This window comes from Giesbergeria anulus (genome assembly GCF_900111115.1).
GTDB lineage: Bacteria > Pseudomonadota > Gammaproteobacteria > Burkholderiales > Burkholderiaceae_C > Simplicispira > Simplicispira anulus.
Window position 1 is genome coordinate 1 of sequence record NZ_FOGD01000003.1, and the last position, 56,148, is coordinate 56,148.

At 59.2% G+C, this 56,148-nt stretch carries 53 protein-coding genes, 1 tRNA gene and 1 riboswitch (1 of these 55 only partly in view); of the genes, 26 read left to right on the forward strand and 28 right to left on the reverse strand.

All coding sequences use genetic code 11. The features are described 5' to 3' along the window. The 5 genes from BMX55_RS06870 to BMX55_RS06890 all read right to left on the reverse strand — a co-directional run. On the reverse strand, positions 1 to 2,831 hold a 2,831-nt coding region (locus tag BMX55_RS06870), incomplete at its 3' end, for a FimL-related protein (RefSeq protein WP_177172842.1). 66 nt (positions 2,832 to 2,897) lie between these two features. Further along, entirely contained in the window at positions 2,898 to 5,165 is a 2,268-nt protein-coding gene (locus tag BMX55_RS06875; protein WP_091454965.1) for a methyl-accepting chemotaxis protein, read from the reverse strand. Positions 5,166 to 5,191: 26 nt separating this feature from the next. Next, positions 5,192 to 5,719 carry a chemotaxis protein CheW gene (locus BMX55_RS06880; RefSeq protein ID WP_091454969.1) on the reverse strand — a complete coding sequence of 176 codons (528 nt, stop codon included), beginning with the start codon at positions 5,717 to 5,719 and terminating at the stop codon, positions 5,192 to 5,194. Between the two features lie 16 nt (positions 5,720 to 5,735). After that, the gene (locus BMX55_RS06885) at positions 5,736 to 6,101 is read right to left on the reverse strand and encodes a response regulator (RefSeq protein WP_091454972.1); all 366 of its coding nucleotides are present in this window, start codon (positions 6,099 to 6,101) and stop codon (positions 5,736 to 5,738) included. Then, entirely contained in the window at positions 6,101 to 6,499 is a 399-nt protein-coding gene (locus BMX55_RS06890) for a response regulator (RefSeq protein WP_091454976.1), read from the reverse strand. Before BMX55_RS06890 ends, BMX55_RS06885 begins: the two co-directional genes overlap by 1 nt. 183 nt (positions 6,500 to 6,682) lie before the next feature. Between BMX55_RS06890 and thiD the strand changes: the two genes are divergently transcribed. The 7 genes from thiD to BMX55_RS06925 all read left to right on the forward strand — a co-directional run bounded on the left by thiD (position 6,683) and on the right by BMX55_RS06925 (position 13,396). Continuing rightward, positions 6,683 to 7,618: a bifunctional hydroxymethylpyrimidine kinase/phosphomethylpyrimidine kinase gene (gene thiD, locus BMX55_RS06895; protein ID WP_091454980.1), complete on the forward strand. Its 936-nt coding sequence runs from the start codon at positions 6,683 to 6,685 to the stop codon at positions 7,616 to 7,618. Continuing rightward, the gene (gene hemL / locus BMX55_RS06900) at positions 7,602 to 8,906 is read left to right on the forward strand and encodes a glutamate-1-semialdehyde 2,1-aminomutase (protein ID WP_091454983.1); all 1,305 of its coding nucleotides are present in this window, start codon (positions 7,602 to 7,604) and stop codon (positions 8,904 to 8,906) included. Before thiD ends, hemL begins: the two co-directional genes overlap by 17 nt. A gap of 114 nt (positions 8,907 to 9,020) precedes the next feature. Further along, a complete protein-coding gene (locus BMX55_RS06905; protein WP_091454987.1) occupies positions 9,021 to 9,875 on the forward strand; it encodes an acyltransferase in 855 nt (284 codons plus the stop codon). 75 nt (positions 9,876 to 9,950) lie between these two features. Continuing rightward, positions 9,951 to 10,139: a cysteine-rich CWC family protein gene (locus BMX55_RS06910; protein WP_091454990.1), complete on the forward strand. Its 189-nt coding sequence runs from the start codon at positions 9,951 to 9,953 to the stop codon at positions 10,137 to 10,139. After that, the gene (locus BMX55_RS06915; RefSeq protein ID WP_091454994.1) at positions 10,136 to 11,617 is read left to right on the forward strand and encodes a DHA2 family efflux MFS transporter permease subunit; all 1,482 of its coding nucleotides are present in this window, start codon (positions 10,136 to 10,138) and stop codon (positions 11,615 to 11,617) included. Before BMX55_RS06910 ends, BMX55_RS06915 begins: the two co-directional genes overlap by 4 nt. Positions 11,618 to 11,647: 30 nt before the next feature. Continuing rightward, positions 11,648 to 12,412, forward strand: coding sequence for a class II glutamine amidotransferase (locus BMX55_RS06920; protein ID WP_091454998.1), 765 nt, complete (start codon positions 11,648 to 11,650; stop codon positions 12,410 to 12,412). Between the two features lie 165 nt (positions 12,413 to 12,577). Continuing rightward, the gene (locus BMX55_RS06925) at positions 12,578 to 13,396 is read left to right on the forward strand and encodes a tetratricopeptide repeat protein (RefSeq protein ID WP_091455001.1); all 819 of its coding nucleotides are present in this window, start codon (positions 12,578 to 12,580) and stop codon (positions 13,394 to 13,396) included. Between the two features lie 26 nt (positions 13,397 to 13,422). Here the strand turns inward: BMX55_RS06925 and BMX55_RS06930 are convergent, their stop codons facing one another. Next, positions 13,423 to 14,190: a type III pantothenate kinase gene (locus tag BMX55_RS06930; RefSeq protein ID WP_091455667.1), complete on the reverse strand. Its 768-nt coding sequence runs from the start codon at positions 14,188 to 14,190 to the stop codon at positions 13,423 to 13,425. A gap of 107 nt (positions 14,191 to 14,297) precedes the next feature. On the opposite strand from BMX55_RS06930, the gene lysM reads away from it, so the two are divergent. Next, positions 14,298 to 14,780 carry a peptidoglycan-binding protein LysM gene (lysM, locus tag BMX55_RS06935; protein ID WP_091455004.1) on the forward strand — a complete coding sequence of 161 codons (483 nt, stop codon included), beginning with the start codon at positions 14,298 to 14,300 and terminating at the stop codon, positions 14,778 to 14,780. A 26-nt stretch (positions 14,781 to 14,806) separates the two neighbouring features. On the opposite strand, the gene BMX55_RS06940 is transcribed toward lysM, so the two are convergent. From BMX55_RS06940 to BMX55_RS06995, 12 genes are all read right to left on the reverse strand, one after another. Further along, entirely contained in the window at positions 14,807 to 15,223 is a 417-nt protein-coding gene (locus tag BMX55_RS06940) for a rhodanese-like domain-containing protein (protein ID WP_091455006.1), read from the reverse strand. Positions 15,224 to 15,257: 34 nt separating this feature from the next. Next, positions 15,258 to 16,130, reverse strand: coding sequence for an RNase adapter RapZ (gene rapZ / locus BMX55_RS06945; protein ID WP_091455009.1), 873 nt, complete (start codon positions 16,128 to 16,130; stop codon positions 15,258 to 15,260). Then, entirely contained in the window at positions 16,127 to 17,800 is a 1,674-nt protein-coding gene (recN, locus tag BMX55_RS06950) for a DNA repair protein RecN (RefSeq protein WP_091455013.1), read from the reverse strand. The genes rapZ and recN overlap by 4 nt, the downstream gene beginning before the upstream one ends. Before the next feature lies 1 nt (position 17,801). Further along, positions 17,802 to 18,698: an NAD kinase gene (locus BMX55_RS06955; protein ID WP_091455016.1), complete on the reverse strand. Its 897-nt coding sequence runs from the start codon at positions 18,696 to 18,698 to the stop codon at positions 17,802 to 17,804. 70 nt (positions 18,699 to 18,768) lie between these two features. Beyond that, entirely contained in the window at positions 18,769 to 19,773 is a 1,005-nt protein-coding gene (gene hrcA, locus BMX55_RS06960; protein ID WP_091455018.1) for a heat-inducible transcriptional repressor HrcA, read from the reverse strand. After that, positions 19,763 to 20,380: an aminoacyl-tRNA hydrolase gene (gene pth / locus BMX55_RS06965; RefSeq protein WP_091455021.1), complete on the reverse strand. Its 618-nt coding sequence runs from the start codon at positions 20,378 to 20,380 to the stop codon at positions 19,763 to 19,765. The genes hrcA and pth overlap by 11 nt, the downstream gene beginning before the upstream one ends. A gap of 96 nt (positions 20,381 to 20,476) precedes the next feature. After that, positions 20,477 to 21,103, reverse strand: a complete 627-nt coding sequence (locus BMX55_RS06970) for a 50S ribosomal protein L25/general stress protein Ctc (RefSeq protein ID WP_091455024.1) — start codon at positions 21,101 to 21,103, stop codon at positions 20,477 to 20,479. A gap of 102 nt (positions 21,104 to 21,205) precedes the next feature. Next, complete coding sequence (locus tag BMX55_RS06975; protein WP_091455028.1) at positions 21,206 to 22,171, reverse strand: ribose-phosphate pyrophosphokinase; 966 nt, start codon at positions 22,169 to 22,171, stop codon at positions 21,206 to 21,208. A 54-nt stretch (positions 22,172 to 22,225) separates the two neighbouring features. Continuing rightward, a tRNA-Gln gene (locus tag BMX55_RS06980) sits at positions 22,226 to 22,302 on the reverse strand. Positions 22,303 to 22,339: 37 nt separating this feature from the next. Next, positions 22,340 to 23,194 carry a 4-(cytidine 5'-diphospho)-2-C-methyl-D-erythritol kinase gene (gene ispE, locus BMX55_RS06985; RefSeq protein WP_091455031.1) on the reverse strand — a complete coding sequence of 285 codons (855 nt, stop codon included), beginning with the start codon at positions 23,192 to 23,194 and terminating at the stop codon, positions 22,340 to 22,342. A gap of 15 nt (positions 23,195 to 23,209) precedes the next feature. Then, on the reverse strand, positions 23,210 to 23,707 hold the full coding sequence (locus BMX55_RS06990) for an outer membrane lipoprotein LolB (RefSeq protein WP_091455034.1): 498 nt from the start codon (positions 23,705 to 23,707) through the stop codon (positions 23,210 to 23,212). Beyond that, a complete protein-coding gene (locus tag BMX55_RS06995) occupies positions 23,707 to 25,506 on the reverse strand; it encodes a tetratricopeptide repeat protein (protein WP_091455037.1) in 1,800 nt (599 codons plus the stop codon). Before BMX55_RS06995 ends, BMX55_RS06990 begins: the two co-directional genes overlap by 1 nt. Positions 25,507 to 25,554: 48 nt before the next feature. Between BMX55_RS06995 and mutM the strand changes: the two genes are divergently transcribed. The 4 genes from mutM to BMX55_RS07015 all read left to right on the forward strand — a co-directional run bounded on the left by mutM (position 25,555) and on the right by BMX55_RS07015 (position 30,858). Continuing rightward, a complete protein-coding gene (gene mutM / locus BMX55_RS07000; protein ID WP_091455040.1) occupies positions 25,555 to 26,370 on the forward strand; it encodes a bifunctional DNA-formamidopyrimidine glycosylase/DNA-(apurinic or apyrimidinic site) lyase in 816 nt (271 codons plus the stop codon). A 92-nt stretch (positions 26,371 to 26,462) separates the two neighbouring features. Beyond that, positions 26,463 to 28,454 (forward strand): dynamin family protein, encoded by a 1,992-nt coding sequence (locus tag BMX55_RS07005; RefSeq protein WP_091455670.1) that lies wholly within the window; start codon positions 26,463 to 26,465, stop codon positions 28,452 to 28,454. Continuing rightward, positions 28,451 to 29,485, forward strand: coding sequence for an A/G-specific adenine glycosylase (gene mutY / locus BMX55_RS07010; RefSeq protein WP_091455044.1), 1,035 nt, complete (start codon positions 28,451 to 28,453; stop codon positions 29,483 to 29,485). Before BMX55_RS07005 ends, mutY begins: the two co-directional genes overlap by 4 nt. Before the next feature lie 20 nt (positions 29,486 to 29,505). Continuing rightward, positions 29,506 to 30,858: a glycosyltransferase gene (locus BMX55_RS07015; protein ID WP_091455047.1), complete on the forward strand. Its 1,353-nt coding sequence runs from the start codon at positions 29,506 to 29,508 to the stop codon at positions 30,856 to 30,858. Between the two features lie 11 nt (positions 30,859 to 30,869). Here BMX55_RS07015 and BMX55_RS07020 read toward each other — a convergent pair whose 3' ends face one another. From BMX55_RS07020 to BMX55_RS07050, 7 genes are all read right to left on the reverse strand, one after another. Then, the gene (locus BMX55_RS07020; RefSeq protein WP_091455051.1) at positions 30,870 to 31,484 is read right to left on the reverse strand and encodes a hypothetical protein; all 615 of its coding nucleotides are present in this window, start codon (positions 31,482 to 31,484) and stop codon (positions 30,870 to 30,872) included. A gap of 74 nt (positions 31,485 to 31,558) precedes the next feature. Beyond that, on the reverse strand, positions 31,559 to 33,571 hold the full coding sequence (locus tag BMX55_RS07025) for a methyl-accepting chemotaxis protein (RefSeq protein WP_091455055.1): 2,013 nt from the start codon (positions 33,569 to 33,571) through the stop codon (positions 31,559 to 31,561). A gap of 71 nt (positions 33,572 to 33,642) precedes the next feature. Beyond that, on the reverse strand, positions 33,643 to 35,124 hold the full coding sequence (locus BMX55_RS07030; RefSeq protein ID WP_091455057.1) for an ABC transporter substrate-binding protein: 1,482 nt from the start codon (positions 35,122 to 35,124) through the stop codon (positions 33,643 to 33,645). Positions 35,125 to 35,138: 14 nt separating this feature from the next. Then, positions 35,139 to 36,131: an ATP-binding cassette domain-containing protein gene (locus tag BMX55_RS07035; RefSeq protein WP_245751317.1), complete on the reverse strand. Its 993-nt coding sequence runs from the start codon at positions 36,129 to 36,131 to the stop codon at positions 35,139 to 35,141. Further along, positions 36,128 to 37,141 carry an ABC transporter ATP-binding protein gene (locus tag BMX55_RS07040; RefSeq protein ID WP_091455676.1) on the reverse strand — a complete coding sequence of 338 codons (1,014 nt, stop codon included), beginning with the start codon at positions 37,139 to 37,141 and terminating at the stop codon, positions 36,128 to 36,130. The genes BMX55_RS07035 and BMX55_RS07040 overlap by 4 nt, the downstream gene beginning before the upstream one ends. 246 nt (positions 37,142 to 37,387) lie before the next feature. Further along, positions 37,388 to 39,370, reverse strand: coding sequence for a CotH kinase family protein (locus tag BMX55_RS07045; RefSeq protein ID WP_091455060.1), 1,983 nt, complete (start codon positions 39,368 to 39,370; stop codon positions 37,388 to 37,390). Beyond that, entirely contained in the window at positions 39,367 to 39,870 is a 504-nt protein-coding gene (locus BMX55_RS07050) for a hypothetical protein (RefSeq protein WP_218144465.1), read from the reverse strand. The genes BMX55_RS07045 and BMX55_RS07050 overlap by 4 nt, the downstream gene beginning before the upstream one ends. Before the next feature lie 105 nt (positions 39,871 to 39,975). Here BMX55_RS07050 and BMX55_RS07055 point away from each other — a divergent pair, with 105 nt between their 5' ends. Together BMX55_RS07055 and BMX55_RS07060 are read left to right on the forward strand one after the other, a co-directional pair. Continuing rightward, on the forward strand, positions 39,976 to 40,623 hold the full coding sequence (locus BMX55_RS07055) for a hypothetical protein (RefSeq protein ID WP_143059588.1): 648 nt from the start codon (positions 39,976 to 39,978) through the stop codon (positions 40,621 to 40,623). After that, positions 40,620 to 43,682, forward strand: a complete 3,063-nt coding sequence (locus BMX55_RS07060; protein WP_177172844.1) for an EAL domain-containing protein — start codon at positions 40,620 to 40,622, stop codon at positions 43,680 to 43,682. Before BMX55_RS07055 ends, BMX55_RS07060 begins: the two co-directional genes overlap by 4 nt. A 37-nt stretch (positions 43,683 to 43,719) precedes the next feature. Here BMX55_RS07060 and BMX55_RS07065 read toward each other — a convergent pair whose 3' ends face one another. Continuing rightward, positions 43,720 to 44,613, reverse strand: coding sequence for an ABC transporter permease (locus tag BMX55_RS07065; protein WP_425432053.1), 894 nt, complete (start codon positions 44,611 to 44,613; stop codon positions 43,720 to 43,722). A 12-nt stretch (positions 44,614 to 44,625) separates the two neighbouring features. Continuing rightward, positions 44,626 to 45,588 carry an ABC transporter permease gene (locus BMX55_RS07070; RefSeq protein ID WP_091455069.1) on the reverse strand — a complete coding sequence of 321 codons (963 nt, stop codon included), beginning with the start codon at positions 45,586 to 45,588 and terminating at the stop codon, positions 44,626 to 44,628. A gap of 143 nt (positions 45,589 to 45,731) precedes the next feature. Between BMX55_RS07070 and BMX55_RS07075 the strand changes: the two genes are divergently transcribed. Both BMX55_RS07075 and BMX55_RS16405 read left to right on the forward strand, forming a co-directional pair. Next, entirely contained in the window at positions 45,732 to 45,980 is a 249-nt protein-coding gene (locus BMX55_RS07075) for a YfhL family 4Fe-4S dicluster ferredoxin (RefSeq protein WP_091455072.1), read from the forward strand. A 29-nt stretch (positions 45,981 to 46,009) separates the two neighbouring features. Then, positions 46,010 to 46,150 (forward strand): hypothetical protein, encoded by a 141-nt coding sequence (locus BMX55_RS16405; RefSeq protein ID WP_177172845.1) that lies wholly within the window; start codon positions 46,010 to 46,012, stop codon positions 46,148 to 46,150. On the opposite strand, the gene BMX55_RS07080 is transcribed toward BMX55_RS16405, so the two are convergent. After that, positions 46,147 to 47,088 carry a LysR family transcriptional regulator gene (locus BMX55_RS07080; RefSeq protein WP_091455074.1) on the reverse strand — a complete coding sequence of 314 codons (942 nt, stop codon included), beginning with the start codon at positions 47,086 to 47,088 and terminating at the stop codon, positions 46,147 to 46,149. The two genes, BMX55_RS16405 and BMX55_RS07080, sit on opposite strands and share 4 nt — an antisense overlap. 136 nt (positions 47,089 to 47,224) lie before the next feature. Between BMX55_RS07080 and BMX55_RS07085 the strand changes: the two genes are divergently transcribed. The 10 genes from BMX55_RS07085 to BMX55_RS07130 all read left to right on the forward strand — a co-directional run. Further along, on the forward strand, positions 47,225 to 48,421 hold the full coding sequence (locus tag BMX55_RS07085) for an acyl-CoA dehydrogenase (protein ID WP_091455077.1): 1,197 nt from the start codon (positions 47,225 to 47,227) through the stop codon (positions 48,419 to 48,421). A 17-nt stretch (positions 48,422 to 48,438) separates the two neighbouring features. Next, the gene (locus BMX55_RS07090) at positions 48,439 to 49,707 is read left to right on the forward strand and encodes a CaiB/BaiF CoA transferase family protein (protein WP_091455080.1); all 1,269 of its coding nucleotides are present in this window, start codon (positions 48,439 to 48,441) and stop codon (positions 49,705 to 49,707) included. A 22-nt stretch (positions 49,708 to 49,729) separates the two neighbouring features. Beyond that, positions 49,730 to 49,941, forward strand: a riboswitch (cobalamin riboswitch). 117 nt (positions 49,942 to 50,058) lie between these two features. Continuing rightward, positions 50,059 to 50,736: an energy-coupling factor ABC transporter permease gene (locus BMX55_RS07095; protein WP_091455082.1), complete on the forward strand. Its 678-nt coding sequence runs from the start codon at positions 50,059 to 50,061 to the stop codon at positions 50,734 to 50,736. Further along, positions 50,733 to 51,071, forward strand: a complete 339-nt coding sequence (locus BMX55_RS07100; RefSeq protein WP_091455085.1) for an energy-coupling factor ABC transporter substrate-binding protein — start codon at positions 50,733 to 50,735, stop codon at positions 51,069 to 51,071. The genes BMX55_RS07095 and BMX55_RS07100 overlap by 4 nt, the downstream gene beginning before the upstream one ends. Further along, positions 51,034 to 51,804 carry a cobalt ECF transporter T component CbiQ gene (cbiQ, locus tag BMX55_RS07105; RefSeq protein ID WP_218144466.1) on the forward strand — a complete coding sequence of 257 codons (771 nt, stop codon included), beginning with the start codon at positions 51,034 to 51,036 and terminating at the stop codon, positions 51,802 to 51,804. The genes BMX55_RS07100 and cbiQ overlap by 38 nt, the downstream gene beginning before the upstream one ends. After that, a complete protein-coding gene (locus BMX55_RS07110) occupies positions 51,801 to 52,676 on the forward strand; it encodes an energy-coupling factor ABC transporter ATP-binding protein (RefSeq protein WP_091455089.1) in 876 nt (291 codons plus the stop codon). The genes cbiQ and BMX55_RS07110 overlap by 4 nt, the downstream gene beginning before the upstream one ends. Continuing rightward, positions 52,673 to 53,464 carry a precorrin-4 C(11)-methyltransferase gene (gene cobM / locus BMX55_RS07115; RefSeq protein ID WP_091455092.1) on the forward strand — a complete coding sequence of 264 codons (792 nt, stop codon included), beginning with the start codon at positions 52,673 to 52,675 and terminating at the stop codon, positions 53,462 to 53,464. The genes BMX55_RS07110 and cobM overlap by 4 nt, the downstream gene beginning before the upstream one ends. Further along, positions 53,461 to 54,363: a sirohydrochlorin chelatase gene (locus tag BMX55_RS07120; RefSeq protein WP_091455095.1), complete on the forward strand. Its 903-nt coding sequence runs from the start codon at positions 53,461 to 53,463 to the stop codon at positions 54,361 to 54,363. The genes cobM and BMX55_RS07120 overlap by 4 nt, the downstream gene beginning before the upstream one ends. Then, positions 54,360 to 55,049 carry a precorrin-8X methylmutase gene (locus BMX55_RS07125; RefSeq protein WP_091455098.1) on the forward strand — a complete coding sequence of 230 codons (690 nt, stop codon included), beginning with the start codon at positions 54,360 to 54,362 and terminating at the stop codon, positions 55,047 to 55,049. The genes BMX55_RS07120 and BMX55_RS07125 overlap by 4 nt, the downstream gene beginning before the upstream one ends. Before the next feature lie 9 nt (positions 55,050 to 55,058). Then, positions 55,059 to 56,148, forward strand: partial view of a cobalt-precorrin-5B (C(1))-methyltransferase gene (locus BMX55_RS07130; RefSeq protein WP_091455101.1) — the 5' portion only. It continues 53 nt past the right edge of the window; 1,090 of the gene's 1,143 nt are visible here — the first part of the coding sequence; its start codon is at positions 55,059 to 55,061; the stop codon falls past the right edge of the window.

Here is a 56,148-nt window from a genome sequence, read left to right on the forward strand (position 1 = left end):
GCCTCAGCGCGGGCTTGTTCTTCTGCGGCGCGGGCCAAGGCTTCAGCTTCAGCTTGGGCTTTGGCTTGTGCTTCGGCTAGTGCAGTGTCGGGGGCAGCCGTTGTCGCTTCCAAAGCCGCAGCAAATTGTGAAAAGTCTATCTCTTCGGCAAGGATTTCTGGTAGTGGGGCTGCGGCTTCTGGTGCGGTCTCGCTCATCAGTGGGGCTGGCTCGGTAAAAGCCCATTCCAGCGGAGCCGCAGAGGCAGATGCTGTCGCCTGTGGCATGGTGAGTGCCAATTCTGGCCACGCCGCAGGCACCATATCGATGCCTAAACCGGGCAGCTCTGTGGGTGTTGCCTGCGTAGAGGATGGTACTGCGGTGGTGTCGGTACCTAGCAGCAACGGCACGACCTTGTTTTCTAACCGCAGGGCATCGGCAGAAGTGCAGAAGGGCGCGGCCTGCCAGCCGTCAAAGCGGCCTTGCGCGATGTCATCGGCCCAGCGATCAAAAGCACGCAAAGCATCGCCCGACAGTTGCAGCAACGGCTGCTGCACCGGTTTTTGTTCGGCCAGCCAAGCATTGAGTAGCTGCTCCATTGACCAGCCAGCTTCGCCAAACTCGTTCAGCCCGACCATACGCGAGCTACCTTTGAGGGTATGGAATGCTCGGCGCAGGGTGGTTTGCTCGCTCAGGTCGGCAGGGTTGTCTTGCAGTGCGGCCACCGCTGCCAAACCGTTGCTGACCACCTCTTTGGCTTCTTCCAGAAAAATGTCGAGCAACTCGTCGTCCATGTCCACCATTTGGCGCACGGCGGTGACGGGGGTGGCTGGTGTTGCTGTTACTGGGGGAGCAATTGGGGTCGGGGCTTGTGCTGGGGGGGGAGGAGGGGCCGCAGCCACCGTGGCTTGCACTGGTGGCGTGATCACCACAGGGGCCACAGAAGCAATGGCAGGAGCCACCGCTACCACCGGGGCCGGTGCTGACACCTTGGGGGGCGTGACTTCTGGTGGTGGTACGGGGGCCTGGGCTTCGGTGTTGGCCTCAGCGTCTTCTTCCTCGTCGTTGCTTACTTGGGGTCGGGCGCGCCCCATCAGCGAGCGCAGTTCTCCCAGTTCTTCGTCGTAAACAAACAGTTTGCGCGCCAGCGTGCGCTGGTAACTGAGCATGTCAATCAAGAAACCCAAGGCCCCTAAACTGTTGCCTAGTTTTTCAAAAACCTGCTGGCGCTCATTGGCATCTTGGACTTCTCTTAGCAACAGGCGCTCAATGGTGTCGCGCATACGCACCACGGCCAGCGATGCTTGATCCAAGCCCAACACCGACAGCACGCCGCGCATTTGCGACAAATGTCCGGGCACCGCAGCCAGCGGCCCGGTGTCTTCGGGTTTGCGAAAGAACTGGTCCATCGCCCGTTCGGCCTCGCCCAGCGTCACGCGCAGCTCATCGACCACACTGCCCATCGTCTGGTGGTCACTGACACGGCGGTACAGTTCTTCCATCCAGTGTTCTAGCGGTTCTGGTTCGCCGCCCATGCGCACATTGTCTAGCCGCTCGGCCAGCCGGCGGGCGCGTTGTGCCATGTGCTCTTCTGCGGTGTCAAGTTCCTCAAAGGCAGCTTGTAGGTACAGCACCGAGGTGGCTACCTCCATCGCCAAAGCCGGGGGTGGTGGCTCGCCCGAACGCAGTGTGCCCTCCACCACTTTGCTCAGGGACTGTGCCAGCACTTCACTACTGGGGTGGAGTTTACGTAGAGAGTCACACACCAGACTGAACTGATCGGACGCAGGTTTGAGCTTGTTGCGGTCGCCGCCTGCCAGCGAAGACCAGGTTTCGGTGGCTGTGGCAATGCGCTTGCGCGCTTGGGCTAGTACGGTAGGATCGAAACGGCCAAAACGCTGTGCTTCGTAATCTACAGGTACAAAACGCTGTAAGGCAAAGGTTTGGCGTACTGCTTCGAGGGCTGGTGTTTGCGGGGCAGGTGAAGGGCGGGCTTGGGAGCAAAAAAACAGCAAGTCCTGCACCAGCCGGTCGGTCAGGTGGGTGTCACCCTTGGCCAGCGTGGCATATTGCATCAATACCCGTGAGGCCGCCCGCTTGGCGTACACATCGGCAGGAAACAAGCCCGAGGCAAACGCTTCAAAAAAGCCAGCGCAAATCTTCCAGAAGGTACGTACCGATTTATCGCTGGCCCCAGCCGCTAGTCCTAGCGATAGGTTGTGCAGATCGCGCGCCGCTTCCGGGCTGCCGGTCTTGACGATTTTTAACACCGCCTGATCTAGGCGCGAACGCGCTTCTGGGCCATAGACCAGCGCTGCGGCCTCTACAGCGGTAGCAGGCTCGCGCAAGCGCCGCTCTGTGGGCCAGAGGTCAGCGGGGTGGGAGCGGTCGGCACCGGCCAAGGTTTGCACGTCGCGGTATTGCGGAAACAACGCCACTGCCGACACATTCTTGCCTGCCAGCACGGTGTCTAGGTATTCGCTCAGTGCAAAGCTGGCCCGCTCCAGCGTGGCCGCAGCTTGGTCAGAGCACAGTTCAGGGCGTTGCACATAGCGTTGCACAGCCGCTTCCATCGCACGCAGCACCAGCGCTGGCGAGTCCATGCCAATCATTTCCAGTGCGCCACTGGCTTGGTGCAATTGCTGGCGTGCCATGCGCAGCGAGCTGGCATCCAAGGCTGCCAAGTCGGAGGCTTGGGCAGCCTCGGCATCATGAACAAACCGGCGCAACGCCTTGACCGCGCCATCGAGCGACTTGCGCAGTTCTTCGAGTACCCAGGCCAGCGGCCCTAGGTCTTGTTCGCCTTGGCTGACCTCGGTGGCGAGTGCTTGGTTGGCCTCAATCATCGACATGCTTCATTCCCGGCCACGCAGAGCCATAAGGTTGTTCAGAGGGCGTTCAACGAGGAACCCAGAGGTTCAGGCAATCTTGAACCGGGCGACCGACTGGCGCAATTCTTCTGCCATGTGTGACAGTTCACGCACCTGCTGGGCCGTAGTACGGGTGCCCTCACCAGTTTGCTCCGTCACAGCAAAAATGTGCTGGATGTTTTCGGCCATCTCGTTCGCCAGTGTGGCTTCACTGGAGGTTTCGGACGAAATTTGCTCGATCAGCTCGGCCAAACGGCGCGACACTTGGTCAATCTCAGACAGGGCGGTACCGGCGCTGTCAGACAGGCGGGCCCCTTCCACCACCCCTTGGGTGGAGCGTTCCATAGCGGCCACGGCATCTTGGGTGTCGGTCTGAATGGCTTTCACCAGCGCCGAGATTTGGCGCGTCGCATCGGCAGAGCGCTCGGCCAAGCGCTGCACTTCTTCAGCCACCACCGAGAAGCCGCGCCCGGCTTCACCCGCAGACGCCGCTTGAATAGCTGCGTTTAAGGCCAGCACGTTGGTTTGTTCGGTAATGTCAGAGATCAGCTCGGTAATTTCACCAATCTCTTGTGACGATTCACCCAGCCGCTTGATCCGCTTGGAAGTGTCTTGAATTTGGTCGCGGATGGCATTCATACCGCCGATAGCGTTTTGCACCGCTTGCAAACCCGAATCAGCCGCTTGCAACGATTGGCGCGCCACCGTGGCAGACTCTTGCGCTTGGGTAGACACCTCGTTAATGCGCGAGGCCATTTCTAGTACCGAACGGCCCGTTTCGCGAATCTCACGCAGTTGCTCGGTAGAGGCCGCTAGCAGCTCGGTGGAGGTGCTATCGACCTGCGCTGTGGTTTGGGCCACGCGTGTAGCGGTGTTTTGCACGCTGCCCACCAGTACGCGCAGTTCTTCCACCGTGTAGTTCACTGAGTCGGCAATCGCGCCAGTGATGTCTTCGGTCACGGTAGCTTCTTGGGTCAAATCCCCTTCAGCCACCGATTGCAGTTCGTTCATCAAACGCAAAATAGCAGCTTGGTTGGCATCGTTGATGCGCTTGGCTTCTTGCTCTTGGCGCTGTGCGTTCTTGTTTTGCAATTCAGCCGCCTGTTGGCGGTTGCGGCTATCGAGCAGTTGCACGCGCGAAATACCGACACCGCACAGCACCACAAACGTGGCAGCCAGCAGCAGCGCGGCAAATTGGCCCATGCCCATGCCCGTTTGCGCCGAGAGCTTGGTTTGCAAGCCCTCTAGGTGGCGGCGTAGGGGTTCGCTCTCACCAATGATGGCGTTTTGGGCTTCGCGAGCCGATACCAAACCTTGCAAGTTGCCCAAAATGGCACTGGCCTGCACCCGCGTTTGCTCATAGAGGTTGATGAGCGATTGCAGATATTCGCGGGTTTGGCGATCACGGGCGGCAGGCAGGCTCAATTCGGTATTGCCATCGAGCAAGCCTTGGGAGATTTCTTTGAAAGAGTTCAAGTCCTTGCCCAGCAAAAACACAGCCTCAGGGCTGACGCCCTCGGTGGTTTGAAACTCATTGGCCGATTTGCCAATACGTTGGGTCAACATCACCAATTGCCCTGCCCCAAAAATTTCTGCAGCAGAGGAATTTTGCTGAATTTTGAGGGCGACGATGGTTTCGGCGATTTCTAGCAGATCGGACGATTGGCGGTTGACGGTGCGCAGCGCATCACCGACCTGGGTCAGGATTTTTTGCTGCCCCATCACCACGCCCGCGTTGTGGTCAGCGTGCTCAATTAACGGTGCAATGGCATCGAGTTCGGGCTTGAACGGCTCGCCCAAGCTTTGCACGCCTAGTTCGCTATCGCCCTCTTTCAGGGCGCGTACGTTGCGTGCCAACACGCCAGCGCTTTCTTGCACATCCGCAAAGGCTTGGTTGCTGCCCACTAGCGCCTGCGATACCGACTTAGCCAACCGCTGTGACTGCATCAGCGCCTGCCCAGTGGCGGCCAGCTGTTGGGCTGCAGAGTCTGCTTGGCGCAACACCCAGCCGGCAATCAAGGCCACCACCACCACGCCAATAGCCAGCAGGATCAACAAACGCCGCTGGTGGCTGGCAGCCACCGCCGGGCCCAACAGGGGCAGATCAATCAGCTCGCCGGGGCTGGGCTGGTCGGTGGCCTCACCGCCGTAGCCACCGTTGTGCTCCATCTGTACGCTGTTGAGCGCTTCTTCGGGAAAGACTTCGCGCAGATTGCTGTCTAGCGAAGCCCCCACCAGTGAATCCTGCTCCGCAGCTCCATCAGTTTTTGCAGGTTGGCGACTGAACATGCTGCCAAGTTTGGTGACGACGGACATGGGGGCAAACCTTCAAAGAGAGAAACTCAAGCGCTGATGCTCAAAAAGGGGGGGTGTTGCGAGAGCTGCTGCAGGTTTAACTCCTGCCAGCGGGTGCCTTGTGCATCTATATAGAGGTGGCCCAAAAAGGCCGGTGCATCGTCTGGTGGGGGGGCAGAGCTGACAAAAGCCTCTAAGCTGCGCAACCCGGCCAATCGGTCTACCAGCAGTGCCGCATTGACCTCTAGTGCGGCATTGAAGACCAGCAGGCTGGTCTCGGACAGCGTTTGCTCTGTGCGCAGCGGCGTGCCCCCCAAAAAAACCGCCAGATCGACTACGCCAAACAGATTACCGCGCAAGTTGGCTACGCCCAAGAACCATTTTTGGGTGTAGGGCACCATCTGGAGTGCAGACCAAGGAAAAATCTCCCCGGCGTGGCCCAGTGGCAGTAGGTAGGGTTGCCCGCCCGATTCAACGGCCAGCCACGAGGAAACGGACAGCTCCTCGTTTTTGGCTGCCTGTAGGCGGGTGGCGAGTCGGGTTTGGAGATCGCGCAGTGCTTCTCTGTTGGCCATAAGCGACGCTGGAGGGTCAGTTCAAGGCATCGATTTTGGCTTGCAACTCTGCCGCATCGACCGGCTTGGTGATGTAGCCGCGCGCGCCTTGGCGCATACCCCAGACGCGATCGGTCTCTTGGTTTTTGCTGGTACACATGATGATCGGGATCTCTGCGTATTGCGGATCGCGCGAGATGGCGCGCGTGAGCTGAAAGCCGTTTTGACCGGGCATGACCACGTCCATCAAAATCAGGTCAGGTTTGTCTTCGGCCAAGCGCCGGAAGGCTTCTTCAGCATTTTCTGCGGTGCGCACCTGCAACCCTTTTTTTTGCAGAAGATCGGTTAGATACATCAGCTCGGTCTTGGAATCATCGACAACCAGCACTTTTTGGATGGGCATTAGATCGCTCCTTGATAGGACTTACCAAACTGTTGCACAGCGTGCAGCAGTTGGTCTTTGGTAAAAGGTTTAGTGAGGTACTCTTGGCAGCCCACCATTCGGCCACGGGCTTTGTCAAAAACCCCGTCTTTGGACGACAGCATGACTACAGGCGTGTTGGCAAAACGGGCATTGCGTTTGATGATCGCCACGGTTTGGTAACCATCGAGTTTGGGCATCAAAATATCGCAAAAAATCAGTTGCGGCTGATAATCGTTCACTTTGGCCAGTGCGTCAAAACCGTCGTCGGCCAATAACACTTCGTGGCCGCCTTGCTTGAGAAATATTTCTGCACTGCGTCGGATGGTGTTGCTGTCATCCACCACGAGCACCTTGAAAGTTGTACCAGTTGTTGTCAATTGTCACCGCTCCCGATGGAAAGAATAAGCCAAGCTCTCATACCGTGGACAAGCCAGCGCTTGCAACACCCGCCCACTGTGGGGGCCGCAGACAGCTTAAAGGGCCTTCACGTAGAATGCAATGATTGTATCTAGTCCATCTTGCGGCTCGCCGTTTCCGTGCCACCCTTTTGAGAGGGGTCCATGACAGCCTCACCTCCCCCCGCCAGCGATCCTGCGGCACAGGCCGAGCAGCCTGTCTGTGTCATGGTATTCAATGCCAACGACCCCAGCGGTGCTGGCGGTCTGGCCGCCGACATCAGTACCCTGACCTCGGTGGGTTGCCACCCTTGTGCTGTGCTCACAGGGGCCTATGCCCGCGATACGCGTAACATTTTTGACCATTTCAGCCTAGACGATGAGGCCGTGCTAGAGCAGGCCCGTGCCGTACTCGAAGACCTGCCCGTGCGCCTGATCAAGGTCGGTTTTGTCGGTAGCCCCGAAAACATCAGCACCATTGCCGCCTTGGCTGCGGACTATGCCGAGGTGCCGCTGGTGTCCTATCTGCCCGATCTGTCTTGGTGGCAAGAGGGCCGCATTGACAGCTACCTTGATGCCTTTCGCGAGTTGTTGCTGCCGCAAACGTCAGTGTTGGTGGGGAACCACAGTACGCTGTGGCGTTGGCTGCTGCCCGACTGGGAGGGCGAGCACAGCCCCAGTGCCCGCGATATTGCCACTGCGGCGGCGGCAATGGGCACGCCCTTTACCTTGGTCACGGGCATCCCCCAACCCCATCAGATGGTAGAGAACGTGTTGGCCTCGCCCGATGTGGTGCTGGGCAGTGGCTCGTTTGAGCTGTTTGACGGCACCTTTATTGGCGCGGGCGATACGCTCTCAGCGGCTTTGGCGGCTTTGCTGGCTACGGGCAGCGATTTGGGCGAGGCCTGTGGCGAGGCTCTAGGCTACCTAGACCACTGCTTAGAAAATGGTTTTCGGCCCGGCATGGGCCATATTGTGCCCGACCGCCTGTTTTGGGCCGCGCCTGAAGAGGATGCCAGTACCGACGGCACCGATACCGACAGCGACGACATTCCCAGCGTCGATGGCTTTGTTTTTCCTTCCCATGACACACAACACTGATCGCAATCTGCCCCTGTTTGAACGCGCCAAGGCCGTTATTCCGGGGGGCGTAAACTCTCCCGTGCGCGCCTTTAAGGCCGTGGGCGGCACCCCCCGCTTTATTGAGCGCGCCCAAGGCGCTTATATGTGGGATGCCAATGGACAGCGCTTTATTGACTATATCGGCTCTTGGGGGCCGATGATTTTGGGCCACGGCCACCCGGCGGTGCTAGAGGCCGTGCAAAAGGCAGCGTTAGAAGGTTTCTCTTTTGGCGCACCCACTGAGCGCGAGATTGAACTGGCCGAGGCCATCATTGCGCTCGTGCCCTCACTGGAGATGGTGCGATTGGTCAGTTCGGGCACCGAGGCGGGCATGAGTGCCATCCGTTTGGCCCGTGGTGCTACGGGGCGCAGCAAAATCATCAAGTTTGAGGGCTGTTACCACGGCCATGCTGATGCCTTGCTGGTCAAGGCCGGTTCGGGGTTGGCTACTTTTGGCAGTGCTACCAGCGCTGGTGTGCCGCCTGAAGTGGTGCAGCACACGGTGGTGTTGGAATACAACAACATCACCCAACTGGAAGAAGCCTTTGCGCTACACGGTGCCGATTTGGCCTGCGTGATGATTGAACCCATTGCAGGCAACATGAACTTTGTGCGCGCCAGCGTACCGTTTATGCGCCGTTGCCGCGAGTTGTGTAGCCAATACGGTGCCTTGCTGGTGTTTGATGAGGTCATGAACGGTTTTCGGGTGGCACTGGGCGGCGCGCAAAGCGTGTATGCCCGCGACATTCCCGGCTTTGAACCCGACCTCACGGTGATGGGCAAGGTAATTGGCGGCGGTATGCCGCTGGCGGCCTTTGGTGGCAAACGGGCCGTGATGGAACAGATGGCCCCGTTGGGCGCGGTGTACCAAGCGGGCACCCTGTCGGGCAACCCGGTGGCTACCGCCTGTGGGCTGGCTACGCTGCGCGCCATCAGCCAGCCGGGCTTTTTTGAGTCCTTGTCAGCATCCACGCGCCGCTTGGTGGATGGGCTGATGGCTGCTGCCGCTGCCGAAGGTGTGCCGTTTAGCGCCGACTGTGAAGGCGGCATGTTTGGCTTTTTCTTGCTGCCAGAGCTGCCCAGCAACTACGGCCAAGTGATGCGCAGCGATGGCGCACGCTTTAACCGGCTGTTCCACGGCTTGCTGGATCGCGGGGTCTACATTGCTCCAGCGCTGTACGAGGCTGGGTTTGTCAGTGCGGCGCACACAGCCCAAGACATTGACGACACCATCGCGGTGGCCCGCGACGTGTTCAAAACCCTTTGAGCGGGTGCAGGCACGCTGGCATGACGGCGGTGGCCTGCCCTCACCTTCTTTGACGCCCGCTGTGCAGGTGCCACTGTGGTGCCTGCTGCTGGGCTTTTTCTGCTTTGTTTTGCCATGCTTGCTGCCCTGAAGTTCTGTTTTGCTGCGCTGGTGCTGCTGTGCAACAGCCTGCTTTTTTGTACCCTGATGGTGCCGCTGGCCTTGCTCAAACTGCTGGTGCCGTTGGTGCCAGTGCGCCGTTGGACGGATCGCATCCTCAACCGTATTCCAGCGCTGTGGATTGATTTGAACAATTTTTGGCTCGGTAGCGTTAACCGTAGCCACTGGCAGGTAGAACTAGCGCCAGAGTTGCGCCCAGACGGTTGGTATTTATTGGTGTGCAACCACCAAAGTTGGATGGATATTTTGGTGCTGCAACGGGTGCTTAACCGGCGCGTGCCTATGCTCAAGTTTTTCTTGAAACGTGAATTGCTCTATGTGCCCGTGCTTAATTTGGCGTGGTGGGCGTTGGATTTTCCGTTCATGCGCCGGGGCAGTGGCGGCGGCACGGCGCGCAAAGACTTGCGCGATGCCAAGGCCGCCTGCGAGAAGTTTCGCCATGTGCCCACCACCGTGATTAGCTTTGCTGAAGGCACGCGCTTTACCGCCGCCAAACAGGCGCAGCAGCCATCGCCCTACCAGCACCTGCTGGCCCCGAAAGCCGGTGCCGTCACGATGGCCCTGGGCACGTTGAGCGATTTGCTCGATGGCTTGATCGACGTCACCATTGTGTACCCCAACAAAGTACCCAGTTTTATGGATGCCCTGTGTGGCCGCCTAGGCGACGTGGTGGTGCAGGTGCAGTTGCGGCCCATTCCGCCTGAACTGCTCAAGGCCGGTGCTAAGCAGCGGGTGCAGTTGCAAACTTGGCTGGATGGGCTTTGGCAAGAAAAAGATCAAGCTATTGGCGAGGTGCTGGCACAGCGCTAGCGCCCATCTTCAACTTCGTACCAGCTTTAGGCCGACACCATGAACACCGACGATACTCTCCGACACCTTTCTTGGATGGCCTCTTGTCCTTTATGTGGCCAGCCTAACCAATGTGCAGTAGCTTTGGGCCGACGGTCGCAAAGTTGCTGGTGTATGAATACCCCGGTGAGCCTCTTGGCATTAGCCTTGTTGCCAGAGCAAGAGCGCGGCCAGCGCTGCATCTGCCCCACCTGCGCACAAGGCCAAAAGGGCTTGCCTTCATGAGCAGCATAGATTCTCTGGCGGTACTCAAAGAGCGCTATGGTGAGCGCTACCGCTGGCTGTTGTTGCTGTCGGTGATGGTGGGCACGATGGCCTCCATCATGTCGTCCACGGTGGTCAATGTGGCTATTCCGGGCATGAGTCAGCATTTTGCTTTGGGGCAAGAGCGGGCGCAGTGGGTGTCTTCGGGTTTCATGATGGCTACTGCCGTAGCCATGCTCACTACCCCTTGGCTATTGGGCCGCTATGGCTACCGCAGCACCTATGCCGGGGCCATGTTGCTTTTGTTGGTGGGTGGCGTGGTGGGGGGCAGTACACAGCAATTTGATTGGGTGTTGGTGGCTCGCGTGGCCGAGGGGTTGGCGGCGGGCGTGGTGCAGCCGATTCCAGCCGTCATCATCTTGCATGCTTTTCTGCCGCACGAGCAGGGGCGTGCCAGTGGCATTTTTGGTATGGGCGTGGTGCTGGCTCCAGCGCTGGGGCCAAGTGTGGGTGGTTTGCTGGTCGATTGGTGGGGCTGGCGCTCTATCTTTTTTATGGTGGTGCCGCTGTGCTTGGCTTCGCTGTGGTTGGCGTATCGGTTTGTGCCTGTCACTGGCCCCGGTGGTGTGTCTGCTGGGCGTCACGTGGCAGCACTGGATTGGCGCGGTTTGCTGCTAGGGGCCATCGGTACGCTGTGCCTGCTTAATGGGCTGGTGATGCTACATAACGGCCTGACGGTGCAATCGGGGGCGTTGTTGGGCATGGCCTTCGTGGCCTTGCTGGTTTTTGTGTGGTGGCAGCGACGCCAAGCTGCCCGTGGAGACAAGCCGCTGATGGACTTGCGCATCTTTCAGTACCGCCCGTTTGCCATGGGTAGCGTAGTGGCTTTTATTTATGGCACAGCACTGTTTGGCTCTACCTACCTGCTGCCAGTGTTTATGCAGGTGGGTTTGAGCCTGTCCGCCTCCCATGTCGGGGCCATTATGTTGCCTGCGGGGCTGGTGTTGGCCACCACCATCCCGCTGGTGGGTCGCATGGCTGACCGCCAACCTACGCACCGGCTGGTAATGATGGGGCTGGCGCTGATGGCGCTGTCCTTTATCTTGATGGTGTGGGTGCGCCAAGAGATGTCTTTGTGGGTGCTGGTGGTCTTTACCGTGATTGGGCGCATTGGGCTGGGCTTTGTGCTGCCCTCGCTCAACCTAGGTGCTATGCGCCCATTAGAAAAGTCATTGATCTCGCAAGGCTCCAGTGCCATCAGCTTTTTGCGTACCTTGGGTGGCGCGGCTGGAGTAGGGCTGTGCGGTATTGTGCTCGAATGGCGGTTGGCCGCGCATGGTGCCTCGTTGCACACCACAGGCCACAGTACCGAGCGCTTGGCCGCCTTTGGTGAATCCTTTTTAATGCTGGGTGTCCTGTGCCTGCTGGCCTTGGTGGCCGCTTGGCAGTTACGCGTGCCACCAGCGCCAGCCACCACCAGCAGCCTGCCTGCTTCCTAAAATTTTCTGCTCGATTGCGAAAGCCCTGCTATGTGCCAATTGCTTGGAATGAACAGCAACACGCCCACCGACGTTACCTTTAGCTTCAGTGGTTTTGCCCAACGCGCTGGGCATACTGGTGATCACTGCGACGGCTGGGGCATTGCCTTTTTTGAGAACAAAGGGGTGCGCCATTTTGTCGATCATCAGCGGGCCGTCGATTCACCCATTGCTGACCTGATCCGCCACTACCCGATCCAAAGCTGCAACGTCATTGCCCATATCCGCAAGGCTACCCAAGGCGTAGTCAGCCTAGAAAACTGCCACCCCTTTGTGCGCGAGCTGTGGGGGCGCTACTGGGTTTTTGCCCACAATGGTGATTTGAAAGACTTTCGCCCACGCCTGCACAGCCATTTTCATCCGGTGGGCAGCACCGACAGCGAACACGCTTTTTGCTGGATCATGCAAGAGTTGGCCAAGTCCCATGCCGATGTGCCCAGCATCCCTGAACTGACCCTGACCCTGCGCGAGCTGGCTGCGCGCATCGCCCCGCATGGCACGTTTAATTTTTTGCTCTCCAATGGTCAGGCATTGTGGGCGCACGCCTCCACCCATCTCTATTACATCGAACGCCAACACCCCTTTGCCGAGGCCCAATTGGCTGATGAGGATATGCGTGTTGATTTTTCTACCCAAACCGCCCCCACCGACCGGGTGGCCGTCATCGTCACGGCCCCACTGACCAGCAACGAGACATGGCACCCATTCCGTGCCGGAGAGCTCAAGGTGTTTGTGGACGGCATCGCCTGCGCCTAAAGTGGAGGCTGCTCAGGGGTTTGATGGGGAGCATGCTGCATTGCAGCGTGCAATTTACCTCTGAGCTAGATAGAGTGGAGGGGAAGGGTGCCTGCGGCTGCCCTTGTGTCACTGCTGGTGCCAACGCCCACATCACCCACCGTGCCTCGCACAGGAGATTCGCCCATGGCGAAATGGACCCTCTTCCCCTACCCCCACCGCTATCAGTACGACAGTGCCAACTTGGTTGCACAGTGGCAGCATCTCCATCTAGGAGACCAAGAGCCTCTGCCGTCTGATCCGTCGGTGCTGGCGGCATGGGCGCTGTTCCACAACGGGCATTTTGAGCAGGCCATGCAGGTCGGTTTGGCTGCGGGTGCAGTTGGGAGCACGGTAGCCAACGTGGCCACCATCACCTATGCCCGCTATCTCGAAAAACGCGAACGCAATCGACAAGACTTGTTGATAGAGGCCGCAGAGCGTGCCCTAGTGCAAACGCAAAATGAACCGGGCAATGCCAATGCTTGGTACTGCCATGGCTATGCCTTGCAACACTATAGCCAAGGCATTAGCGTAGCGCGGGCTTTGGCCCAAGGTGTGGGCAACAAAGTCAAGCAGTCCCTAGAGCGTGCCATGACTCTAGCGCCTGCCCATGCTGATGCCCGTATTGCTTTGGGCGCTTTTCATGCCGAAGTGATTGACAAGGTAGGCCCCCTGATTGGCGGCATGACCTATGGTGCCAAAAAAGACACTGCCTTGCGCATGTTTCATGAGGCGTTGCAACTGCAACCCGAATCGGCCTTGGGCCGCATCGAATACGCCAACGCCCTCATCATGCTTGAAGGTGAGGCCCGCATTGACGAGGCCACCATGCTCTACGAACAGGCCGCCCGCACCACAGCGCTGGATGCCGCGCAGTACTTGGCCGCCGAAACGGCCCAGACCGAGCTGGCCACTGAAGACTGGGGTGCCACAGCATCGTTGCTACCACCCAGTGAGCATTAAACCCGGGCCGTGAGGCCCCCCGCCGGCTAGGGAGCAAAGCGCCGAGCTGCAATCTCTAGCAGGCCATCAAAAATCAGGTTGTCTACCAGCTCAAAGGGGCGGCCCATGCTGGGGGCCATTTTCCAGCCCGCACCGCCTGTCATCATGCAGGCAGGCTCGGCACCACAATGCGCCATCACATGCTGCACCATGCGCTCTATGGCCCCGGCAATGGCAAAGGTGCCGCCACTGGTCAGGGCATCGCTGGTGTTGGTAGGAAACATACGCACCTCGCCTGTGGGCACATGCAGCCCTGCCGTGCCCGACTCTAGCGCCCGCAGCATGATGCCGTGCCCCGGCAAAATAATGCCACCCAAAAAATGCCCTTGGGCATCAATGGCCTCTACGGTCACGGCAGTACCCACCATCACTACCACCAGCGGGCGGGCCGGGCCTTGGGCCAGCAAGCGCTGGCGTGCGCCAATCATGGCTACCCAGCGGTCGCAGCCCAAGCGCGCTGGGTGGTCGTAACCATTGCGCAGCCCAGCTTCTTGCGCTGAGGCCACCACCCATTGTGCTGATACATCCCACAGCTCCATTTGCTCTTCGACGCGGCGCTTGATGGCGTCCCCCGCCACCACACAGCCGAGCATTTTGCTGGGTGCAGGCAGTTGCGCCCAGCCGCCCTCAGCCAGCCGATCCACATGGTCGAGAAATTCGGCGCCTTGCGCCAGCAGTGCCGCACCGGGGTGAGGGGCGTCGTACAGCGCCCATTTAAGGCGGGTGTTGCCGATGTCAATGGCCAAAAAAGTCATGCGCCGCATTATCACGAGTTTTCTTGACACACTTTTTTACTCTACTGTAGTGCGCTGTTTGGCGCTACAGTGCAACATCGCAATCGAGCCACTACAGGAGAAAACACATGGGTCTTTTTAGTTTTATCAAAGAAGCGGGTGAAAAGCTGTTGGGTGGCAAAGAGGCAGCAGCTGCCACACCAGACGGCCCGTCGCAAGAAGAGCGCAATGCCAAGGCCGCTGAGGCTATTGCCGCCTACATTGCCACGCAAAACCTAGGTGTCAGTGAGGTGCAGGTAGGCTACGACGGTGTGCAAGGCCAAGTCACGGTGCAGGGCCAAGCTCCCACGCAAGCGGCCAAAGAAAAAGTGACGTTGTGTTGCGGTAACGTCTCTGGCGTTATCCATGTGGATAACCAAATGAGCGTGGCTGCCCCTGAGCCTGAAGCGCAGTACCACGATGTGGTGCGTGGCGATACCCTGTCGGCCATCGCCAAAAAGTTTTACGGCGATGCCAACAAGTACCCCAAGATTTTTGAGGCCAACCAGCCTATGCTCAGCCACCCAGACAAAATTTATCCGGGGCAAAAACTACGTATTCCGCCGCTGTAATCCGCAGCAGAGATGGGGGGTGCGGCTTACCCTTGACGCCAAGGCAAGCCATGAAAGCGCCAGCCACCCCGGTGGCCGCGCTGGCCTTGGCTGTCGGGGTCGCCTTCAAAACCCTCCAGAATGTTGTAGGCCGTCAGGCCCAGTTCGGCAGCCCGGCGTGCTGCCGCTACAGAGCGCACACCACTGCGGCACAGCAGCAACACTTTTTGCCCAGCGGGCACGGCGGCGCGCAGTTGGGCATCAAAATCAGGGTTCATGGCCATGCTGGGCCATTCTTTCCAAACCACAGGCACCGCACCGGGCACTTGGCCTACCCAAGCCAGCTCGGCGCTGCTGCGCACATCCACCAGCACGGCCTCGCCTTGCTGCACCCATTGCCACGCCAGTGGTGGCGAGACATCACCGGCATAACCTTCGGCTGGATAAAGATCAATCGTTGGCATGGTGGTATTTTTCCTTCAAAAAGTGGTGTGATAGTTAGGGCAGGGTGCGGGCATCCATCTCGCGGTGGCGGCGCAGTGCCACCCAGCGCGATTGGAAATGCGCTGCCAAGCGCTCGACCAGATAGACCGAGCGGTGCTGGCCTCCAGTGCAGCCAATAGCCACCGTGACATAGCTGCGGTGGTTGCTGGCCAGCAGGTCTAGCCAGTGCTCTAAAAATTGCGTGATTTGGCTTTGCATTTGTACCACTTCAGGCTGTTGGCACAGATAGTCTGCCACTGGGGCATCCAGTCCGGTCAGGTCTTTCAGCCCCGGCTCATAGTGGGGATTGGGCAACATCCGCACATCAAACACATAGTCGGCATCGACCGGAATGCCACGTTTAAAAGCAAAAGACTGGAACACCAGCGTTAATTGCTGCGGCGTGGCCGACATCAAGCCTTTGATATAACCTTGCAATTGGGCGGCGCGGATGGTGCTGGTGTCAATCACATCGGCGTGCTCGCGCAGGTCGGCCAGCAGTTCACGCTCTAGCTCAATCGCCTGCACCAGCACCCTGCGCTGGTCGAGGCCCTCATCGTGGGACAGGGGGTGGCGGCGGCGGGTTTCAGAAAAGCGTCGCACCAAGGTGTCGGTGGTAGCATCCAGAAAAATCGAGCGTACCACCACGCCCTGCTCGCGCTGGCGCTGCAATGCCTGTGGTACCTGTGCCAGTGAGGCACCGCTGCGCACATCCATCGCAATTGCAACGCGGTTGCCGTGGTGCTGGTGCTCTAGCGCCAAAAAGGCCGAGAGCAACTCTGGCGGCAGGTTGTCTACGCAGTAGTAACCGGCATCTTCAAGGGCGCGCAGCGCTACCGATTTGCCCGAACCTGACATACCGGTGATTAAAGCGATTTCCAGACTCATGGGATGGTCTCCAGCGTAGTGGTGGGGGCCAGATCAAGCATTTCTTGCGCGTGCGCCAAACTGGTGGGCGAAAGCTGCTGGCCGCCCAGCATGCGGGCAATTTCTTGCACGCGCTGCGCTGCTGTGACAGCCTGCACTGTGCTGCTGCTGCCTTGGCTGCTACGGTGCTTGGCTACCAGCAAATGCCGGTGCGCTTGCGCTGCCACTTGGGGCAGATGCGTGACGGCCAGCACCTGCCGGTCTTGGCCCAACTGGCGCATGAGCCGCCCCACGGCCTCAGCCACAGCACCACCCACACCGGCATCGACTTCGTCAAAAATGAGTGTCGGGGCCTCGCCTAGGGCGCTGGTGGTCACGGCAATGGCCAGTGAAATGCGCGATAGCTCGCCCCCAGAAGCAATTTTGCCCAGCGGGCGCGGTGTTGCCCCCGGATGGCCGGCCATTAAAAAGACTACCTCATCAACGCCATGCGCGCCGGGGTGGGTGCTGCTGCCTAAAGCAACTTCAAAGTGGCCGCCCTGCATGCCGAGCAACTGCATGGCTTCGGTAATGGCCCGCGACAGCTTGGGCGCCGCCTGAGCGCGTTGGCGCGATAGTTGCCGCGCTGCTGCGTGAAACGCCGTGGCCGTTTGTTCTGCCGTGGCCTCTAGCGTGGCTAAATCGCTACAAGCATCTAACCGTTGCAACTCCTGCTTCCAGCCACTGAGCAGTGCAGGCAATTCTGCTGGGGGGCGTTTGTAGCGGCGTGCCAGCGTGAGCCAGAGTCCAACGCGCTCGTCCAGAGCCGCTAGCCCTTCTGGGTCGAGATCGACATGGCGCAAATAGGCTTGCAGCGAGCGCGCCGCCTCTTCGGCTTGGGCCAAGCTCGAAGCGAGCAACTCTTGCAGGTTGCGAAACTCTGGTTCCAAATGCTGTTGGGCTTGCACCAGCTCGCTGGCCCGCGACAGGCTGGGCAGTGCGCCGTGCTCCTCGCCATCGAGCCATTGCAGCGCCGCCTGTGCGGTATCGAGCAAGGCTTGGGCGTGGCTGAGGCGCGTGTGCTGGGCATTGAGCTCTTCCCACTCGTCGGCGCCGGGGGCCAGTTTGTCTAGCTCGGCAATTTGCCATTGCAGGCGCTCGCGGTCGCGCTCTAGGTGCTCTTGCGCGCTTTGCGCCTGCTCTAGCGCTTTGCGGGCAGCTTGCCAGCGTTGCCAGCAGCGGGCAACCTCCTGTGTTGAGCTTCCTGCATAGGCATCGAGCAAGCAGCGCACGGCATCAGGGCGGGTCAGGCTTTGCCAAGCGTGTTGGCCGTGAATGTCCAGCAGCCACTCACCCGCCGTGCGCAATTGTGCTGCCGTGGCTGGGGTGCCGTTAATCCAAGCGCGGCTCTTGCCTTGGTTATCGACTGTGCGGCGCAGTAGCAGCCCATCGTCTGCGCTAAAACCGGTTTCTTGCAGCCAAGGGCGCAGGCCGGGCGGGCTGTCAAACTCTGCACAGACATCGGTGCGGCTGGCACCTTCACGTACCAAGGTAGCATCGGCACGGGCACCCAGCACCAGTTGCAGGGCATCAATCAAAATGGATTTGCCTGCGCCGGTCTCGCCGGTCAGGGCGGTAAATCCATCTGCCAGCTCCAGATCAAGCCGCTGCACAATCACAAAATCGTGCAGCGTGATGCTCCTGAGCGCCATGTCAAGAACCTCCTTCGTTCCAGCGCAGTTTTTTGCGCAGCGTGTCAAAGTAACTCCAGCCGCGTGGGTGCAAAAAGCGTACGCAGTATTCGGCGCGGCGCACCAAAATACGATCACCCAAGCGCAAATCGGGCCGCGACTGCATATCAAAATTGGCACTGACATCGCGGCCATTAACGATCTCGATGGCAATCTCCGTGATGTCGGCCAGCACAATGGGGCGGTTAGACAAAATATGCGGTGCAATGGGCACCAGCACCCAGCCCGGCAACGACGGATGCAGCATTGGCCCGCCAGCAGAGAGCGAATAGGCAGTCGAGCCTGTGGGTGAGGCCACAATCAAACCATCGGCGCGCTGGTTGGCCACAAAATGGCCGTCCACCTCAATGCGCAACTCCACCATGCCGGAGGTCGCACCCCGGTTGACCACCACGTCGTTCATGGCAAAGGTATCGAATACGCACACGCCATCGCGCAGCACCCGTGCCTGCATCAGGGGCCGGTGGTCTTCTTCAAACTGCCCGTGCAGCATTGGTGCCAAGGTGGCTTGGTAATTGTCCAGCGGAATATCGGTGATAAAGCCCAGCCGCCCTTGGTTGATGCCGATCAGTGGTGTGCCATAGCGGGCTACTTGGCGGCCTATGCTCAGCATGGTGCCATCGCCCCCCACCACCAAGCCGAGGTCACATTGCTGGCCAATCTCATCGACATCCAATGCTGGGTAGCCGGGCAGCTCCATGTGGGCGGCAGTTTGTGCCTCTAGCGATACGGTACAGCCTTGGCTGCGCAAAAACAGGGCAATGCCCTCCAGTGTTTTGCGTGCAGGTTCGGTCATGACCCCAGAGGTCGGACTCTGGTACTTGCCTACCAAGGCAATGTGTTCAAAACGGGACTTCATGCGCCAATTACATCATTACTGGGCGTCAAGCCGCTGACGTGCCACTGCCAGCCGTGCGCTGCCCACTGGCTCAGTGGTGGTGGCTGAGGGCGTTAGAGACCAGCCGCGAGGTGATATCGACGATTTGGATCATGCGGTCGTAAGGCATACGGGTGGGGCCAATCACCCCCAGCGTGCCCACCACTTGCCCATCGACCTCGTAGGGCGCACTGACCACCGACAACTCTTCAAACGGCACCACTTGGCTCTCGCCACCAATGTAGATACGCACCCCTTGGGCTTGCTGCGAGACATCGAGCAGACGCAAAATTTGCGTTTTTTGCTCAAACAGGTCAAAGGCGCGGCGCAAGTTGCCCATGTTTTGCGAAAAATCGCTCACTGATAGCAGATTGCGCTCGCCGGAAATCACCACTTCTTCTTGGGACTGCTCAAAGGCTTCGGAGCTGACCTGCACCGCCGCTTGCATCAGCGTGGCAATCTCGCCGCGCAAACTATCGACCTCACCGGCCAGCCGCTCGCGCACCAGCTCCATTGCCATACCGGCGTAGTGGGTGTTGAGAAAATTAGCCACCTCGACCAGTTGGCTTTGGGTGAAATCGGTCTCGGACAAAATCACCCGGTTTTGTACATCGCCCTCAGGCGAGACAATGATGAGCAAAAAGCGCCGCTCAGACAGGCGCAAAAACTCAATATGCCGAAACACCGAGGTGCGCCGAGGGGCCATCACCACACCGACAAACTGCGATAGGTTAGACAGCAGATGGGCGGCGTTGGCAATTACCTTTTGTGGTTGCTCTGGGGCCAATTGGGGGGTGCTAATCTGCCGACGATCCACCGTGAGCATGGTATCGACAAACAGCCGGTAGCCTTTGGCCGTAGGAATACGCCCCGCTGAGGTGTGTGGGCTGGCAATCAGGCCCAAGTATTCCAAATCCGCCATCACATTGCGGATAGTGGCAGGCGAGAGGTCTAAGCCTGAGGCGCGCGACAAAGTTCGGGAGCCTACGGGCTGCCCGTCTTCAATATAGTGCTCTACCAGCGCCTTGAGCAACAACTTGGCACGATCATCCAGCATCAGGTGATTTTATGTCGCATTTTTTCGGGCGGGGTGGCTTGGTAGTGTGGATGAGCAAGGTAGCCTTGTCCATATCGCCTGCCAGCAGTGCCGGACAGGCCTTGAGGGCATGGACAATGCTGTCTTCAATCAACGTGCGCTGCTCAGGGGCAGGCTTTTTGAGTACCCAATGCACCACTTCGGCTTTCACACCGGGGTGGCCGATGCCAATGCGCAGCCGCCAGTAATCGGCGCTGCCCAGTTGGGCATGAATGTCGCGCAGGCCGTTGTGGCCGCCGTGGCTGCCGCCGCGCTTGAGTTTGACTTGGCCGGGGGCAAAATCGAGCTCATCGTGGGCCACCAAGATTTCTTCTGGCGCAATTTTGAAAAAGCGTGCCAGTGCTGCCACCGATTTGCCCGACAGATTCATGAAGGTTTGCGGCTCCAGCAGCCAGACGGTGTGCCCATGCACATTGGCGCGTGCTGCCAGCCCCCAATAGCTGCGTTCGGGCTGCAATTGCACTTTGAGCTCACGCGCAAGGGCATCGATCCACCAAAAACCGGCATTGTGGCGCGTGGCATCGTATTCTGGGCCGGGGTTGCCTAGGCCAACAAACAGTTTAATCATGTGCGCAAAAAAGCGATTCAGAAAAGCGAACGGCCCACACAGGGTGGGCCGTTGTGCAAGGCGGTGGCTGCCGTAACCGCCACCACAGACCAGAAATTACTTCTTGCCCTTGCCCTTGCCCTTGGCGGGTGCAGCAGCAACCACGGGAGCTTCTACCACGATGACGGGTGCCACCATAGAGACCAGAGCGGGGTTGTTCTGGCTGCCACGGGTGACAGGAGTCACGCCACGGGGGAACTTGACGTCCTTCAGGTGCAGGGTAGCGCCCTTCTTGAGCTCGCTCAGATCGACCGAGATGAACTCTGGCAGATCGGATGGCATGCAGGTGACATCGAGTTCGTTGACCACGACGTTGACGGTGCAGTGATCGACCTTGACGGCTGCCGATTCGTCTGCGCCAACGAAATGCACTGGCACCTTCAGGTGCAGCTTGGTCTTGGCATCCACGCGCTGGAAGTCAATGTGCAGCACTTGTTGCTTGTAGGGGTGGTATTGCACGTTGCGCAACACGACCTTGACAGTTTGGCCGCCCAAGTCCATGTCCAGCACGCTGGAGTGGAAGGCTTCCTTCTTCAGGGTGTGCCACAGACCGTTGTGATCGACTTCGATGGCTTGGGGCTGGGTGTCACCACCGTAGATGATGCCGGGGGTACGGCCAGAATTACGCAGACGGCGGCTCGCACCCGTGCCTTGCTTGGCGCGCTCAAAAGCGACGATGTTCATAAAATTTCTCCGTGAGAGGCGCACCGCGACCAGTGTCACCTTCGGTTGTAAAAAGGCCCTCGCCAACGCAGGAGAGGGCCAGGCTTTTTGCCAGACTCAGACTTAATCGTCTTGGTCTGAGAACAAACTCATCACCGAGTCACCGTTGGCAATGCGCTGGATGGTCTCGCCAATCAGCGGTGCTACGGAGAGCTGGCGAATCTTGGTGCAGGCGCTGGCGGCGGCACTCAAGGGAATGGTGTTGGTAACGACGACTTCATCTAGTGCCGAGCCAGTGATACGGTCAATGGCCGGGCCAGAGAAAATGGGGTGTGTACAGTAAGCGTAGACACTCTTGGCACCGCGTGCTTTGAGTACTTCGGCGGCTTTGACCAAGGTACCGGCGGTGTCGATCATGTCGTCCATGATGACGCAGTTGCGGCCTTCGATCTCGCCAATGACGTGCATCACTTCAGAGACGTTGGCCTTGGGGCGGCGCTTGTCAATGATGGCCAAATCGCAACCGAGTTGCTTGGCCAGCGCACGAGCGCGCACCACGCCACCCACGTCGGGCGACACAACGATCAGGTTCTCGTAGTTTCTTTGGCGCAGATCGCCCAGCAACACCGGCGAAGCGTAGATGTTATCGACCGGGATGTCGAAGAAACCTTGGATTTGGTCGGCATGCAAATCCATGGTCAAAACGCGGGCCACGCCCACGGTTTGCAACAGGTTTGCTACCACCTTGGCCGAGATGGGCACGCGGGTAGAACGCGGACGGCGGTCTTGGCGGGCGTAACCAAAATAGGGAATCACGGCGCTGATACGTTCAGCCGAGGCGCGCTTGAGCGCATCGACCATGATCAGCAGTTCCATCAGGTTTTCATTCGTGGGTGCGCAAGTGGACTGAACCACAAACACATCACGGGCACGGACGTTTTCTTTGATTTCTACGGTGACTTCACCGTCAGAGAAGCGGCTGACATCAGCGGCCCCCAAAGTGGTGCCAAGGTGCTTGGCGATGTCAGCGGCCATGCTAGGATTGGCATTGCCGGTGAAAACCATGAAATCGAGAGGATTGGCTTGCATGAGCTGCCCAGCAATCTGGCTGAAGTGTATTTGCCTGCAATGAGGCGAAGAATTTGGCAGGGGAAGAAGGATTCGAACCTTCGCATGCCGGAATCAAAATCCGGTGCCTTAACCAGCTTGGCGACTCCCCTACACAGGCCTACTGAACGTTATTCAGCAAGCCTTCAATTATATACCTGAAATCCAACTGCTGAGAGGATGAATCATCAGATTGTCACATTTTTTAACTTGCCAGTTGCTTGGCGCAACTGCGAGAGCATCGGTATGTGACAGCTGCGCAAATACAGCACTTCCCGACCCCGTCATTCTAGCATGTAATTTTTGTGCTTCTAGCCAATCTACTGCTTTTTTAACATCAGGGCACAGCAGTTCGGCTACGGGCTGGAGATCGTTGCGCCCAAACTGGTAGGGCGATTGGCAGAGCGTTTCTATGCTGACGGGGCTGGAATCGCGTTTTAACGTGGGGGCGGCAAAAATGGCCGGGGTAGCCAGACCAGCTGTGGGCTTGACAACCACAAACTGCGTTGGGGGCAGGCAGTGCGCGCCTGTCAGGGGGGTGATTTGTTCGCCAATGCCTTCTACCCAAGCCGGGTGGCCACACAGAAAGAACGGCACATCGGCCCCTAAGGGTAGGCCAATCCTGCTCAAGGCCGCCCGGCTGAGCTTGAGCTGCCACAGCTGGTTGAGCGCCAGCAGAGTGCTGGCAGCATCGGAGGAGCCGCCGCCCATGCCTGCTTGGGCTGGAATGCTTTTGTGGATGCCGATGTGCGCGCCCAATGTGCAGCCAGTGGCTGTTTGCAGCGCTTTGGCGGCGCGCACGATCAGGTCATCGGCGGGCAGTGGGATGTTCAGGTCCTCGCGGCTGATCTGGCCGTCTTGGCGCAGTGCAAAGTGCAGCGTGTCGCACCAGTCAATCAGCACAAAGGCCGATTGCAGCAGGTGGTAGCCATCGGCGCGGCGTCCGGTGATATGCAGAAACAGGTTGAGCTTGGCTGGGGCCGGAACGTCGTACAGGGCTTGCATAGGAAAAATGGACGATCAGCGTTCAAACGTGATGCGCAAGGTGGTTTGTGGCTCCGGGCTAAAGCGTGTGGCGCTCAGGCGGCCTTGGGCAATGGCGCTTAAGTCGGTGCTCCAGCCGTCCATGGGTGTGGGTAGGCCCGCCAGCCAATCAAATAGCGCGGTGATGGGGATGGGCGCGCCGGTGCCGCGCTCTAACAGGGCATCGACGGAGGCGGCTTCTTCGATGGTGTTGTTGGTGTGCAGCCGCGCCCCTTGTGGATTCCAGTGCAGTTGCGCTAGGGTGCTGCCCAAAGGGGTGCTCAATTGCAGGCTGCCGGTGTGGGCATGGCCTTGCAGTTCAAAGGCGGCAATAAAGGAGCGCGATGGCTGGCCCTCTACTTGCAGGGCCAAGCGGCCACTCCAGAAGGTGCGCTGGGCTGCGTCAGGCCCAGCAGGTGCCGCCGCAGGTTGGGCGCAGCCGAGCAAGGCGATGGGCAAGCCCAAAGCACAGAGCACAGCCCAGCGGCGCAGCATCAGGGCTGCGCGCCAAAGCGGCGCATGGTTTGTTGCAGGGTTTCGTTGTCAGGCTGCTGGCGCAGGCCCTGTTGCCAGATGGTGCGGGCGCGTTCGGGCTGCTTGAGCGTCCAGAGCACTTCGCCTAAGTGGGCGGCAATTTCGGCATCGGGGCGGCGGGCAAAGGCCGATTCGAGCAGGCGCAGTGCTTCGGTGAGCTCGCCCAGCCGGAAGTTGATCCAGCCTAGGCTGTCAATGATGAAAGGATCATTGGGGGCGTAGCTCAGGGCGGTTTCGATCAGCGTCTTGGCCTCTGTCAGTCGTACCCCGCGTTCGGCCAGCGAATAGCCCAAGGCGTTGTAGGCATGGTGAAAATCGGGCTGGCGCTCTATCACTAGGCGCAGCAGGCGCTCCATTTCGTCAAAACGGCCTAGTTTGTCGGCCATCATTGCTTGGTCGTAGAGTAGCTCGTTGTTCTCTGGGGCCAGTGCTACCAAACGGGTTTGGAGTTCGTAGGCGCTGGCGTGTTCCTTGGCATCGCGCAGCAATTGCACTTCGGCTTGTAGTTTGAGTTGCTCTTCTTGCGCGGTTTGGGTAGGCAGCTTGCGCAGCAAGGCGCGGGCTTGGGGCAGTTTGCCTTGGCGTGCCAGCAGGGCGGCACGTTGGGTTTGTGCGCCAAAAACGTCATCGGGGTGGTTGATGCGGTTGAGCCACGCATCGGCTTGGTGGTATTGGCCGCGTTTTTCGGCAATTTGAGCGTGCAGCAGGTAAGCCTGTGTCTGGCTTTTGCCCAGCTTGCTGTCTGGTGCTGGCTCGGCGGGGGCTTCTGCGGAGGTGAGGGCGGTAAATTTCTCTAGCGCAGCCTCGGCTTCGGGCAGTTGGTTGTTTTGTAACTGCACAGCGGCCAGCAAAAACCAAGCATCGGACTGCTCTGGGTTTTGGCTGGTTAACATTTGCAACTGTGCTTGGGCTTGGGGGTAGCGCTGGCTGCTGAGCAACAGGCGGGCATAGGCCAGCCGCAGGTCTGCATGGACTTGGGGTTGGGAAAAGTAGCGCTCGACCGGCCCGGCAGCGTCGGCATGGCCGCGCTCTAGCAGTTCTAGCGCCAGCAGGGCAGCGGCGTCGTCGATGGGGGCTAGGCGCTCGGCTTGCTGCACAGCTTGCAAGGCACCGGGCAAATCTTCGGCTTGCAAGCGTAAGCGGCCCAAGGCCGCCCAAGCGGCAGGGCCGGTGTGGGGTTGGTTGAGGTAGGGAGCTAAGACTTGCTCGACCAAACTGGCGGCCAAGGCTTTGTCACTGACGCGGCGGTACAGTTGCGGCAGCGCCAAAAAGGCGCTGGCTTGGCTGGGTGCAGGGGTGAGTGACAGCTCTTGTGCCAGTGGTGTTGCTGTGTCGCGCACCCGGTTGAGGGCGATGAGAATTTGCAGCACATAGCGGTTGGCCTCGCGTGACTGTGGCCAAGCCTGTTGCCAAGCCCGTGCCGCTGCCAGTGCTGACTCGCCTGAGCGTGCCTGCAAGGCAATGTCGGTGGCGCGTTGGTAGAGTGGCTCGTCGTGACGGCTGCGTGCGGCCTCTAGCATCAGGGCAAAGCCGGTGGCTGGGTCGCCGGTGCGGGTGGCTATTTCACCGAGCAAGATGTCATAAAAAACCTCGGCGTTGAAGGCCGCATTGAGTGCGGAGGTGCGCGCCTCTTCTTGCGCTAAACGGCGTTGATTTTTTGCCGCATGGGCCGATGGGGCGGATGGCGTTGCCGCCACCGCAGCATTGACTGTAAGGGCAGCGGTAAGAGTGCAGAGCAAAAAACGACGAATGGAGGCCATAGACCATAATAATCCATGCTTCGATACATCCAGCCAAAGTGGTGAAACATGCCTGAATTGCCCGAAGTAGAAGTCACGCGCCGCAGTTTTGCGCAGTCTATTGCGGGGGCCAAAATTTTGGCCGCCTTACCGGGCAAGCCTTTGCGCTGGCCGTTGGGTTGCGCACCCACGGATTTGGTCGGGCGGGTGGTGCAAGGGGTGCGCCGGCGCGGCAAGTATTTGTTGCTCGATTTGGAGCCGGGCCTGTTGCTGCTGCACCTAGGCATGTCGGGCAGCTTGCGCTTTGCACCCACCTTGCCTGCCCCCGGCCCCCATGACCATTTTGATTTGCACACCACGCAGGGTAGTTTGCGCTTGAACGACCCACGCCGTTTTGGCGCTGTGGTTTATGCCAGTGCCGAGCACGATGCGGTGGCACAAAAGCTGTTGGGCCATTTGGGTATGGAGCCTTTGTCTGATGCCTTTGAGCTGGCAGCATTTGAGCGTGGCCTGCAGGCCAGTCGCTCTAGTATTAAGCAGTTGCTGCTGGCTGGGCGCTTGGTGGTGGGTGTGGGCAATATCTATGCTTGTGAGGCGTTGTTTCTAGCCGGTATTTTGCCTACTGCGCTTGCCCGTGATCTGCTGCCCGTGCAGGTGCTGCGGTTGCATGGGGCGATTCGGCAGGTGTTGGCAAAGGCGGTCGATAGCGGTGGCAGCACCTTGCGCAATTTTTCCAGTGCCAATGGCCAGAGTGGTCATTTTCAGCAGCAAGTCCATGTTTATGGCCGGGAGGGCCAGCCCTGTCATACTTGTGCTACGCCAGTGCGCATGGTGCGCCAGGTGCAGCGCAGCAGCTATTACTGCCCTGTCTGCCAACATGGCTGATCGCCCCGATTCTGTACGGTGTGAGCGCTGTGCGGGCAGCCTACGGCGGCACGTATTTTGTTGCAGTGGGCTTTTTGAATTCCGGGAACAAAGTGGAATCTTCATTCAACGACCAGTTTGAGCAACATGGCCAGTGGCGGCGTGCATTTGCCCAGCAGTTGAAGCAGTTGGCGCAATGGATGGACGCCCAAGAGCTGATGGATGCTGCGGTGCAAGAGCGCCTGCAAAGACTAGAGGCGCAGGTGCGCTCAGACAAAATCATGGTTGCCTTTGTGGCCGAGTTCTCGCGCGGCAAGTCTGAGCTGATTAACGCCATTTTTTTTGCCAACTATGGCCGGCGCATCATGCCCGCCAGTCCGGGGCGCACCACCATGTGCCCGACCGAGTTGGGCTACGACAGCACAGAGCCACCCACCTTGCGCCTGTTGCCCATTGAGACCCGGCTGCAAGCGCCCAGCCTGAGCGAGTGGCGCTTGCGCCGCGACACTTGGGTGACGCTGCCCTTGGACATTCACCACGCCGCTGAGATTGCTGAGGCCATCGAAAAGGTGGCCCAAGTGCGCAAGGTGAGCCTTGACGAGGCGCGCGCGTTGGGTTTTTGGCACGACGAGTTGCCTGAAGACAACCCTTTCCCCGATGCCCACGGCCAAGTAGAGGTGCCGATGTGGCGTCATGCCATCATCAACATGCCGCACCCGCTGCTCAAAGATGGGCTAGTCATTTTGGATACCCCCGGCCTCAATGCGGTGGGGGCCGAGCCAGAACTGACCGTCAACCTGATTTCGCAGGCCCATGCTGTAGTATTTATTTTGGGGGCCGATACGGGCGTGACGCGCTCGGATTTGGCGATTTGGCGTGAGCATTTGGCTGCCCCCCAAGGCAGCAACGATGCGCGGCTGGTGGTACTCAACAAGATTGATACCCTGTGGGATGCGCTCAGTACCCCTGAGCTGGTACGCACGCAGTTGCAGCGTCAGTGTGCCACCTCGGCTCAGTTGTTGGGGGTGACTACCGCTCAGGTGCTGCCGGTATCGGCACAAAAAGGCTTGCTGGCCAAAATCACCAGCGACGATGCCCTGTTGCAGGCCAGTGGCTTGCCGAGGTTAGAGGCAGCGCTGGCGCACGGCATCATGGGCCAGCGCCAAGCCATTTTGCGTGCTGCCGTAGCAGCTGGGGTCTCTAGCCTGAATGTCGAGATGACCCGCGTGTTTAACATCCGCCGCCGCGATTTGGACGATCAGATGCTAGAGCTGCGCAGCTTGCGCGGCAAAAATGCCTCGGTGATTGAGTCCATGCGCAGCCGCATTGAGCAAGAGCAAACAGAATTTAACTGCAGCGCCGCCAAGATACAGGCGGTGCGCACCGTACACCTTAGGCTGTTGCAGGACGTGTTTTTGCAACTGGGGGCCAAGGCACTCAAAGAGCACATGCGCTCTTTGGTCGAGGCGTTGCAGCAAAAGGGCCTGAAATTGGGGGTGCGCAAGCAATATGCCGAAACTTTTGAGCACCTAGGGGCCACGCTGGATGCTGCCCAAGCAGCGGCCACCGAGATTCAGGCCATGTTGGGGGGCACCTTCAATCAGCTCAATGCCGAGTTTGGCTTTTCATTGCAGGTACCAGCACCGCCGCGCATGGAGCAGTTTTCTGCGGATTTGGCGCGTATTCAAGAGAGCCATTTACAGTATCTGAGCTTGGGCAATGCCCTGAAACTGGCGAACTCCGATTTTGCTGAGCGCCTAGGCCGGGCGCTGTTTATGCGCGTGCGCGCCGTATTGGAGTCGGCGGCCAATGATTTGGAGTTGTGGAGCAAAACCGCCACGGCGCAATTGGACGCCCAATTGCGCGAGCGTCGGCGCAGTTTTACCCGGCGTATTGAGGCGGTAGACCGCATCCAATCGGCAGCCAGTGGGCTGGTAGAGCGCATTGCCGAAATTGAGGAGAGCGAGGCTGCGCTGTCTCGTTTGCAGCAAAGGCTACAAGCCCACACCCAACAGTTGCTGGCTTTGTCGGCGGGGGCATCCACGGTGCCAAGGGTATTGCCAGCGTCAGCGCCCGATGTGGCAGCGGTGGTTGCTGCTGCATGAGTACCTTGGCCGATACGGTGGTGGCTTGGCAGGCCCAGCATGGCCGTAACCACTTGCCTTGGCAGCAAACGCGCGACCCGTACCGGGTCTGGCTGTCAGAAATCATGCTGCAACAGACCCAAGTGAGCACGGTGCTGGACTATTACGCCCGCTTTTTGGTTCGGTTCCCAGACGTGGCAGCTTTGGCCGCCGCATCGCAAGACGAGGTGCTGGCGCTGTGGAGTGGCTTAGGCTATTACAGTCGGGCGCGCAATTTGCACCGCTGCGCCCAAGTGGTGGTGCAGCAGCACGGGGGGCAGTTTCCGCCCACCGCGGCCCAGTTGGCGCAGTTGCCGGGCATAGGCCGCTCTACAGCGGGGGCGATTGCCTCTTTCTGCTTTGCTGAGCGTGTGCCCATTCTGGATGCCAATGTGCGCCGGGTGCTCACCCGTGTGTTGGCTTTTGGTGCCGATTTGGCTGTAGCCGCAAATGAGCGCCAGCTGTGGGATGCTGCGCAGGCCCTTTTGCCTGAGCACAACCTAGCAGTGACCATGCCCGGTTATACCCAAGGCCTGATGGACTTGGGCGCTACGGTGTGTTCAGTGCGCAAACCCAGTTGCCTGCTGTGTCCATTGAGCGGGCAGTGCGTAGCGCTAGCCCAAGGCGAGCCTGAGCACTACCCCGTCAAAACACGCAAGTTGCAGCGGCAGGCGCAGTCGTGGTGGCTGTTGTGGTTGCAAGATGCCCAAGGCCGGGTCTATTTGCAGCGGCGGCCTGCCACGGGCATCTGGGCTGGTCTGTATTGCTTGCCGGTGCTCGATTCGGCGCAAGCGCTGGCCCAGCATCCCGCCTTGGCCGATGCCAGCGCAGTAGAGCATTTGCCCGCCTTTTTACACGTACTCACACACCGTGATTTGCACTTGCACCCGGTGCGCGCACACATAAAGGTGCCTGATGTGGCGTGTGACGAGGGCGGGGGCTGGTTTGCGCCTGCGCAATGGCCCGATTTGGGCTTGCCCGCCCCCATCCGTAAATTATTGTTGGCCGGGTGAGGGCCCCGGATGGTTTGTCGATGAAGATTTTGTTTGTTCACCCGTATTTTCCGGGGCCGTTTGCGGCGCTTGCTGCTACTTTAGCCGCTGATGCTGCCCATACCGTGCTGGCCTTGGTGGCGGCACAAGCCGAGCCACCCGCACCGTGGCAAGGGGTGACGCTGGTGGCTTGCCCACCCCCGCGTGCCAGCGTCGAGGGCCTGCACCCTTGGTTGCAAGAGGCCGAGCGCCAAACTTTGCGCGGCGAGGCGGCCTGCCATGCGGCGCTGCAACTGCAAGCGCAGGGCTTTACGCCTGATGTTATTGTGGCCCACCCCGGTTGGGGCGATAGCTTGTTCTTGAAAGAGGTCTGGCCCCAAGCCCGGCTGGGTTTGTATGCCGAGCTGTTTTACCAGCCGGGCAGCATTGCCGCTGGTTTTGATCCGGAGTTTCCAGCCCCCGGCCTGTTGGCTGGGGCTGCATTGCGCCTGAAAAACCTGCCCCATTGCTTGCACTGGCAAGAGGCCCAAGCCGTCATCAGCCCCACGCAATGGCAGGCCGATACCTTTCCGCCTGCTCTGCGCCAGCGCATCACGGTGATTCGTGATGGCATCGACACGGCGGCTATTGCCCCTCATCCAAACATTAGCATCACCCTCAACGACTGTTTGGTGTTGACGCGCGCGCACGAAGTTGTCACTTTTGCCAGCCGTACGCTAGAACCTTGCCGGGGTTTTCATGTGTTGATGCGCAGCCTGCCGCCGTTGTTGCGCTTGCGGCCCCAAGCCCATGTGGTGATTGTGGGAGGCACCGAAGGCGGTTATGGCCCTCGGCCTGACAGCGGCCAAAACTGGCGTGAGCTGCTGGTGCAGGAGTTGCAGCCGCAGATGGACGCAGCAGAGTGGGCGCGGGTGCATTTTGTGGGCCAAGTACCCCACGCCAGCCTGATCGGTTTATTGCAGGCGTCTAGCGTGCATATTTACCTCAGCTACCCTTTTGTGTTGGGGCGTAGCCTGCTCGAAGCCATGAGCGTGGGTTGTGCCGTGGTGGGCAGCAACACCGCTCCAGTGCGCGAGGTGTTGCAGCACGGCGAGACCGGCCTGCTGGTAGATTTTTTTGATGCCTCTGCTTTGGCCGCTACCGTGGCCCAATTGCTGGCGGATGCCCCCACACGCCAGCGCTTGGGGGTGCAAGCTAGGCAATGGGTGCAAGCGCATGGCGATGGGCAAACGGTTACGCTGCCCCAGCAACAGCAATGGTTACAGGCATTGGCAGGTGCTGATGCCGTAGCGCAAAAGCCAGCGCCCCTGCCAGCACAGAGCAGCGCCCCAGAGATGGTGCAGCTGCGCCAGTCATTGGCTGAGGTGCGGGCTTTGCTGGACGAGGAGTTGTAGCGGGAGAGGGCTTATGCAGCGTTGCCGCGCACCAAGGCCAGATAGTCGCGCCGTGTTTCTGGAGAAACGCTGGCCACCAGTTGTGCATAGGGCGTTTGGTGGCGCGCCTGCATCCGCGCTGATGCCATGGCATGGGATTTACAAAACCAGTGGCAGGTGTGTTGCATTAAAAACAGTTCTGCCGACATGGTAAAGGCGCGGTCGCGCTCCGATTGGCCGGGCTGGCCTTGCACGGCACGGGTCAGGCCGCGTGCATGGATGACCAGTGCCTTGCGCATATCAAAAGTGGCCTGGGGCCACCAGACATCGGCCAGTGGCAAAGGCAGGGCCAAGCGGCTGATGCGGGCACTGGTGGCATCGACTTTGGCAAAGTCTGCGGCAAAACGGCCAAATTGTTCGCACAACTGGTTCTCGGTAGTGGCCAGCAGATGCCAGATTTGCCCGCGCCGCTCAGGGGTGCTCTCTCCCAAAGCACGCAGATAGCCTTCAGTGAGTGCTTCCATCAGCTTTTCGATCTGATAGGGATGCAAGTGCTGGCCCAGCAGAACGATGCGCTTGCGTTGGTGCTGCCGGCTGAAGAAATAGACACCTGCGGTGAGCAGGATAGCCAAAGTGAAGATGTCCATTACAGCAACAATAGGCAGAAAAAGTGGGCCAGAAAAAAGGTGGAGTGTAGCGGTGGCGTCACATGCAATGGGCGTCAACTGAGTTGGAATTTGGCAATTTCAGCCATGAGCGTATCTGCTTGGGCCTTGAGTGCTTGGGCGGTGGTGGTGGTGTTTTGCACCATCGCAGCGTTGTTTTGCGTGTCTTTGTCTAGTTGGTGAATGGCTTGGCCCGCTTGCTCTACCCCTGCCGCTTGTTCTTGGGCACTGGTGGCAATTTCTGCTAGCAAGGTGCGGATGCGTTGGGCATTGGAGCGCAGCTCGTGCATGGTTTGGCCTGCATTTTCAGCCACCGCTGCGCCTTGGCTGGCTTGGGTGACGCTGGCTGTAATCAACTCCTTGATCTCTTTGGCGGCGTGGGCGCTGCGTTGGGCCAGAGCGCGTACTTCGGTAGCCACCACGGCAAAACCACGGCCTTGCTCTCCGGCTCTGGCCGCTTCTACAGCAGCGTTGAGCGCCAAAATGTTGGTTTGGAAGGCGATACCGTCAATAACGCTGATGATGTCGCTGATTTTGCTCGAGGCGGTATTGATGCCTGACATTACCGTGACCACCGAGGCCATGACTTCACCGCCCCGCTCTGCTACGTCTGCATTAGTTTGGGCCACTTGGGCTGCCTGTCGTGCATGTTCTGCGGTGTAGTTGACGGTGGAGCCGATTTCTTCCATCACCGCAGCTTGTTCTTCTAGGCTAGCGGCTGCCGACTCGGTGCGGCTCGATAGCTCACTACTGGCATGGGAAATATGATCGGCGGCTGCATCAAGTTCGGTGGCTGAGTAGCGCACCTTGCGAATCAAGCTGTGCAATGCCTCATAGGCTTGGCGCAAATCCGTAATCAGCAGGGCTGGTTCATCTTTGCCCCACGGCATACTGGGTGGGCGGCGCAAATCGCCGGTGGCCATTTCTTGCAAGTGCTCGCGGATCAGGTTCAGCCCGCCCCGGGTGACCAGATAGAACGAGTAGAACAGGTACATCGCCACCAGAATGAAAAGGGCCGCCACCATGAAGATGGAGTCGCGCGATTGTGTTAGTTTAGCTTCGCGCTCGGCCAGCAGATGTTCCAGCGCAGGCAAGCCAGTTTCATACAGTGACAACAGAGCAGACAGGTTCTTGTCACCCAGATCGTAGACCTGTTCTGGTGTCTGCGCGCTGGACAGCAGCTGTATTGGGTTAGACACTTGATGGAGGTAGGCCTTGACCTGTTGTAACTGCTCTAGGTGCAGGCGCTCTTTCAACAAAGGCGATGCCTTGATGGCACGGCTAAAGTAGCTTTCTAGGTCTTCGATGCCGCGCAGCGCGCCTGCATTCCAGATACGGTAGCGTTCTAGCTGCTCAGGAGTGACCCCGCCTTTGGCTACACTGAAGGTGCTCCAGCCCCACAATTGGCCGATTTCTTCGGCGGTGCGTGGCATGGACAGCACTAGCGCATTGGTCAAGTAAAAGCTCTCTAGCTCTGGGTCTAGGGTCAGGTTCGAGTTATCAGCCATGTCTTCCAGCAATGCAATGCTTGCTTGGGTCAGATCGTTGAAGATCGTGCGCCCCTGTGCATCCACCCCACTGGGTTGCAGGGGGGCGTTAGCCCAAAATTTTTGCAGTGCCTTGACGCTGGGATTGAGGCCCAGTCCATCGTTGGACTCGCCGATGTGTTCTACCAGTTCAGCCATGGCCTTTTCCATCTCTGCACGGGCTGCGGTGTATTGGGTTGTTCGGTCTAGCCCGCCTAAGTTGGCCCGTGTGGCATTGCGCGCTTTGAGGATGCTGTGCATCACAGGGGCATAGTGCTCCATCGTGGCGACACCGAGCCGCTCTTTGCGGGTGAATTCGATCAGGTCTTGTTTGGCGGAGAAACTGACCCAGCCCAAATACACCAGTGGAATCAAAAACGCCAAGGAAATCCAGAGCGCCTTGGTACCAAAGTTGATATTGCGCATCCATTTGACGCCCAAGGCCCAGATGCCGTGGGGGTAAAAGATGCTGTCACCTACCGATGGGCTGGAGTGATGGGCCGGGGGCGGAGAGGATTGGCGAGTAAGACGGGGTACGGACATAGCAAGCGTTGACGTAGGGCCAACCAGTATCAGAGGGTAGGACAGAAGTGTTATGACAAAGCGGTGGCAGGTTACCAGTGCAGGGCAGAGAGATCATTGACAAAGATCGGCATATCTTTCCAAAGTCCCTTCAGGCGCTTGTCGGCTACCGTCACCCATTGCGGTTGGTACAAAAAAGCATGCACTGCATCTTCAGCCAGCATGCGCTGGGCATCGCCCAGCAGCCGGGCGCGGTCTACTGGCCGAGCGGCAGCTTGTATTTGTGCGTACAGCGCCTGAAAGGCCGATGAACGGTAGCCCCAGTAGTAATCGGGTTTGGCAAAATTGCCCAAGTCAAATGGCTCGACATGGGAGATCAGTGTCAGGTCGTAGTTTTTGTGCTGGTAGGTGCCACTGAGCCATTGCGCCCACTCTACGTTTTGCAATTTGACTTGGATGCCCACCTTGGCCAGTTGGGCCGCCACAATCTCGCCGCCTTGGCGGGCATAAGGCGGTGGTGGCAAGGTCATGGTCAGTTTGAGTGGCAGTTGGATACCGGCCTCGCGCAGCAGCCGTTTGGCTTTGTCGGGGTCGTAGGGGTTGATGCCGGTGGTATCAACATAGCCAAAGCTGCCCGGTACATAGTGGCTGCCAATGGGCACGCCATAGCCATCGCCACCGCCATCGATCAGGGCTTTGCGGTCAATGGCGGCGGCAATGGCGCGGCGCACGCGTACATCGCTCAGGGGTTTGCGGGCGTTGTTGATGGCAACGATGGTTTTGGCGCGTGAGTTGCTCACCTGCACCTGAAAGCGCGGGTTGGCTTTGAACTGGGCTACGCTGCGCGGTGCCACGCGGGCAAACAAATCGACATCACCCGCCAGCAAGGCTGCCACTTGGGCCGCTGGATCGGCAATAAAGCGAAAAGTGGCTTGGCGGATGCGCAGTGGTGCGCTGGCGCGAAAGCCGCTCCACTGCTCTAGTGTGAGTGAAGCGCCCTTGCGCCACTGCTTGAGCTGGTAGGGGCCGGTGCCCACCGGCTTGGTGGCATTGCTGGCGGCGCTTTGCGGCTCCACCATTGCGGCGCTGGCTTGGCCAAGCATAAACAGAAAGTCGGGATCAATGTCTTGGTGGCGGATGGTGAGGGTGTGCTCATCCACCACCTCGGTGCGCAGCCGGGCAAAGCTGCTTTTGTCTTTGTTGGTGCTTTTGGCGCTGCCCGCACGCTCTAGGGAGAACTGGGCCGTGGCCGCATTAAACGGTACGCCGTTGTGAAATTTGGCATCCTTGCGCAGGCGCAGTGTGGTGGTTTTGAGGTCGGGCGAGACCTCCCAGCTCTCGGCCAGTAGCGGTGAGACGCTGCCGTCGGCGTTGATTTTGGTCAGGGTCTCAAACAGGTTGTAATGGACGATCTCGCCAATCGCTGAGGCCGCGCCAGAGGTAGGGTCTAGCCCCGGCGGCTCTAGGTGCAGTGCCAACACCAAGGTATCTTTGGTGGACTGGGCCAGACTGGGCAGAGAAAAACAAGTGCTGGCAAAGGCACCTGTGGCCAAAAGGGTGCGGCGGTGGAGCATGAATGGGATGGTTTTTAGAGCAAGGGAGGCACCTGCCCAGCAGCGGGGCGGGGTGTAGGAGGATTGTCGTCCACCGCGTTGGCGATGCGTTGGCGCAAGGTTTGGCGTCGGCGGGCGCGACCGGGGTCAATTTGTGGCACAGCCTGCACCAAGGCTTGGGTGCAGGGGTGGTGGGGGTCAGAAAACAGCGCTTGCGGCGTGCCCCGCTCTACCACTTGGCCCTGATCGAGCACCAGCACCTCGTCACACAAGTGCTGCACCACAGCTAAATCGTGGCTGATGAGCAAATAGCCCAGCCCATGCTGTTGTTGCAGATCGATGAGCAAATTGAGTACCTGCGCTTGCACTGACACATCTAGCGCACTGACCGGCTCGTCGGCCACGATCAGCAAAGGCCGGGTGATGAGTGCGCGAGCAATGGCAATGCGCTGGCGCTGCCCGCCTGAAAATTGATGGGGGTATTTGTCTAAATCGCTACTGCTCAGGCCCACTTGGGCCAATACCTGTGCCGCCTGTTCCCGCTGTGCAGCCCGCTGGGTAGCGGGTTCTAGCACCCGCAGCGGCTCAGTGATGATGCGTTCAATGCGTTGGCGTGGGTCGAGGCAGCTGTATGGGTCTTGAAACACCATCTGCATATTGCGCCGTGCTTGGCGCAGTGCCGAAGGCGCTAAGGTGTGCAGCGTGCGGCCCAGCAGCCGGATGGAGCCGCTGGTGGGTTGCAGCAAGGCCATGACCAGCCGGGCCAGCGTCGATTTGCCTGCCCCAGAAGCGCCCACAATGCCCAGACTGCGTCCGGTGTGCAGCGTAAAGCTGATGTCTTGCAGCACCGTCCGTTGCTCTGGTTCCGACCACGGCCAGCGCCGGTGCAAGGGGTAGCTGAACCCCAGCCCTTGTGCTTGCAGCAAAGGCAGTTCTGGCAGGTTTTCGAGGTCGGGGGTTTGCCATGCGATGCCGGGTAGATCTCGAAAGGTGATGTCGATGGGATTGGTGGCGGTTTTGGCCATCATCGTACCCTCCAAGCGGCTTGCCCTGGCCCAGCATACAGGGTGGGTTCCATGCGCCAGCAGCGCACAGTATGGCCGTCATCGGCGCCAGTTTGTGCCGGGGGCGCATCGCGGTGGCAGGCCGCCAAGGTCAGTTCGCAGCGTCCGGCAAAGGGGCAGCCCGCAGGCAGATCGGCCAGTGCGGGCAGGGTGCCGCTCATAGCAGGCAAGCGTTGGCGCAAGGGCTGGCGCAGGCCCAGAACTGGGCGTGCCGCGAGCAAACCCCGGCTGTAAGGATGGGCTAGGTGGGCAAAAACGGCAGCGGTGGGGCCGCTTTCCATCACGCTGCCGCCGTACATCACAAGCATCTGGTCGGTGTTTTGTGCAATCAGCCCCAAATCGTGCGAGATCAGCAGCAGTGCCATGCCACGCTCGGCGGCCAAGTCTTGTAGCAAATCCAAAATCTGCTGCTGCAAAGTCACGTCCAGTGCGGTGGTAGGTTCATCGGCGATGAGCAAGTCGGGGCCACAGGCCAAGGCCATCGCGATGGTGATGCGCTGGCGCTGGCCGCCAGAAAATTGGTGCGGATAGGCGTCCATGCGTTGGGCGGCCTCTGGCAGGCCCACCCGCTCCAGCAGGGCTTGGGCTTGCTGGCGGGCTGCTGCACGCCCCAACTTTTGGTGCAAGCGCAGTGGCTCGGCCACTTGGTCGCCAATACGGTGCAACGGGTTGAGGGCCGTCATCGGCTCTTGAAACACCATGCCAATGCGCTGGCCCCGAATGCGACACAGCGCCGCTTCGGGCAGCCCCAGTAGTTCTTGGCCGTTCAGGCGCACGCTGCCACGGGCTTGTGCTCCTTCGGGCAGCAGCCCTAGCAGTGCTAAGGCGGTGAGCGATTTTCCACTGCCCGACTCCCCCACCAGCCCCAGCACTTGGCCGCGCTCCAAGGTAAAACCAATGCTGCGTACCGCCGCTGCCCGGCCTTGGGGCGTGGGCAGGGTGATGTGCAGATCTGCAACTTCTAGCAGGGGGATAGGCATGAGCGTCAACGGGGTCTAAGATGCAGGGGAACAGTCCAAGAGGACTCAGGGCAAGCCGCGAGCCTTACTTGACAGAAGAAGCCCCTCATTTATTGGCTGGAGCAGATTCCGACGCAGGCGCGGTCAACATCGTTCGTCAGGCCATCCGATTTCGGCCAACCCTCCTTGACTGAACGGTATTACGCCGGAATCTGCCTTTCCTCCTTGGGCTGCCGCTGATCTGCTAAGGCAGTTTTTCGATCACTGCTGCACGATTTGGCTTCCCCTGACCACAAAAGGGAGTACGCCGAAATAGCGGGTATTTGCCGATTCCATAATATCGAACGCTTCTCGGGTGTTTCCTTTGCTGTCGGTGGCAGATACCTTCAAATACCAGCTTCCATCAGGCAACATCGGCATCAGCCATTCGTTCTCGGTCAGATCGATTTGCGTCCTGATACTGGAGAAATCGGGTTTTGCCGAGATCATCGCCGTATAACGAACGGGGTCGCCCTGTAAATCGACAGATTGACCCCAACTAAACCGAATCTGATTACCTTGATTGGTAGCCGATTGCCAGAAAGGCATCGGGTTTTCCAGCGTACTGGTGAAGTTGGCGAGATTAGTTCGAATCACTTTAGCGATTCGGGTGCATTCGGCATCCCATTCGCTGCTTGCGGCATTGCTGACAAGTGGCAGATCGTTGAGATCCGGGGAGGTTGTAACCGATGGCCTGACTAATGGCCGATAGGCATCGATTTTCTCCTTGATTTTAGCTTCGGTCAGGTAACGTTCGGCAAGCTCATTGACGGTCGCCACCAGTTCGGCCCGGTACTTAGGATTGCTCAGGAATCGCTGGTGTAGGGGCGCTCCCCACCAGTTGGCTACCGTTTGCTGGTGGGGGGCATAAAGTGGGCTGGCTACCTTTTGGTCTGGTTGATCTTCAAAGCCGAAGGCACCGTCATAATCCCAGGGCAGGAAGTAAAACTTGTCGTTGGCCTTTGGTTGGTGAAGCGCGAAGTTCTGGTTGATGGTGTCACGATTGCCCATCAGGATGTTCGAGGCCAACCAGGTCAGGTAATTTTTCCGATCAAAGTATTTAGTGAATACGGTGTCAAAATCCGTGCCTGAGTCATTAACTGCATTAATCATGGCAATCAGTTTTTCATGATTGCCGTTGTCGGCCTCAAGACTTAAAACCTTTTCGAATTCGGTTTTACTGAGCGGTTTGCCTTTGCTGTCTAGGGCGAGATTGGCGCTCAAGCGAAAGTCGAAATCCTCGGCCTTGTAAATATTCCCATCGGTAGGCAGGCCTCGTTTGCTGAGGTACTCCTTGCCCATTTTTTCGACGTGGGTGAAAAGTCCGAAGTCTCCGGTGGCGTAACTGATTCCGCTGGCGTTCTTGTTGGTGATGCTGATGCGGACGAATTGAGTGCGCAAGCTGGGAATGTGCGGAATGTCTCGGAACAGGTCAAAGGCCAGTTTGTTGCGCATCCGGGTTAGGTCATACGGATGTTTGTTGAACTGCAGGGTTTTTTCATCGCGCCATGCTGCGGCGTCGTTGGCAAGTTTTATCCGGTAGGATTTCTGTGCTGAGAAGCGTGAACTATGGCCGCGTAAGCGCAGCGTGGCGTTGGTGGTTTTGCCATCATCAGGATAGCCATCAACGATGAAGTGAGCGGCAACCTCCGGAACAATCGCGTCGCTGTCATCAATATCAGCATTGACGTCGGCAAAGGTATACGTCCCGTCCGTGGTGACCACTGTTGCCTTCAATACTTTCGCTTCTTCGACCGCATAGACGCTAGGGGCATCCTTGACGTAGGGCGATTCTTCCACCGGTACTTCGATCATCGATGCCGGATCTAGCCTAAAGACACTGAGGTCGGTGGAACGCAGCGCGGCCTGAAAGGCACGGGTGACGCCGCCGTCGGCATACTCCAGATAGGGGATGTTCAGCGTGAAAGCGCCGTTTACCTCAGCGATAGTGGTGGCGTTCACTGCCGGAGTGACTGGACTTACGATACCGACTGAACCCGGTTCCAGTTGAAAGATTCCGCCATCGCTGGTGGTCAACGCCACCCGAAATCCTTGTTTGCTGACACCGCTGTTGTATTCCATATAGGGAATGCTCAGTCGGAAGCCGTTTTGAGCGGCGGTAAAGAAAGGAAATTCCTGGCTGCCGGCTAAGGCTGGCAGCAGGAGAGAAGCCGCGCAACAAAGTTGTTTGATCGAACGGGTCATAATGATTCGGTGATTTCCGGTGGTGGGTGGTTGACATCCAGTGACATTGAAGCACCAATGCCCCGGCGGTCTTGTCTGAAAGAACTGCCGCGCAGTTTGTATTTGGACAGCGCGTAGTTGCCCAAGAGGCTCAATTTTTGGCTTGCAAAGTGAATGTGTCCGTCTTTGAATGGTATCCAGCCTAGCGAATAATCAGGATTAGATACGCACCAATTTAGCTGCCTTTTCTTGAACTGCTTGCGTCGCGTGACGTACTCGACATACACCCGTTGCACGGTGCCACTGCCCACGCTGATACCACCGGATCGGCTGTAGCCTGCTGTGCATTTTTGCAGACCATAGGATAGATATTTTGGCTTGCTGTGGAAGAGGCATGCTGCCTTGACCGGTACTTCGTTGATGTGGCTCCAGACCTGATTGACTTCACGTTCCATCTGATGCAACACTTTGGCGTGCTTGTCTTTGAGGCGCAGTTGGAGGGTTTTTGTGTTAGCACTCACAGTGGGCATCATAGCGCTCGAACTTGGGCTTGAACCCCGAGGTTGGCGCGAGCAGGTCGGTACAGCCTGTGGTGTTTTGGGGTAGCGTCGTCTATGATCTTTGGCGTGAGCACCAGCATCAAAACTCCGCAACTGCCCCTCAAAGACAAGTACGCTAAAGTGTTGCGTCAGATGATGCGTGAGATCAATCAGGTCTGGAACCACATCAATGAAGTCTCGGCCAAGGTAGCGTGGCCTTTTCATGGTAGGTCTCAATTTTTATCAGGTGACGATCTGCAAAAATGCACGGCAGGCTATAGCCCATCCGGTGGTGTCAGTGTGGGTAGTGGCACCGTGCAACGGGTGTGTGTCAAGTACGCCACGCGGCACAAGCAGTTCAAGACAGAGCGCTTTAATTGGCGTGTTTCTAACCAAAAATCACCCAAGTATTCGCTGGGCTGGATACTGTTTAAAGGCGGGCGTTCCAAATGCAAAGTTGGGCAAATCCATTTTGCTGGTCAAAAAGACGGCAGGGGGCGTTGGTACTTCAATGTCACCATTGATTTTTCAGAATTCGTCGGCCCCCGACTTTCTGCTCTAGATGTTGGTATCGACTTGGTTCTGAAAGGGTGCGCCACGGCGTCAAACGAACAAAAGCTGTGTGGGTGCTGGTATCGCCAGCACGAGAACGCTGTGATCTTCGTCGGCGGCGGGACATCGCCGTCTGGCAGCAGGAATTGCCGTCCTTTAGGGCGGAGAGGATGTCAAGCATGATCCTTGCCCTCATCAATAACATCGCATTTTTGGTTGCCTTGGTAGCTGCCGGGCAGATCGTTATTTCGCGTTTTCACAAGAATCCACTCAATCGCCAGCTGCTGCTCGGTTTGCTGTTTGGCGGCGTTACTTTGCTGGGTATCGCCAATCCCTTGAATTTTTCTCCCGGTGTGATTTTTGACGGGCGGTCGATTGTGTTGTCGGTGGTTGGGGTAGTGGGTGGCGGTACGGCTGCGCTGATTGCCGCCGTCATGGCTGCCTTATATCGCTACCATCTGGGCGGTGTCGGCATGCCGGTCGGCATCGCGGTGGCACTTGCATCGGCTTTGCTGGGAGTGCTGGCAAGGCAATGGTGGCTGCGCCAGAGAAGCCCACCACAGCCGATGCACTACTGGGCACTGGGCGTAGTGGTTCAACTGATGCAGTTGGCAGCGTTCACGCAGGTTCCGAATCAGGCTGGTTACGCTTTTATTGCGCAGGCTTGGTGGTTACTTCTGCTGTTTTACCCCCTTGCCACGATGTTGCTATGCCTTATTTTTCGCAATCACGAACAGCAGTTGATTGATCTGCATGCTTTGTCTTGCGCCCAAGCTGCGGTAACTGCTGCGGAAACTGCCAGCAGGGAGCGCTTTCACGCCTATTTCGACCATTCCATCGTTGGCCTTGCGATCACCAGCCCAGAAAAAGGATGGATAGAGGTCAACGAAGCACTTTGCGCCATGTTGGGATACACGCGGGACGAACTGACCCACACGACTTGGACAGAACTGACCTACCCCGAAGATTTAGCTCCCGACTTGGTGCAGTTCAACCGGATGCTGACGGGCGACATCAACAGCTATACCCTGGATAAACGGTTCATTCACAAGGATGGGCACTTGGTGTACACGCGCTTGGCGATCAGCCATGTACGCAAGGCCGACGGCAACATCGATTATGTCGTCGCAATGGTAGATGACATCAGCGAACGCAAAAAGGCGCAGATGGCCAGCGATGCGGTGCGTCGTCAGTTGCAAGCCACGTTGGATGCCTTGCCCGATCTGCTGTTTGAAATGGACGCCGAAGGCCGTATCTTTAACTACCACAGCCACCGTAATCATTTGCTAGCAGTCCCGCCAGAGGTGTTTATTGGCAAGCGGGTTGCTGATTTGCTGCCGCCAGATGCCGTCAGTGCCTGTCAGCAGGCCATTGATGAGGCGACGCAAAAAGGCTTTTCTACTGGCCTGACTTACCAGCTTGCTTTGCAGCAGGGTCTATTTTGGTTTGAACTCTCTGTGGCACCACTGCATGCTGACGCTCAGGTCGGCCAGCGCTTCATCATGATCTGCCGTGATATTACCGACAGGATGCGTGCCAACGAGAGCTTGCGCCAGGCAGCCAGTGTTTTTAGTCACACCCGTGAAGGCATTGCTATTACGGACGTCGATGGGGCTATTCTCAATATCAATCAAGCCTTTACGTGCATCACTGGCTATAGCCGCGAAGACGTCATCGGTCAGAAGTTGCACATGCTCAATTCTGGCAGACAAGATACCGGGTTTTACCAAGCAATGTGGGACGACTTGGCCCATCAAGGCCATTGGAGTGGCGAGATTTGGAACAGGCGCAAAGACGGTGAGGTGATTGTTGAACGGTTGACCATCAGCGCGGTACGCGATCAACAAGGCACCACACAGCAGTATGTAGGCTTGTTCTCGGATATCACCGACATCAAGGCGCATCAGAGCCAACTCGAACATATTGCCCACTTTGATGCACTGACCAACTTGCCCAACCGCGTGCTTTTGGCCGAGTGCGTGCAGCAGGCGATGGGCCGTGCAGTACGGCATCAGCAGCAGTTGGCAGTGATTTACCTTGATTTGGATGGTTTCAAGGTGATTAACGACCAATATGGCCATGGCGTGGGCGACCATATGCTCATTACTCTGGCCCATCGTATCAAAGATACGCTGCGTGCGGGCGACACGATGGCCCGCTTGGGTGGTGATGAGTTTGTGGCAGTTTTGATTGACTTAGAAGACACCTCAGCCTGCTTGCCGCTACTCAAGCAGGTGCTGGCTGCTGCCGCGCTGCCAGTGCAGATGGGCGACCTGAGCTTGCAAGTTTCGGCCAGTCTGGGCGTCACTTTTTACCCGCAAGCGCACGACATGGATGCCGACCAACTTTTGCGCCAGGCCGACCAAGCCATGTACCAAGCCAAAGTGGCTGGTAAGAACCGCTACTGCATATTTGATGCTGCGCAAGACAGCAGCATCCGCGACCACCACGAAAGCCTAGAGCGCATTCGCCTAGCACTTGAAAGTGGTGAGTTTGTGCTGTACTACCAACCCAAAGTCAATATGCACAGCGGCAAGGTGATTGGTGCCGAAGCGTTGATTCGTTGGCAGCACCCGGACAAAGGGTTGTTGGCCCCTGCCACTTTCTTGCCGGTGATCGAAAATCACCCACTGGCTGTGAAGATGGGCGAGTGGGTGACTGACACTGCCATGCACCAGATGGAGCTGTGGCAAGCCGCTGGTCTGGTGTTGCCTGTTAGCGTCAATATCGGGGCCCGGCAATTGCAGCAAGGCGATTTTGTGGAGCGCCTACAGGTCATCTTGGCCAAGCACCCGCAGGTGCACCCGAGCTGCCTTGAACTGGAAGTGCTCGAGACCAGCGCACTGAGTGACATGGGCCAAGTGTCACAAGTGATTGACGACTGTGCAAAGATGGGCGTGAAGTTTGCCCTCGATGACTTTGGAACTGGTTATTCGTCGCTCACCTACCTCAAGCGTTTGCACGTGGGAATGCTCAAGATCGATCAGAGTTTTGTGCGTGACATGCTCGAAGACCCAGAGGATCTGGCCATTTTGGAGGGTGTTATCGGTCTGGCGGCTGCTTTCAAGCGCGAGGTGATTGCCGAGGGTGTGGAGACCGTGGCACACGGCACCGCGCTGCTACAGCTAGGTTGTCAATTGGCACAGGGCTATGGCATTGCCAGACCTATGCCCGCCGACAAAATGCCTGCGTGGGTGGCCACTTGGCAGCCTCATGTCGCGTGGGGTGCAGGCCATAAATGAGATACCTAGCGTGAGCGGCCAAAACCCCAAGCCATTGTCACTCGGCCTCTTCATGGCCTAGACTCGAAAGACGCGGGTCTAGGGCATCGCGCAGGCCATCGCCCAACAGGTTCAGCCCCAACACGGTCAGCACGATAGCCAAGCCGGGCCACAGGGCCAGCAGCGGCGCTTGCCAGAGCAGGGTTTGGGCCTCAGTGAGCATTCGGCCCCATGAGGGTTCGGGCGGCTGGGTGCCCAGCCCCAAATAAGACAGAGCTGCCTCGGCCAAAATAGCTAGCGCAAACTGCACCGTGGCCTGCACCAGCAGCACTGGGGCGATATTGGGCAGCACATGCTCAAAGGTGATGCGCCAGCCCCCTTTGCCACACACCCGTGCGGCCAAAATGAAATCGCGTGTCCAGACTACACGGGCCGAAGCCCGCGCCACGCGCACAAAGACTGGGATATTAAAGATGCCAATTGCCACCATCGCATTGACCATGCTGGGGCCGTAGAGGGCGGTGAGCATAATCGCTAGCAGCACCGCCGGAAAGGCAAAGGCCAAATCGGCGATGCGCAACACCATCTGTTCTATCCAGCCGCGCCATGCTGCTGCCAGCAGGCCCAGTGCGGTGCCCAGCACTAACCCGATGCCCACTGCCACCAGCCCGACGATCAGGGACTGCCCCGCCCCCAGCAGCAACATCGAGGCTACATCACGGCCCAAGGCGTCGGTGCCCAGCCAATGCTGGCCGCTGGGCGGCAGCAGCTTGATAGATAAGTTGACCTCGTAGGGTGAACCGGGTGTCCACAGCTGACCCAATGCAGCAGCTAGTAGCCACAGCAACACCAGCAGCATGCCCAAGGCCAAACTGGGGTGCTGGCGCAAGTGGCTGCGCCAAGACGGTGGGCGCGGTGCAGCAGGGGCAGACAAGGAGGCAGGAGGGTTCACGGCAGAACGGCGTTAGCGCGAGTGCTTTTGCAGGCGTGGATCAATCAGGGCGTACAGGATATCGACCACCACATTGACCACAATGACCAAGGCTGCCAGCAGCAGCACGCCGTTGCGCACCACGATCAAATCGCGATTGGCAATGGCCTGAAACAGCAGCCGCCCTAGGCCGGGCAACTGAAAAACATTTTCAATGACGATGGCCCCCGCCAGCAAGTTGGCAAATTGCAACCCCATGACCGTGAGCACCGGAACCATAGCGTTGCGCAGTGCATGACGCCACAGCACCTGCTGATAAGACAGCCCCTTGGCCCGCGCCGTGCGCACAAAGTCTTCGTGCAGCACTTCAAGCAAGGCCGAGCGCAGTGTGCGCGCCAAAATGGCCCCTTGCACTACCGCCAGCGCCACGGCGGGCAAGAGCAGCGCTTGCAGGGCAGGCCACAAGCCCCCGCCTTCGTCAGCCGTCCACCCCGGAAAGCCCCCCGCCGCCAGCCAAGGCAGTTGGATAGAAAAAAGCCAAACTAGGCCCATCGCCAGCCAAAAGCCTGGCACGGCCATGCCCAGTTGCACCAGCCCCATCACCGCTGCGGCATCCCAGCGGCGGTGGCGGGCGGCAGCGTACAGGCCCGCCGCAAACGCCAGTGCTGTACAAAGGATCATGGCCAGCATGGCCAAGGGCACGGTCACGGCCAACCGCTCCAGCAGTAACTCTGCTACTGGGGTGCTGTAGGAATAGCTTTGGCCCAAATCGCCGGTGAACACACCAGCCAGCCATTGGCCGTAGCGTTGTAGCACGGGTTGGTCTAGCCCCAGCTCGGTGCTCAGGGCGGCCACAGCATCAGGGTCGGCATCTGGCCCCATCAGCACTTGAGCTGCGTTGCCCGGCAGCACATCCAGCACGCCAAAGATGGCCGCAGAAGCGCCCAGCAGTGTGAGTGAGAACATGGCAAGGCGTTGCAGCAGAAAAAATCCCATAGCGAGGCAGTTAGATTGGGGCAGGCAGCATAGCGGCAAAACGGCCCTATGCGTGGTGGCGGCTTCTAGGCCGAGGGGCTAGGCCAGTGTGTAGGCCACTGGATAATCGTGGCCATGAAATTTGCCTTTGCTTGGAGTGCCCGATGGCGCTGATGATTACCGACGAGTGCATCAACTGCGATGTGTGTGAGCCTGAATGCCCCAATGATGCCATCTTCATGGGGCCAGAGATTTACCAGATTGACCCCCGCCGCTGCACCGAATGCGTGGGCCATTTTGACGAGCCACAGTGTATGCAGGTGTGCCCGGTGTCGTGCATTCCGGTTGATCCGCAGCATACCGAGAGCCGTGACACCCTGTGGCAGAAGTACCAGCGCCTGCAAAACGCTTGAGGGGGCATGGTGCGTTTGCCTAGGCCACAATGATAGAGCGTTCGGCTTGGCAGTTGGATATCGACGTGCAGGCAGCCTTTGTCGCCAAGAGGATGGGTTTGTGCGTTGTGCGCATTGCCCACGAGTTGGCCGACCCACCCGAAGAACAGCAGGCGGCTGCTGCCGCTTAAACCCCAGCCGCTACAGCCTGTGCAGCCGCAGCCCCCAGCCACGCACTAAAGGCGGCCAGCACCGCAGAGGGTGCTTGCGCCGGGTGAATCAGGTAGTAGGCCCGCTCGCCGCGCAGCGGCTGGGCGCAGGCCACCACCAGTTCGCCACGGGCCAGTTCGGCTTCAATCAGCAGCGGTGGCATCAAGGCCACACCCAAGCCATGCGTAGCCGCCATTGCCAGCATCGAAAACAGCTCGTAGCGTGGCCCATCCAAGGCATGGGGGGCCTCTACCTCCATAGCTTCAAACCACTGCCGCCAGCCATAGGGGCGGGTGCTTTGTTGCAGCAGCGGCAACTGCGCCAAGGCTTGCGCGGCCACGGGCTGATAAGCGCGCCCTAGGCCGCGCTGCGCGGCAGCCTCTAACAGGCGTGGGCTGCACACCGGCACTACATCTTCGTGCAACAGCAATTGCGCTTGGGTGCCGGGCCATTGGATCACCTGCTCAGGGGTGCCTGCATAGAGCGCGGCATCGAACCCGGTGTCGCTAAACAAAAAGGGCCGCGTGCGGGTGTCGATGTGCACCACGATGTCGGGGTGCTGGGCGGCCAATTGCGGCAGGCGCGGAATCAGCCAGCGGGTGGCAAAGGTGGGCACCGCTGCGAGGGACAGGGCACCACCGTGGCCTTGGTGCGCCATCACCTCTAGGGTGTCGCGCTCTAGCGCTTGCAAGCGTTGGCCGACTTGGCGGGCGTAATGGCTGCCCGCTGGCGTCAGGGCAACGCCGTGGCGCGTGCGCCGAAATAACGACACGCCCAAAAATTCTTCTAGCGACAAAATTTGCCGTGATACCGCGCTTTGCGTCAGGGCCAGCTCTTGCGCGGCGCGGGTATAGCTTTCGTGGCGGGCGGCAGCCTCAAAACAGGCCAGAGCTTGGGTAGAGGGCAGGGTGCGGCGCATGGTTAAAGATGATAAAAACGCATAACTGGATGCTGCATTTTCGTTTGCATAGAAGCTATTTGTAAAGATACGATGCAGCACTCGCCCATCATTCATGCTAAATGGGCACATCAAACTTTACTTTTCAGGAGACAACATGGCCAGCCACAGCTTTCAATGGAACGACCCCTTCTTGCTCGATCAGCAATTGACCGATGAAGAACGCATGGTGCGCGATGCCGCCGCCGCCTACTGCCAAGACAAGCTGGCCCCGCGCGTGCTCGAATCGTTCCGCCACGAAAAGATGGACACCAGCATCTTCCGCGAGATGGGCGAATTGGGCTTGCTCGGCCCCACCATCCCGGAGCAATACGGCGGCCCCGGCCTTAACTACGTCAGCTATGGCTTGATTGCCCGCGAAGTCGAGCGCGTCGATTCGGGCTACCGCTCGATGGCCAGCGTACAAAGCTCTTTGGTGATGGTGCCGATCCACGAGTTTGGCACTGAGGCGCAAAAGCAAAAATACCTGCCCAAGCTGGCCAGCGGCGAGTACATCGGCTGCTTTGGCCTGACCGAGCCTGACCACGGTTCCGACCCCAATAGCATGGTCACGCGTGCGCAAAAGGTGGATGGCGGCTACCAGCTCACCGGGGCCAAAATGTGGATCACCAACAGCCCGGTGGCCGATGTGTTTGTGGTTTGGGCCAAAGAGGTGTCTGAAGGCGGTGCTGTCGGCCCGATTCGTGGTTTTATCCTAGAAAAGGGCTGGAAGGGCCTGTCGGCCCCGGCCATCCACGGCAAGGTGGGCTTGCGCACTTCTATCACTGGCGAGATCGTCATGGACAACGTGTTTGTGCCCGAAGAAAACGCCTTTCCTGAAGTACGCGGCCTCAAAGGCCCTTTCACTTGCCTCAATAGCGCCCGCTTTGGCATTGCTTGGGGTGCGCTGGGGGCGGCAGAATTTTGCTGGCAAATGTCGCGCCAGTACACGATGGATCGCAAGCAGTTTGGCCGCCCCTTGGCCGCCAACCAGCTCATCCAGAAAAAGCTGGCCGATATGCAAACTGAAATCACCCTTGGCTTGCAAGCTTGCCTGCGCGTAGGCCGCATGAAAGATGAGCACCAAAACGTGGTCGAGATCACCTCGCTTATCAAGCGTAACAGCTGCGGCAAGGCATTGGACATTGCACGCTTGGCCCGCGACATGATGGGCGGCAACGGCATCAGTGATGAGTTTGGCGTAGCCCGCCACTTGGTCAATTTGGAAGTGGTGAACACCTACGAAGGCACACACGACATCCACGCCTTGATTTTGGGCCGTGCCCAAACCGGCATCCCGGCCTTTGCCAACTAAAAGCGTTGAGCGTCGCCATGAACCCTTCCCTTCCCCCCTCCACGCCTGCCGGTGCTCTGGCGGGCTTGAAAGTGCTTGATTTGTCGCGGGTGCTGGCTGGGCCGTGGTGTACGCAAATGCTGGCCGATTTGGGCGCTGACGTGGTCAAGGTGGAGCGCCCCGGCATGGGTGACGACACCCGCCACTGGGGGCCGCCCTTTCTCAAGGATGCCCACGGTAACGATACCGATCAAGCCAGCTACTTTACCGCTTGTAACCGCAACAAGCGCTCCGTCACCATCGACATGGCGACTAAAGACGGCCAGCAACTCATCCGCCAGATGGCCTTGCAGGCTGATGTGCTGGTAGAAAACTTCAAGGTGGGTGGGCTGGCCCGTTATGGGCTGGATTACGCCAGCCTCAGCGCACTGAACCCTCGCTTGATTTATTGCTCGGTCACGGGGTTTGGCCAAGATGGCCCCTATGCCGAACGCGCCGGTTACGACCTGATGGTGCAAGCCATGACCGGCATGATGAGCATCACAGGCCGCGCCGATGGTGAACCCGGCGGTGGCCCGCTGCGCGTGGGCGTGGCGCTGATTGACCTGTTTACCGGCGTTTATGCCAGCAATGCCATTTTGGCGGCTTTGCAAGCGCGCCACCAATCAGGCCGGGGCCAGCATATCGACATGGCCTTGCTGGATGTGGGCATGGCTATTTTGGCAAACCAAGCGGCGGGCTTTTTAGCCACCGGACAAGCCCCCAGCCGTCAAGGCAACAGCCACCCCAGCTTGGCACCGTACCAAGATTTTCCCACCCAAGATGGCTCTATGCTGCTGGCGATTGGCAATGACGGCCAGTTTGCCCGCTTTTGTGCCGCTGCCGGTCAGCCACAGTGGGCGCAAGACCCGCGTTTTGCCAGCAACACCCTGCGCGTGCAGCACCGGGCCGAGCTGATCCCCGCTCTGCAAGCCGTGACCCGCACCCGCACCACAGCGCAATGGATTGCCCTGCTCGAAGACAAAGCCGTGCCTTGCGGCCCCATCAACACCATTGCCGAGGCCTTTGACGATGCACAGGTGCAAGCCCGTGGCTTGCGGGTAGAGCTGCCCCGTGCGGCGGGCGATGGCATTGAGCGCATTGCGGGCGTTGCCAGCCCGCTGCGGCTGTCGGCCAACCCGCCAGTGCTGCGCTATGCACCCCCAGCCTTGGGCCAACACACCGATCAGGTGTTGCAGGAGCTGGGCATAGATGAAGCCGAGCGCACACGCTTGCGCGCCACTGGGGCTATTGGACGCAGCAGCTAAGGCTGCCTGCCCCACATACACACGATACAATCAAAATTCGGGTGCGTGAACTCTCCAGTCAAAGAGAACACGTTAAACGGGAAGCCGGTGACGCTGCACATTGCAGCCATTCCGGCGCAGCCCCCGCTGCTGTAAGCCAGACGCCTCCGCTCATGCCACTGTGTGATTGAACATGGGAAGGCGCGGACAAGAATGATGGTGAGCCAGAAGACCGGCCCGAAAAAATGTCAGCACCATTCCCCGGGGTGACGGGAAAACTGCCTGCAATCGCCCCGGCTCCGCTTAAGGTGTTTGCTTGCTTTCTTCTGCCCCGCATGGTGTTCTTATGAACCATTCGACGGGAGGATTCGAATGCACATCATGGAAGGCTTTCTTCCACTGGAGCACGCGCTGGGCTGGTCTGTCGCCTCTGCTCCTTTCTTGGCTTATGGACTGTATGCCGTGCGCCGCGATGTTCAACAGCACCCTGAGCGGCGCATGTTGTTGGGCGTGGCGGCTGCTTTCAGTTTTCTGCTCTCGGCGCTCAAGTTGCCCTCTGTCACAGGCAGTTGCTCCCACCCTACGGGCGTAGGCTTGGGTGCGTTGTTGTTTGGCCCTTGGGTCATGGTGCCGATTGCCTTTGTCGTCTTGCTGTTCCAAGCCCTGCTACTGGCGCATGGTGGTTTAACCACGTTGGGGGCTAATTTGTTTGCGATGGGCATCGTCGGGCCGTTTTGCGCCTACGCGGTGTTTCGGCTGGCAAGGGCATTGGGTTTGCCCTTGGTGGCGGGGGTGTTCTTGGCCGCCTGTTTGGGCGATTTGGCTACCTACCTGATGACCTCAGTGCAGTTGGCTTGGGCCTTTCCCGATCCAGTGGGCGGATTTGTGGGTTCTTTGACCAAGTTTGGCGGGATTTTTGCCTTGACCCAAATTCCGTTGGCGATCAGTGAAGGCTTGCTCACCGTGCTGGTGATGAACGCCTTGCAGCGCTTTAACCAAGAGGAGATGCGCGGCATGCACCTGCTCCAACCCGCCAAGGCACGCGCATGAAAAAGTCTAACTGGTTGCTCGCGGCGGCGGTGCTGTTGCTGACCGTCTTTCCGCTGTGGTGGGTGGCCGAGCCTGCCCAAGGCACTGAAGCTTTTGGTGGTGCCGATGCCCAAGCACAAAACCTGATCCAAACCATTGCACCGCACTACCAAGCGTGGTTTAAGCCGTTGATAGAACCTGCTAGTGGCGAAATCGCCTCGCTGTTATTTGCCTTGCAGGCCGCTTTAGGCGCTGGGGTGATTGGGTACTGGCTGGGGGCCTCCATCACGCGGGAGAAGCTGCGCCAAGCCCAAGCTGATGCACCGTCTACACAGGCTACTGGCCGTGTGGATTGAACGAGCGGCCTACCACAACCACTGGAGCCACGTCACCCCCCGCGCCAAGGCGATTTTTGCCTTGGCCGCGTTGGTCGCTGCCTATGCGGCACGAACGCCTAGCGCTGCACTGGGCGTGGCCTTGGTGGGTGTGCTGGTGGTGTGGCGCGGGGCAGGTGTGCCGTTGCGTTTGTACCTGCGCGTAGCGGCGGGGCCACTGGGGTTTTTGCTGTTGTCGGGGGCTTCGCTGCTGGTGTCAGTGGCGTGGGAGCCGGGCGGGACGCTGGCTTGGCGTATGGCGCCCCATGCGCTGTCGGAGGTGGCGATGGTCACGGCCCGGTCGGTGGCGGCGCTGTCAGCGCTGTTGACGCTGGTACTGACCACGCCATTGGCACATCTGATGGCGCTCCTGCGCCAGCTCAGGCTGCCAGAAATTCTGCTCGATCTGATGGTGCTGTGCTATCGGCTGATTTTTGTTTTCTCTGAATCGTGCCACGACACGCTGGCTGCCCAAACGGCACGGCTGGGTTTTAGCAGTTATGGGCGCTCTATGCGTTCGCTGGGGCTGCTGGTGGGCAGTTTGGCCGCACAGGTGGCACTGCGGGCGCGGGGTTTGCAGTGGGCCGCTGATGCCCGCTGTAGTGATGGCAGTTTGCGCTTTCTCACGCCCCATTTTGCCCATGTTCGCCGCGACACCGCCATCGGCGTGGTGGCCGGGTTGGGGCTGTTGCTGCTCGCAAGGTGCTTGCCATGAGTGTTATGTTTGAACTGCAGCAGGTGGACTACCGCTATCCCGATGGCCGATCCGGCTTGCAAGCGTGCTCGATGAGCCTGCGCCGTGCCGGTCGCCATGCCATTTTGGGGCCGAACGGCTCCGGCAAGACCACCTTGCTGCAACACCTCAACGGCTTGTTGCGCCCGGCGGCAGGTGCTGTCCATGTGGATGGTGCCTTGATGGACTACCGACGGCGCGGTTTGCAAGTTGTGCGCCAGCAGGTGGGCATGGTGTTTCAGAACCCGGATCGGCAATTGTTCTCGGCCCATGTCTATGAAGATGTCTCTTTTGGGCCGCTCAATCTGGGGCTGGACGAGGCCACAGTGCGCCAGCGCGTAGCACAAGCCCTAGAGGCCGTGGACATGACCGCCCACGCTGACAGGCCAGTGCATGAACTCAGCTTCGGCCAGAAAAAACGGGTGTGTATTGCCGGGGTGTTGGCGATGCAGCCCCGTGCCTTGCTGCTCGATGAGCCAATGGCCGGGCTGGATATGCCCATGCAAACTGAACTGGCCGCGCTGCTCGACCGTTTGCACGCCCAAGACGTCACGGTGGTGCTGTCTTCGCACGATATGGATTTTGCCTACCGCTGGGCTGACGATATCCACCTCATGGCCGCAGGCCGCTGCGTCGGCTCGTTTGCGGCCACGGCGCTGCCACAAAACACCGATGCGCTGGCTGCTGCCGCCCAACCCTTGCCCACTGCCGTGCGTTTGCACACCGCCCTTGTTGGGCGCGGCTTGTTGCCAGCACACCCGCTCCTGCGCAGCGTGGAGGACGTGCTGGCGGCACTGCCTCCCTCCACCCCATTGACTGTTGCATCCCCGATTGCAGGAAAGTTGGCCCCATGAGCCGTTCATCTCTAGGAAAAATTTGGTTTGTCGGGGCTGGCCCCGGCGACCCAGAACTCATTACCGTCAAGGGCCGCAACCTGCTGGCCCAAGCCGGTGCGGTGCTGTTTGCCGGTTCTTTGGTAGACCAAGCGGCCACCCAATACGCTCCACCCGGTTGCCTGATTCGCGATTCCAAGGACATGACCTTGGAAGAAATGACCGCATGGCTGATGGAGCAAGCACAGCAGCACCCCACCGTGGTGCGGCTGCAAACCGGCGATCCGGGCCTGTATGGTGCCTTGATCGAAATGACCCGCCCTTTGAATGTGGCGGGCATTGAGTGGGCGGTGGTGCCGGGCGTTTCTTCGGCGATGGCGGCGATGGCGGCAGCGGGTGAATCCATGACCCTGCCCGAAGTCACGCAAAGCGTGATTCTCACGCGCGTAGAGGGCCGCACCCCCATGCCTCCCGGAGAGGATTTGGCCTCACTGGCTGCCCACCGCACCACGCTGTGCATTTTTCTGTCCATCACGTTATTGCACAAAGTGCAGGCCGGGCTGCGCGCCGCTGGCTGGCCCGAAGATGCGCCCATGCTGGTGGTACACAAAGCCAGTTGGCCCAATGAAGAAAAGATCGTGCGCGGCACGCTGGCCGATATCCGCCAGCGCTGCCGTGAGGCGGGCATCGTCAGCCAAGCCATGATCGTGGCCAGCCCCACCTTGGGCGCACGCGACTGGGAAACGCTGGCCCGCTCCAAGCTCTACGACCCCGCATTTACCCACCGTTTTCGAAAGGCCACGTTATGAGCGCTTTATCCGACACCATCTTGCTTGTGGGCCACGGCTCGCGTGAAGCCTCCGGCAACCAAGAGATTTTGGCCTTTGCCGAACAATGGCGCGTGCGCTGCCCCGACTGGCGTATTGAAGTCTGCTTTATTGAGTTTGCACCGCCCTCCCTGCACGATGGCCTCTTGGCAGCCACTCAAGGGGCGCGGCGCGTGATTGTGGTGCCGCTGATCCTCAATGCGGCTGGGCACGTGAAAATGGAAATCCCCGAAGCCATTGAACACGCCCGCGCCCATGCGCCACAAGTAGAGTTTTTGTACGCCCCCCACCTGAGCGCTTGCGATCCGATTCTGAGTATTTTGAAGCGCCGTTTGCGCCAAGCCATGAGCGCCCTCGATATGCCCGACCCCACCACCACCGGCGTGGTGCTGCTGGGGCGTGGCTCGTCGGATCGTGCTGCCAATGGCGATATGGCCAAAATGGCGCGCTGGTTGCAAGAGGCTGGCGACCACGAAATGGTTGATCTGGCCTTTACCGGCATCACCTTTCCGCGCTTGGAGCGTGTGGTGCAGCGCCAAGCGTTGATTGGCATCAGGCAGGTGGTGGTGTTGCCCTACTACCTGTATACCGGCACCCTGATGCAGCGCATCCACCGCCAAGTCGAGCATCTGCGCCAACAGTATCCGCAACTGCGTTTTGTCTGCGGCACGCATTTTGGCTTTGAGCCAGAAATTTTTGCCCTGCTAGAGCAACGGGTGGCCGACCTGCAAGCGGGCACCCCAGAGAGCAAGATGGCCTGCGATGGTTGCAGCTTCCGCGAAATCGCCCACGACATGGGCCACGGCCATTCCCATGAACACACCCATGCTGGGCCCGCTGTGGTGCAACTGCATGGCGCACTGGAAGGAGCCTTGGCATGAGCACCATCAACACCGTGACCGAACAGCTCACCCGCGCTGGGCAAGTGATTGAGCACGACAGCTTTTCCATCATTGATGCCGAAGTTGGCCCCCACACCTACACCGAGGCGCAGTGGCCGATTGTGCGGCGCATGATCCATGCCAATGCCGATTTTGACTTTAATGGTTTAACGGATTTTCACCCGCAAGCCGTGGCTGCTGGCGTGGCGGCGATGCTGCGCGGTGGCACCCCGGTGGTGGCCGATGTCGAGATGATCTGCTCTGGGTTGTCGGCACCACGTCTGGCCCACTTTGGCATGAAAACCCACCAGTTCATCAGCGATGCCGATGTCATTGCCCAAGCCCAAGCCGAAGACACCACCCGCGCCGTGCAGGCCATGCGCAAAGCCCATCGCCAAGGCTTGCTGCAAGGGGCCATCGTCGGCATTGGCAATGCGCCCACGGCCCTGATTGAACTGGTGCGCTTGATTCAAGAAGAAGGCGTGCGCCCAGCGTTGGTGGTGGGAATGCCGGTGGGGTTTGTGGCGGCGGCGGAGTCAAAAGACCTGATCGCGCTGCAAAACGAGGTGCCTTGGATCGTGATTCGGGGCCGCAAGGGCGGCTCTACCTTGGTGGTGGCTGCCTTGCACGCCCTGCTGGCGCTGGCCGAAGCGCAGCAAAAGGCGCAACTAGCCATGCACGCATAAGGTTTGGTGATGGAAAAAAGTACCCCACGCGGTACGCGCACCGGCTTTACCACCGGAGCTTGCTCGGCGGCGGCAGCCCGTGCTGCCGTCTTGGGCATCGTCAGCGGTGAGGTGCCTACGGAGATAGAAAGCCTGCTGCCCAATGGCAACCGTGTTCGGTTTGCTGTGCAAGAGGGCCGCTGTGATGAGCACAGCGCCCATGCCGTGGTGGTCAAGTTTGCGGGCGATGACCCCGATTGCACCGATGGTGCCCACCTGACCGTCGATGTACGCCTGTTGCCTGACCAGCCCGGTACCGTTGTTTATTGCGCTGGCACGGGCGTTGGCACCGTCACCATGCCGGGGCTAGGTCTGGAGGTAGGCGGCCCGGCTATCAACCCGGTGCCCCGGAAAAACATCCTCGACAATCTGCGCGAAGCTGCCCCCGGCCTGCTGGCCGAACAGGGCTTAGAAGTGACCATCAGCGTGCCCGGTGGCGAGCAAATGGCTAAAAAAACCACCAATGCCCGGCTGGGCATTCTGGGCGGCATCAGCATTTTGGGTACCACCGGCATCGTCAAACCCTACTCCACAGCCGCATGGCGGGCCAGTGTGGTGCAGGGCGTTCGGGTGGCGGCCACACTGGGGCATGGCATGGTGGCCCTGACCACCGGCGGGCGCACCGAGAGCTTTGCCATGGCCGAACTGCGCCGCGAGCAGCCCGGCTTGCCTGCGGCTTGTTTTATCCAGATGGGCGACTTTTTGCGCTACGCCTTGGATGAGGTGGTGGCACAAGGCATACCGCTGGTGGTGTTGGGCGTGATGGTGGGCAAACTCACCAAAATGGCCCAAGGCGAGACCATCACCCACGCCAACCGCGCCGAGGTCGATACCGATCTGGTGGCCCGCATTGCCCGCCAAGTGGGTGCCAACGAGGCCGACTGTCAAGCCATTGCCCAAGCCGAAACCGCCCGTTTTGGCGCTGAACTGATGGTCGAGCGTGGCTTGGGCGAGCCATTCCACCGCGCATTGGCGCAAAGCGCCATCAACACCCTGACCGCCTCCGGGCGCTACGGCAACGCCTTTCAGTTGCGCGTGCTGGTGTGTGATTTTTCTGGCA

Bases quoted from the DNA above. Each gene is read 5' to 3' on its own strand.
- BMX55_RS06875 (WP_091454965.1), bottom strand. From the start codon at position 5,165: ATGTCCGTCGTCACCAAACTTGGCAGCATGTTCAGTCGCCAACCTGCA.
- BMX55_RS06880 (WP_091454969.1), bottom strand. From the start codon at position 5,719: ATGGCCAACAGAGAAGCACTGCGCGATCTCCAAACCCGACTCGCCACC.
- BMX55_RS06885 (WP_091454972.1), bottom strand. From the start codon at position 6,101: ATGCCCATCCAAAAAGTGCTGGTTGTCGATGATTCCAAGACCGAGCTG.
- thiD (WP_091454980.1), top strand. From the start codon at position 6,683: ATGACAGCCTCACCTCCCCCCGCCAGCGATCCTGCGGCACAGGCCGAG.
- hemL (WP_091454983.1), top strand. From the start codon at position 7,602: ATGACACACAACACTGATCGCAATCTGCCCCTGTTTGAACGCGCCAAG.
- BMX55_RS06905 (WP_091454987.1), top strand. From the start codon at position 9,021: ATGCTTGCTGCCCTGAAGTTCTGTTTTGCTGCGCTGGTGCTGCTGTGC.
- BMX55_RS06910 (WP_091454990.1), top strand. From the start codon at position 9,951: ATGGCCTCTTGTCCTTTATGTGGCCAGCCTAACCAATGTGCAGTAGCT.
- BMX55_RS06915 (WP_091454994.1), top strand. From the start codon at position 10,136: ATGAGCAGCATAGATTCTCTGGCGGTACTCAAAGAGCGCTATGGTGAG.
- BMX55_RS06920 (WP_091454998.1), top strand. From the start codon at position 11,648: ATGTGCCAATTGCTTGGAATGAACAGCAACACGCCCACCGACGTTACC.
- BMX55_RS06925 (WP_091455001.1), top strand. From the start codon at position 12,578: ATGGCGAAATGGACCCTCTTCCCCTACCCCCACCGCTATCAGTACGAC.
- BMX55_RS06930 (WP_091455667.1), bottom strand. From the start codon at position 14,190: ATGACTTTTTTGGCCATTGACATCGGCAACACCCGCCTTAAATGGGCG.
- lysM (WP_091455004.1), top strand. From the start codon at position 14,298: ATGGGTCTTTTTAGTTTTATCAAAGAAGCGGGTGAAAAGCTGTTGGGT.
- BMX55_RS06940 (WP_091455006.1), bottom strand. From the start codon at position 15,223: ATGCCAACGATTGATCTTTATCCAGCCGAAGGTTATGCCGGTGATGTC.
- rapZ (WP_091455009.1), bottom strand. From the start codon at position 16,130: ATGAGTCTGGAAATCGCTTTAATCACCGGTATGTCAGGTTCGGGCAAA.
- recN (WP_091455013.1), bottom strand. From the start codon at position 17,800: ATGGCGCTCAGGAGCATCACGCTGCACGATTTTGTGATTGTGCAGCGG.
- BMX55_RS06955 (WP_091455016.1), bottom strand. From the start codon at position 18,698: ATGAAGTCCCGTTTTGAACACATTGCCTTGGTAGGCAAGTACCAGAGT.
- hrcA (WP_091455018.1), bottom strand. From the start codon at position 19,773: ATGCTGGATGATCGTGCCAAGTTGTTGCTCAAGGCGCTGGTAGAGCAC.
- pth (WP_091455021.1), bottom strand. From the start codon at position 20,380: ATGATTAAACTGTTTGTTGGCCTAGGCAACCCCGGCCCAGAATACGAT.
- BMX55_RS06970 (WP_091455024.1), bottom strand. From the start codon at position 21,103: ATGAACATCGTCGCTTTTGAGCGCGCCAAGCAAGGCACGGGTGCGAGC.
- BMX55_RS06975 (WP_091455028.1), bottom strand. From the start codon at position 22,171: ATGCAAGCCAATCCTCTCGATTTCATGGTTTTCACCGGCAATGCCAAT.
- ispE (WP_091455031.1), bottom strand. From the start codon at position 23,194: ATGCAAGCCCTGTACGACGTTCCGGCCCCAGCCAAGCTCAACCTGTTT.
- BMX55_RS06990 (WP_091455034.1), bottom strand. From the start codon at position 23,707: ATGCTGCGCCGCTGGGCTGTGCTCTGTGCTTTGGGCTTGCCCATCGCC.
- BMX55_RS06995 (WP_091455037.1), bottom strand. From the start codon at position 25,506: ATGGCCTCCATTCGTCGTTTTTTGCTCTGCACTCTTACCGCTGCCCTT.
- mutM (WP_091455040.1), top strand. From the start codon at position 25,555: ATGCCTGAATTGCCCGAAGTAGAAGTCACGCGCCGCAGTTTTGCGCAG.
- mutY (WP_091455044.1), top strand. From the start codon at position 28,451: ATGAGTACCTTGGCCGATACGGTGGTGGCTTGGCAGGCCCAGCATGGC.
- BMX55_RS07015 (WP_091455047.1), top strand. From the start codon at position 29,506: ATGAAGATTTTGTTTGTTCACCCGTATTTTCCGGGGCCGTTTGCGGCG.
- BMX55_RS07020 (WP_091455051.1), bottom strand. From the start codon at position 31,484: ATGGACATCTTCACTTTGGCTATCCTGCTCACCGCAGGTGTCTATTTC.
- BMX55_RS07025 (WP_091455055.1), bottom strand. From the start codon at position 33,571: ATGTCCGTACCCCGTCTTACTCGCCAATCCTCTCCGCCCCCGGCCCAT.
- BMX55_RS07030 (WP_091455057.1), bottom strand. From the start codon at position 35,124: ATGCTCCACCGCCGCACCCTTTTGGCCACAGGTGCCTTTGCCAGCACT.
- BMX55_RS07035 (WP_245751317.1), bottom strand. From the start codon at position 36,131: ATGATGGCCAAAACCGCCACCAATCCCATCGACATCACCTTTCGAGAT.
- BMX55_RS07045 (WP_091455060.1), bottom strand. From the start codon at position 39,370: ATGACCCGTTCGATCAAACAACTTTGTTGCGCGGCTTCTCTCCTGCTG.
- BMX55_RS07060 (WP_177172844.1), top strand. From the start codon at position 40,620: ATGATCCTTGCCCTCATCAATAACATCGCATTTTTGGTTGCCTTGGTA.
- BMX55_RS07070 (WP_091455069.1), bottom strand. From the start codon at position 45,588: ATGGGATTTTTTCTGCTGCAACGCCTTGCCATGTTCTCACTCACACTG.
- BMX55_RS07075 (WP_091455072.1), top strand. From the start codon at position 45,732: ATGGCGCTGATGATTACCGACGAGTGCATCAACTGCGATGTGTGTGAG.
- BMX55_RS16405 (WP_177172845.1), top strand. From the start codon at position 46,010: ATGATAGAGCGTTCGGCTTGGCAGTTGGATATCGACGTGCAGGCAGCC.
- BMX55_RS07080 (WP_091455074.1), bottom strand. From the start codon at position 47,088: ATGCGCCGCACCCTGCCCTCTACCCAAGCTCTGGCCTGTTTTGAGGCT.
- BMX55_RS07085 (WP_091455077.1), top strand. From the start codon at position 47,225: ATGGCCAGCCACAGCTTTCAATGGAACGACCCCTTCTTGCTCGATCAG.
- BMX55_RS07090 (WP_091455080.1), top strand. From the start codon at position 48,439: ATGAACCCTTCCCTTCCCCCCTCCACGCCTGCCGGTGCTCTGGCGGGC.
- BMX55_RS07095 (WP_091455082.1), top strand. From the start codon at position 50,059: ATGCACATCATGGAAGGCTTTCTTCCACTGGAGCACGCGCTGGGCTGG.
- BMX55_RS07100 (WP_091455085.1), top strand. From the start codon at position 50,733: ATGAAAAAGTCTAACTGGTTGCTCGCGGCGGCGGTGCTGTTGCTGACC.
- cbiQ (WP_218144466.1), top strand. From the start codon at position 51,034: ATGCACCGTCTACACAGGCTACTGGCCGTGTGGATTGAACGAGCGGCC.
- BMX55_RS07110 (WP_091455089.1), top strand. From the start codon at position 51,801: ATGAGTGTTATGTTTGAACTGCAGCAGGTGGACTACCGCTATCCCGAT.
- cobM (WP_091455092.1), top strand. From the start codon at position 52,673: ATGAGCCGTTCATCTCTAGGAAAAATTTGGTTTGTCGGGGCTGGCCCC.
- BMX55_RS07120 (WP_091455095.1), top strand. From the start codon at position 53,461: ATGAGCGCTTTATCCGACACCATCTTGCTTGTGGGCCACGGCTCGCGT.
- BMX55_RS07125 (WP_091455098.1), top strand. From the start codon at position 54,360: ATGAGCACCATCAACACCGTGACCGAACAGCTCACCCGCGCTGGGCAA.